Genomic DNA, 57671 nt, shown 5'->3' with positions numbered 1-57671 from the left:
GGCCGGCAAGAAGGTCGTCCTCTCCATCGGCGGCCAGAACGGCGCGATCACGGTCAGCGACGCCACCTCGGCGGCGAACTTCGCCAGCAGCGCCTACGCGCTGATCCAGCAGTACGGCTTCGACGGCGTCGACATCGACCTGGAGAACGGCATCACCCCGACCTATATGGCGCAGGGCCTGCACAGCCTGGCGAGCAAGGTCGGCAGTGGCTTCATCCTCACCATGGCCCCGCAGACGCTGGACATGTACACCACCAGCAGCGGCTACTTCCAGCTCGCGCTGAGCGTCAAGGACATCCTCACCGTCGTCAACACCCAGTTCTACAACTCCGGTGGGATGCCCGGCTGCGACGGCAAGGTCTACAACCAGGGCACCGAGGACTTCATCACCAGCCAGGTCTGCACCCACATCCAGGGCGGCCTCGACCCGTCGCAGGTAGGCATCGGCGTCCCGGCCTCCAGCCAGGCGGCGGGCGGCGGCTACGTGAACTCCACCGTCGTGAACAACGCGCTGGACTGCCTGGCCACCGGCACCAACTGCGGCAGCTTCGTCCCGCCGGCCAAGTGGCCGACCATTCGCGGCGCGATGACCTGGTCGACCAACTGGGACGCCAAGAACGGCAACGACTTCTCCACCAATGTGGGCGCCCACGCCCACGCCATGCCGTAACTCTCCGGCGCGGCGGGCCCCTTGAGGGGAGGGCCCGCGCGCACGATCGGGTCCGCCGCACCGCGCAGGTGCGGCGGGCCCGATCGCGTCAGCGCGGCTGGCACATCGCTGCCCGGACGCGAGCCGCACCGGCCGCCGCCACTGCGGCCCCGCCGCCTACGTTGACCTGGCGTGGCGAGCCGAGGCCCGCGCAGGACCGGCAGACCCCGGGGGCGGGCACCGGATCGTGGCACTTCACGCACTCGGCGTACCGTCGCACCTCTCTCCTGTCGCTGGACGGCATCTTGCGCTGCAACCGGTTGCGGATCACCGCGACCGGCGAGTGGATCACCGCGGGCAGCCCGGGCAGCAACGCCCGCGCCAACTCGGCAACCCCGCTCCCGTGCGCCAACCAGCGAGCCACCAGGGGCGCCAACTCCCGTGCCTCGCGCTCGCCGATCCGCAGCCGCGGCTCGGGCCTGATCGCCCGGAAGAGCGCCGCGACCGCCGCGCGGATGCCCTCGTCGGGCTCGTCCGGCTCGTCCGGGAGGGAGGGTTCTTGCCCCTGGTTCTTTACATAAGGGACGTCAGGCGCAGCGGAGTTCGCCTCACCGGATCCCGAAGGGGGGGGACACCCGGAAGCTGCGGCACGTCGTACAGATGAGCCTCCGACCGCACCTTGCCGTCCGGCATCCGCACCACCTCAACTCGGTAGTACCCAGCGGCAGTCAGCTCCTTGAGCGCCCGCCGGACCGCCCCCCGCCCCTGCGGACTGGAGTCAGCCATCTGCCGCCCGTCCTCCCGCCACCCGTCAGGCCGCGAGAGCAGGTCAACCAGCAGCCCCCGAGCGGTGTAACTCAACCGCCGGTCCTGCAAAGCACTGTTGGGAAGAACGGTGAACGAGCGCACGTGCGCGCTACGATGAATCTGCATGGGGTTTGGATCTGCTCCCGTGCCAGACCCCGGGGTGTTGGCGCACCGCCGGGGTCGCTTATTGGTCTATTGAGCGGCAACGTAGCACGGGTCAGATCGCAGACGGACGGCTTTATCAGCATTGTTCTGATGCACGATCAAAATGACTGCAATGCTTCGACTTTGCCAGCTTTCAACAGGCTCCGGGGGAAGCGCCTGGCCGATCCGGGCGGGGGCACGGAGACACAGCGCCCTCAGGACGCAGAGAGTCCGCCACCGGGCTCGATGCAGGTGGCGGACTCGTTGGTTCTGGGGGTACTGCTCTACGGCTCGGGGCGGTAGCCGACAATGGGGTCGTCGTCCGGCGAGTTGCGCATCCACTCGCGGAAGCGATTCCACTCGCCTGGGCTGAAGGCGAGGGACGCCAGGCCAGGGTGCTTGTCGTCACCGAGGCGCACGGTGTGCCCCGGGAAGCTCTGCACCGTCACGCACTGGGCGCTCTGGCCTGATGTCGGGGACTTAGCCGGAGCGTGCAGGGCCTCGGACTGGTCATAGACATAAGGGTCTTGGGACATGCTCACGCAATTTCCTTGAGACGGGCTTCCAGTGCCGCGACCGTATCATCCGGCGACAGCGCGGCTCCGAGCAAGCGACTGAAGGCTCGGTCGAACCGCCGACTCTCGCGCTCCGACTCTCGCACATTGTTGGCCACAAGACCCTCGGATACGACGAACTTTGGGCTGCCCTGCTCGGCGAAGCTCAGACGCAGCACCGGCGCCGCCACGATCCCGCGCCTCCCCGTAGCGAACGGGGTCATCTGGAAGGTGACCGTTTCGAGCTCGGCCAGCTCAATCATGTGACGCAGTTGGTCAGCCAGAATCTCAAGGTCTTCCGCACTATGGAGCGCGGCCTCGCTGAAGACGCTGTGCAGGGCCAACGGCGGGCTGCCAAGGAGACGTTGCTGTCGGTGGCGCCGAACCTCCATGAAGAGATCGGCGTCATCATCGGACGGAACTTCCCAAGCGTTGGCAATGATCTGCCGACCATACCGATCTCGCTGAGCATGCAACGGGAAGACGTTCCCGCTGTGCTCTTCGATGAGGTGCGCCTCTGCTTCGAGCGCAAGGTGCGAGATGTAGGTCGGTCCCAGAAGATCGGCGTAGTCAACCCACCAGGGCCGCACACCACTCGTGTTGGTGAGCAGGTTCTCCAGGCTGGTTCGCCGGCCGCCGTGCACTCCGTAGTGATCAAGGAGGGCCTTGAGACTCTTGGGCGTGACGGGGATGAGGTTGCGTTCCATCTTGCTGATGGAGCCGATGTTGAGCCCAGTCTCACGATGGACCTGCTCAAGGGTCTGCCTCGCGTCCTGGCGCAACGCGCGAAGCTCAGCGGCGAGTTCGATCGCGCGAACTTCGGACACATGTTCTCGGATGGACGGCATGAGACCCCTTCCTGTTTGACGTTCAGTTTCGTCCGCCAACCATGGCGCAGGCAACCCTCATTCATGATCATTGAAAATGATGGTTCTTGTTGCTTGCAAATGACGGTCCATTAGGTTCACACTCGTGATGCCACGCATCGCAGCCACAGGGCTACGGAGCGTTCCCAAGTCACGCGCGGTCGGCTGAATGCCCTTCCGCGCTGCGATTGGAGGAACCATGGGCGTTGACCATGATCACAACGCAAGAACCAGCGTCTTCGTAGCTGTACCGGAGTCGGTAGCGATAGCGCGGCGCTTTGCGGTGGATGCAGCCCGAAAGAGTGGCTGGTCCGAGACGGACATGGTCGCGCTGCTCGTCAGTGAGCTGGCCACCAACTCGGTCCACGCTGCTGGTGTGTTCGCCGTCGTCGTATTCGCCCCATGCGAGGACGATGCCGGCCGCCTGCATCTGCGGGTCGAGGTCGTGGACGACTCTCCGGTACAGCCGGTCAACCGAGGCATGGCGCCGACCTCGGCCGAGTCGGGGCGCGGCATCCCCATGGTGGCGGCCATCGCGGAGGAATGGCACTCCGAAGAACGAGCGAACGGCAAAGCGGTCTGCATCACCCTCCGGGAGGAGGTGCGGCATGGGCACGAACGCCGACGCCAGAGAAGCAACAACTCCGTTGCGGCACTGGCCTCCTGACAGCCAGCTCGCATTGGGCAGGAGGACGATCGCGTGGTGCGGGCGCTGGCGGAGTTCCTTGCCGGCCGCGCGCACGGCCCGGGCAGCGCCCTGTCCTCTCAGCTGGCCGAGCTGCCCTCTGTGCCATGGGAGTTGAGCAGGAGCCGATGCCCCCCCAACCGAGAAGGAGCAGCACTTATGACCGAGACCGCATCTCTCGCTCTGGCGCCGGTCGAGACGCCGGACAAGCCGTTCACCCCCCACGAAGCGCGGGCCGATCTGCGTCGCCTCGGGCGGCTGCTCGACGAACAGGCCAGGAGCGGAGCGTCCGGCGCGGAGCTGGATGTCACGCTGAGCTCTATGCGAGCCGTGCATGAGCGCATCACAGGCGAGCGGATGCGACGCTAGCAACGCTGCGTGCCCACTGCCCGAAACCCAGAAGTCGGCATTCCCGACTTCCGACTAATCCTTCGGAGTCAGCCAAGTGACGATCAACACCGCGCAGCTGGACGCAGCAGTCTCCGACAAGACGATCCTCGCGAAGAGCGCCTACTCCGACGGACGTCACCTGGCCGCCCGTCAGTCGATCTACCGCTGGCAGCAGCCGCAGTACGACCTGCCGGGGATCGTCATCGCGGAGCTGGCCGAAACCAGCGGGGCGGTGCTCGACATCGGTTGCGGCAACGGCAAGTTCATCAACCGCTTGCACCGGGACCGCCCCGACCTGCGAGTGGTGGGGCTGGACATCTCGGCAGGCATTCTCGCCGGCGTTGAGAAGCCGGTCCTGGTGGCCGACGCCCAGGCGCTGCCCTTCGCCGACAGCAGTGCTGACGCGGTGCTGGCCCTGCACATGCTCTACCACGTCGGGGATATCGCAGCCACGATCAAGGAACTGGCACGGGTGCTACGGGCCGGGGGCATCCTGATCGCCTCGACCAACAGTGACGCCGACAAGCAGGAGTTGGACCAGCTGTGGGCCCAAGCAGCAGGCGACGTCCTGGGCGTTGCCGAGGGCCCGTCACGGGTCTCCCTCAGCTCGCGCTTCTCCCTGGAGAAGACATCTGGCTACCTCGGGGTGGCGTTCAGGGATGTCCGGATTCGTGAGCTTCCCGGCACGATCAAGGTCACCGATCCGGCACCGGTCGTCGCGCACCTGGCCTCGTACGAGGCATGGGCCGAACAGTGCGGAGTCCCCTTCCACGAAACGGTCACGAGAGTGCGCGAGATCGTCACGGCCGTCATCGAAGCCGAGGGCTCTTTCAAGATCAGCTGCCTTGGTGGCATGTTGGTCTGCCGTCCATAGGGGCGTCGACGATGACCTCGTCGCGCAAAGTCGGCAGTTCTGACTTCCCCTGCTGATCGGGCCGTTCGAGTGCTGCGCCGTGCGGGTCTGGTGCGCAATGCGCCAGAAGCGCATGACCACATGAGGCACCAGGCCTTTGGACCAATTATGCGCGGTATTGATCGCCTGGTGATCGTCGTGTCCCATTCAGTGTCATCTCGGCGGTCAACTCTGCCAGTTCCCAGCGCTCTCATGAACTGCTGGCCTTCCTCGCTACGCTCGGGCCAACGAGCATCGATCTGAGTATCAAATGCGGCGGGCGGGATTCCATCGGGGAATGTCCTGGAGAAGGAGGCCGGTTTCCGCCTCGGTCGCGCACTGTGGGAAGGGTGGGAAGTGCTATGGGACTGTTCACAGTTGACGCCGATCTCGATGAGATCTACAAGCGGTGCGAGATCAGCGATACCGAGATCGTGCAGCAGCCGGGCGGCGAGTACGACACTGGGGCGGTCATCCCACGTCGCAACTGGATGACCCTGAGTCAGTTGCAGACCGAGGTGCTGTGCGGGGTGCAACACCCCGAGCGTGCGGTGGAGATCATCCACGTGCCCCTGGAGGTGATGAACATCGCCGCCGGCGCACACCGGTACCACGGGAACGCGGCACTGCCCGATGCCCCGGCACAGGAGTACCTGGGGACCGTCACCAACCAGGCCGACATGCTGACCACGACCCTCAACGACACCAGCGGCAGCATGCTCGGCCTCCACCTGGACAACTGGGACCGGCTGCCCTACGGCGAGCGGTACCGGTCGCGCCGCCGGCTGTGCGTCAACCTCGGTCCGGGCAGCCGATGGCTGCTGGTGTGCGACCACGACAGCCAGGCGATCGTGCGAAACCTCTACCCTGACGCCTACTTGGACAGGGTCCCGCACACCGACGACGTGCGGGCCTTCGTCGCCGCCGGGAAGCCGCTGACCTGCGTGCGCATCCGCATCGACGCGGGCGAGGGCTATCTCGCGCCCACCGACGTACTGCCTCACGACGGTTCGATGGAGGATCTGGAGGAGCCGTCCACAGCGGCGTTCTGGCTCGGACACTGGGCGTCCGGGGCTTTCCCCGTCCTGATCTGACACTGGCTGATGAAACCCGAGAGAACGGACCGCACGATGGCCGACCGCCCATTCGTCCTGCTGAGTGTCGCCACCTCCGTCGACGGCTATATCGACGACGCCTCGCCGCAGCGCCTGCTGCTCTCGAACGCCGAGGACTTCGACCGCGTCGACCAGGTCCGGGCGGAGTCGGACGCCATCCTCATCGGCGGCAACACCCTGCGCAGCGACAACCCGAGGCTGCTGGTCAACAGTGAGAAGCGCCGGGCCGACCGGGTCGCGGCCGGAAAGCCCGAGTTCCCCCTCAAGGTGACCGTCACCGCCAGCGGGGAGCTCGACCGCGACCTCAAGTTCTGGCACTTCGGCGACAAGAAGGTCGCCTACACCACCGATGCCGCCGCGCCGAAGCTCCGCGAGAAGCTGGACGGACTCGCCGACGTCGTCAGCACCGGCGAGAGCGTGGACTTCGGCGCCCTGCTCGATGATCTGGCCGCCCGAGGCGTCAAGCGGCTGATGGTCGAAGGCGGCGGGCAGATCCACACCCAGTTCCTGTCCCAGGGCCTGGCCGACGAAGTACACCTCGCCGTCGCACCCCTGCTCGTCGGGGACGTCGCCGCACCGCGCTTCGTCCACCCAGCGGACTACCCCGGCGGCAGCACGCGGCGCATGAAGCTCCTCGAAGCTCGAACCGTCGGGGACGTGGTGCTGCTGCGCTACGCGCCGAAGGAGTTTTCGGCCTGAACTCCTGACCCGAAGCGCATCGCGCAGCTTCCTGATTCCTCAAAGTCGGCATTCCTGACTTCCCCTTGCCGACCGTGGGGCTGCGCCGGGCGCCCCTAGACTCGCGGTCCAGCGTTCTCATGATCGGCTAGCTGGTGGGCATGTCAGTGATACCGATCGACCAACACCGGGCGCTACCGGACCACCGTCAGGATTGCTACCAGGGCGCCGAGGAGCATGGCGGGGCCGAAGGGGAGGGGGTCTTTGCGGGTGGCGCGGCGGGTGAGGAGGAGGGTCATGCCCCAGACCGCCGCCAGCAGGAAGCCCTCGAAGACGCCGGCGAAGACGGTGCGCCAGCCGTACCAGGCGAGGAGGGCGCCCAGGGTGGGGGCGAGTTTGGCGTCGCCGAGGCCCATCGGGCCGAGGAGGGCGAGGGTTCCGTAGAGGAGGCCCAGGATCACGGCGGAGAGCAGACAGGACCTCAGCACGGAGACGCGGTGGTCGAGCAGGGCCGCTCCCGCGAGCAGGACGGCGGTGCCCAGGGCCAGCGGCAGGGTGAGGGCGTCGGGGAGGCGGTGGACGGCGGTGTCGACGAAGGCGAGGACGACGGCGAACAGGGCGACCCAGACCAGCGCCGGGCCGATCGGCCAGCCGACCGCCGAGCCCACCGCCGAGCCGACCGCCGCGCCCACACCCGCCGCGACCAGCTCAACAACCAACGGCGCGGGCCCCAACCGCTCCCGGCAGCCGGGGCAGCGGCCGGAGGGCGGCAGCAGGCGGAGGGTTCGGCCGCAGGCGCAACTGCTGCGCAGGGGTTCGCCGTACGGCACAGCGTGCCGGGTGGCCGCGGCGCGCAGGGCGGGTGCGGCGGCGAGCCCGGCGAGTAGTCCGACCATCAATTCGATCACACTGGCCGATCTACCCCATGCGCGCTACGGCTAGGCCACGCACCGTACGATCTCGGGTCGAGCACCTCGTGACAATCGATCACGGCGCCGACGACACAGACACGAACGGGGACAACAGGCTATGGAGCCATTGGAGACCAGCGATCCCGAGGCCATCGGGCCTTACCGCCTGATCGCCCGTCTGGGCGCGGGCGGCATGGGGCGGGTGTACCTGGCGCGGTCGGCCGGCGGACGGACCGTCGCCGTCAAGGTGGTGCGCCCCGAGTTGGCCGGGGACGCCGAGTTCCGGGAGCGGTTCGGGCGCGAGGTGGCCGCCGCGCGGGCGGTGGACGGGGCATACACCGCGCCCGTGGTGGACGCCGAACTCACCGGGGAGATCCCGTGGTTGGCCACCGCCTATGTGCTGGGCCCGTCCCTCACCGAGGCGGTGCACGAGCACGGCCCGCTGCCCGAGAGCTCGGTGCGCGCGCTGGGCGCCGGGCTGGCCCAGGCGCTGCGGGCGATCCACGCGGCCGGTCTGGTGCACCGGGACCTCAAGCCGTCCAATGTGCTGCTGGCCGCCGACGGACCCCGGGTGATCGACTTCGGCATCGCCCGCGCGGTGGACGGCGATCAGCTCACCCGCACCGGCATCGTGGTCGGCTCGCCGGGCTACATGTGCCCCGAGCAGGCCTCCGGACGCCCGATGGGCGCGGCCGGCGACGTGTTCTCGCTCGGCTCGGTGCTGCTCTACGCGGCCACCGGGCACGGCCCGTTCGAGAGCGAGTCGGGGCCGGCCGCGCAGTTGTACCGAGTGGTGCACGACGAGCCGGAGCTCGGCTCGCTGCCGGACGCGCTGCGCCCGGCGATCACCGCCTGCCTGGCCAAGGACCCGGCGCGGCGCCCCACACCCGAGCAGCTGTCCGCGATGCTCGCGCCCGGCGGCGCGCCGAGCGTGCTGCGGGACGGCTGGCTGCCGGTGCCGGTGGCCTCGGCGCTGGCCCGGCACGCGGCCGCGGTGATGGACATGGAGACGCCCGCCCGGGGCACCGCGACCGCGCCGACGCCGAGCGCCGGTTACTCGCCGACCACGACGGACGCGGCGGCGGTGGGGGCCGTCTCCGACGGAACCATGAAGCTGGGCAGCGCGACCACCACCCCGCTGCCGACCACCGAGCCCCGCCCCTCGCGGCGCGGGCTGCTGCTGGGCGGCGGCGGCCTGGTCGCCCTCGCGGCGGCCGGCGGCGCGGCCTGGGCGCTCGGCGGCTCGGGCAGCGGCAAGGCCGCCAAGGCGGCCACCACCACCCCGAAGACCGGCACCGCGCAGCCCGTCGTCCCCGTCCCCTCGCAGTCCCGCCCGGACGGCGTCCCGCCGCAACCGCTGTGGACGTACGCCGCGCAGGGCCGGCTCACCGCCACCCCCGCCCTGGTCGCGGGCAACGTGCTGCACCCGCCGGGCGCGGGCCTGGTCGCGGTGGACACGGTGACCGGCAAGGAGGTCTGGGCCCGCCGGGACGTCTCCGCCATGGACGCCGTGATCAGCTCGGGGCGGGTCTACCTGGACACGTTCCAGAACGTCGTCGGCTACGACTCGGCCAGCGGGAAGCAGAGTTGGCAGTCGGCAACCAAGGATCCGTCCGGTCAGCTGATCACCCCGAGCGCCATGCTGGGCGCCGACGACCACGCCGTCTACCTGCTGGCGAACGTCAGCCCCCCGGCCGTGGGCAGCACCGGGACGGACGGTGTGCTGGCGTTCTCGGTCGCCAGCCAGCAGCAGCTCTGGTTCCAGCCGCGCAAGAAGGGGACCGACCCGCTGGTCGACGCCAGCGCGAACGGCGGCAACATCTACTACACCGACGACCAGGACAACCTGGTCGCCCGCAGCGGCCAGGACGGCAAGCAGCTCTGGTTCGCCAGCACCGGCGCGGCCGCCGCCTACCCGTTCGCGGTCGACGCCACCCAGGCGTACTGCCTGGTGAACAACGACGGGCTGCAGGCGGTACGGCTGAGCGACGGCGTCCAGCAGTGGGCGTTGAAGGTCCCGGCCGGCGAGCAGCTGATGTACACCCCGGTCACCGTCGCGAACGGCGTGGTCTACGGCACCGACGGCACCGCGACGGTCGTCGCCTGGGACGCCAAGTCCGGCAAGGTACTGTGGAGTTGCCCGGTCCCGCAGCGCCCGTCGGCGATGACCCCGCCGCTGCTGCTCAAGGAGACGCTCTTCGTTCCCGGCACGGGCGCCGAGGGGCTCTACGCGATCGACATCAAGGCGGCCAAGATCCGCTGGACGTTCAAGAACGGCCTGGACTCCGGCGACGACTGGTACCTGGCCACCGACGGCGAGCGGCTGTTCGCCACCTTCGGCGCGACCGTCTACGCGCTCCCGCCGGTCTGATCGCGCTCTTGACCACGTGCCCTCGATCGGGGGCACGTGGTCAAGAACACGCCCGCCGCCCCACCGGCGCGCCGTAAGGTGACCGCATGCAGGTGATCCAGTCCAGCAAGCTCGCCAATGTCTGCTACGACATCCGCGGCCCGGTGCTCGACGAGGCGATGCGACTGGAGGACCAGGGGCATCGCATCCTCAAGCTGAACACGGGCAACCCGGCCGCGTTCGGCTTCGAGGCGCCGCCCGAGATCCTGCAGGACATCCTGCGCAACCTCTCGACCGCGCACGGCTACGGCGACTCCAAGGGCCTGCTCTCGGCGCGCCGCGCCGTGGTGATGCACTACGAGGAGCGCGGGCTGCACGGGCTGTCCGTCGAGGACGTCTTCCTCGGCAACGGCGTGTCCGAGCTGATCCAGCTGGCGATGACCGCACTGCTGGACGACGGCGACGAGGTGCTCGTCCCGGCCCCGGACTACCCGCTCTGGACGGCCTCGGTCAGCCTGGCCGGCGGCACCGCCGTGCACTACCGCTGCGACGAGCAGTCCGAGTGGTACCCGGACCTCGCCGACATCGCGTCCAAGATCACCGACCGCACCCGGGCCATCGTGGTGATCAACCCCAACAACCCCACCGGCGCGGTCTACCCGCGCGAGGTGCTGGAGGGCATCGCCGAACTCGCCCGCCGCCACAAGCTGGTGGTCTACGCGGACGAGATCTACGACAAGATCCTCTACGACGACGCCGAGCACGTGCCGCTGGCCACCCTGGCGCCGGACCTCTTCTGCGTCACCTTCAACGGGCTGTCCAAGGCCTACCGGGTGGCGGGCTTCCGCTCCGGCTGGATGGTGCTCTCCGGTGACCGGCAGCGCGCGAGCAGCTACATCGAGGGCCTCAATGTGCTGGCCAGCATGCGGTTGTGCGCCAATATGCCGGCCCAGCACGCGGTGGCGGCGGCGCTCGGCGGCCGCCAGTCGATCAAGGACCTGCTGCTGCCGGGCGGGCGGCTGCTGGAGTCCCGGGACGCGGCCTACCGGCTGCTGAACGAGATCCCGGGCGTCAGCTGCGTCAAACCGAAGGGCGCGCTGTACTGCTTCCCGCGGCTCGACCCGCAGGTCTACAAGATCAAGGACGACGCGCAGATGGTGCTGGACCTGCTGCGTGCGCAGCGGATCCTGATCGTCCAGGGCACCGGCTTCAACTGGCCCGACCCGGACCACTTCCGGCTGGTCACGCTGCCGCGCGCGGAGGACATCGAGGACGCCGTCACCAGGATCGGCGACTTCCTCCAGGGGTACGCCCAGCCGTAGCCGCCTACACGCGGAAACCCGAAAGGCCGCCACGCCTCGCAGGCAGTGGCGGCCGTTCGCTCGGTTCAGCCTGAGCCTCAGCCCAGGCGCTTGACCAGCGCCCGGTACTCGTCCCACAGCTCGGTCGGCGTGTGCTCGCCGAAGAGCTCCAGGTGGGCGGGGATCAGGGCCGCCTCCTGGCGCCAGATGTCGGCGTCCACGGTGAGCAGCAGGTCCAGGTCGTCCTGCGAGAGGCCGAGGCCCTCCAGGTCGAGCGAGGACTGCGTGGGCAGCACGCCGATCGGGGTGTCGACGCCCTCGCCGGTGCCCTCCAGGCGGTCGACGATCCACTTGAGCACGCGGCTGTTCTCGCCGTAGCCGGGCCAGACGAACTTGCCGTCGCTGTTCTTGCGGAACCAGTTGACGTAGTAGATCTTCGGCAGCTTGGCGGCGTCGGCCTGCGCGCCCAGCTTCAGCCAGTGGCCGAAGTAGTCGCCCATGTTGTAGCCGCAGAACGGCAGCATCGCGAACGGGTCGCGACGCAGCTCGCCGACGGTGCCCTCGGCGGCGGCGGTCTTCTCCGAGGCGATGTTCGAGCCGAGGAAGACGCCGTGCTGCCAGTCGAAGGACTCGGTGACCAGCGGAACGGCGGTGGCGCGGCGGCCGCCGAAGAGGATGGCCGAGATCGGCACTCCCTTCGGGTCCTCCCACTCGGGCGCGATGGTCGGGCACTGCGCGGCCGGGACGGCGAACCGGGCGTTCGGGTGGGCGGCGGGGGTGCTGCTCTCCGGCGTCCAGTCGTTGCCGCGCCAGTCGATCAGGTGCGCGGGGGCCTCCTCGGTCAGGCCCTCCCACCAGACGTCGCCGTCGTCGGTCAGCGCGACGTTGGTGAAGACGGTGTTGCTGTGCAGCGTCTCGATGGCGTTGGCGTTGGTGTCCACGCCGGTGCCCGGGGCGACGCCGAAGAAGCCGGCCTCCGGGTTGATCGCGTAGAGCTGCCCGTCGGCGCCGAAGCGCATCCAGGCGATGTCGTCGCCGATCGTCTCGACCTTCCAGCCCGGGATGGTCGGCTGGAGCATGGCCAGGTTGGTCTTGCCGCACGCGCTCGGGAAGGCCGCGGTGACGTACTTGACCTCGCCGGACGGCGGGGTGAGCTTGAGGACGAGCATGTGCTCGGCCAGCCAGCCCTCGTCACGGGCCATCGTGGAGGCGATCCGCAGCGCGTAGCACTTCTTGCCGAGCAGGGCGTTGCCGCCGTAGCCGGAGCCGAAGGACCAGATCTCGCGGGTCTCGGGGAAGTGCGAGATGTACTTGGTGGTGTTGCACGGCCACGGGACGTCGGCCTCACCCTCGGCCAGCGGCGCGCCGACGGTGTGCACGGCCTTGACGAAGTCGCCGTCCTCACCGAGCTGGTCGATGACGGCCTGACCCATCCGGGTCATCACGCGCATCGACACGGCGACGTACGCGGAGTCCGTGATCTCGACCCCGTACGCGGCCAGCGGGGAGCCGACCGGGCCCATCGAGAAGGGCACGACGTACATCGTGCGACCCTTCATCGCGCCCCGGAAGAGTCCGCTCTCACCACGGAAGACCTCCCGCATCTCGGCGGGGGCCTTCCAGTTGTTGGTCGGACCGGCGTCCTTCTCCTGCTCGGAGCAGATGTACGTCCGGTCCTCGACACGCGCCACATCGGTGGGGTCGGAAGCAGCGTAGAAAGAGTTGGGGCGCTTCTCGGGGTTCAGCTTCTTGAAGGTGCCCTGGGCGACCAGCAGCTCAGCGAGTCGCTGGTACTCCTCCTCCGAGCCGTCGCACCACTCGACGCGGTCCGGCTGGGTGAGCTCCGCGATCTCGCTGACCCAGGCCAGCAGGCGCTGGTGACGGGTGGGTGCCGCTGCGCTGAGGGCAGAGTTCTCGTACGACACGATCGCTCCGTTTCACGCCTGTTCGTCCTTGAGCAGGCGTCCGGGGGTTTGAGGGTTCTTGCAGCGTAGCCCGGCCATTCGGGCGACAACATGGCGCCATGGCGTTTTTGCCGTAAGTTTTACTACAAGATGGCCATAAACTGACGGGTTTTACGGCACTTCCGGCAGAGCCCAACCACTTCCGTCACGGAGCCCAATACTCCAGAACGGCCAAAAGTGATGAGGGCCACTACCTACTTACCAGTAACCTACGGACCCGTAGGTAAGATGACCGCCATGACTGCGGACGAGACGCCGAGCGGCGCCCCCCTGCCCACCAAGCCGCTCTGGCGCGGTTGGCTGCACGCCGGAATGTTCCCCGCCTCCGTGGCGGCCGGGATCGTACTGATCTGCCTGGCCGACAGCCCGCAGGCCAAGATCGCCTGCGCCGTCTACTCGGCCAGCGCCTGGCTGCTGTTCGGGGTCAGCGCGGTCTACCACCGCTTCACCTGGGGCCCGCGCGGCGACGCGATCCTGCGCCGGCTCGACCACGCGAACATCTTCCTGATCATCGCGGGGTCCTACACGCCGTTCACCATCCTGCTGCTGAACGGCGGGCGCCAGCAGCTGCTGCTCTGGCTGGTCTGGGGTGGAGCGCTGGCGGGGATCGCGTTCCGGGTCTTCTGGGTCGGCGCGCCGCGCTGGCTCTACACCCCTTGCTACCTCGCACTGGGCTGGGCGGCCGTCTTCTTCCTGCCGGACTTCCTGCGGACCGGCGGCGCGGCCGTGGTGACCCTGCTGATCATCGGCGGTCTGCTCTACAGCGCCGGCGGCGTGGTCTACGGGCTGAAGCGGCCCAACCCGTCACCGCGCTGGTTCGGGTTCCATGAGGTCTTCCACGCACTGACCCTGGGGGCCTTCATCGTGCAGTACGTGGGCGTCTCACTGGTGGCCTACAACGCGATCAGCTGAGCTCCGGTGATCCTGGGCGCGGCGGCCGTCACCCCGGCGGTGCTCGCTCAGGCGCCGGGCGGACGCCGCGCCGCGGCGCTCGGCCAGCCCGTCGTGCAGCTCGCGCGCCCGACGGCAGCGCTCGCAGTGCGCGGCGTCCGCGGGCGAGCCGTGCGCGGCCACCGGGCGCCGCTGGGCCATGTACCGGAACCGGCGACCGACGAAGACCATCACCAGCAGCGCCTCGACCGATGCGACCGCCCAGACCAGTGGCGCGCCGTCCGCCAGGTACCCGGCGACCACCGCCAGCGCGGCGCCGACCACGGCCACCCCGCCCCAGAGCTGCAGATCGCGCGCGTCCCCTCCGGCCATGGCCCACCCCTTCCACTCTGACCCAATGGCACATGGTATCTACTCACGGTGACAGGGCGTAGTCGTCGACGGGCGAACGGCGCATCAATGTTTCATCAACTCCAGGTGCCGGAGCGGGAAGCACATGACGGAGTGCCCCCACGGGGTCACCGTGGGGGCACTCCTCTGTGTGACTAGCGCACTGCTGTGCGACCCCTGCGGCGGCGGGTGGCCAGCCCGACGCCCGCGAGCGCCGTGATCCCGAGCGCCGCCGCGGCCGTCAGCGCCGGGAGCGCGCCGCCGTCCGCGGGTGCGGCGACTCCTGCGGGTGCGGGTGCGGGTGCGGCGCCGGTTGAGAAGCCGCCGCCCAGGCCGGCTTTGTCGTAGGCCGAGCCCGGCAGCTTGTCGCCGTAGCGCTGGTGCACCAGCCGCTGGTACGCCGCCAGGGTCACCCCGCCGGCGCCGACCGAGCCGCGCGCCTCCGCGTCCAACGGCAGCACCCGGTTGCCGCGCAGCACATACCAGGCGTTGACCTGCGGTTCCCGGAAGACCGTGCCGCCGCCGCTGCGCGCGCCCTGGGCCGCGTAGTCGGTCTCGTCGCTGCCCGAGGCGATGTTGACCACCCTCCAGCCGCCGTTCTGCTGGACGGTCCAGACCGAGGCCTTGCGGCCGTCCGCCGAGACCACCTCGGTGGCCGCGAAGTCCGCCCGGGCCACCGGGGCGCCCTGGGTCTGCGCGACGAAGCCCGGGTCGAGGGTGTAGACCGCGACCGTCGCGCCGGTCAGCCGCGGCGCGGCCTGTGCGGCGGCCTGCGCCTCGGCTGCCGCGCCGAGCTGGAGGGGCTGCGTCGGCGGCACTCCGCCGCGGGCGAAGAAGTGCCCCAACTGGTCGAGCACCGAAGGGGCTTGGACCGCGCTGCGGGCCGCCGCCAGGTCACTCTGGGCGACCGCGGGGGGTGTCGCGGCGGGTGCGGCCTGGGCGAGCGGGGCGGCCAGCAGGCCGAGGGTGGCGGCGAGCACCACCGTCGCGGCCGAACGGCCGGTCGTAGCGAATCTCCGACGTGTTGTCGTCATGGTTGTCGTCATGGCTGCCTCCTCACGCGCCGATCTGGTAGAGGGAGTGGGTCCAGGAGAACGAGCTGTTGCTGACGTAGTAGTTGTAGTCAGCCCAGTTGTAGCGGTAGTCCGACGGCCAGGGGTCGCCCCAGTACACCCAGTTGTTGCTGGTGTCGTAGCCGTACAGCACCTCCATGTGGCCGCCGCCCGAGGACCACTGGATGCGCGACTCCACTGGGCGGTTGGCGGCGATCTCGGTCTGGATGGTGCTGTAGTAGAGGTACCCGGTGACGTAGTCGCCCGGGTTGATGCCGATCCAGCTCAGCGCGTTCTGCACGTCGTCCAGCGCGGCCTCGTTGTTGGGGCAGGTGGAGCTGAGCGAGCGGCCGAACGCGGCGTCGCAGAACTGGTTCTGGGTGTAGTTGTAGCCGAACCAGTCGGCGATGGTGTCGCCGCTGGCCGCCCAGCACCAGTTGGTGTTGGACTGCTGCTGCATGCTGATGTTGAGGATCTTCGAGGTGCCGGTGGAGAGGCTTCCGGCGGCGCCGGCCGCGCGGACCCGGGTGGGGACCGGGTTCGCGGCGGCCGAGGCAGGGGCGGCCGGGTTCGCGGCGGCCGAGGCCGTGGTGCTGGTGGCCGCGGTCAGCGCCGGGGCCAGCACGCCGAGCGCGATGACGGCAACCGCCTTGCGCAGCCTGGCTCTTGGACGAGTCGTACCGGAAGGGGACATGCGTTTCCTCCTTGCGGACTTGCAGGGAAGGGAAGTGGGGGACACGCGCCCCCGGCACCGTCCGGATCGGCGACGGGGTGTCACGAAGCATCGGCCCGTTGAGCTGCCCAGGTCAACGGGCCTTTGGGCGCCCGTAGTTCGATGTGAATGCGGCGTTCCAGATGTGAACGGCCGACGCCGCTGCTCTCCGGAAGGGGTGACACCCGGTCGGGGACATGTGAATATTCACCACCACGCCCCTGGGACGGAGACTCCATGCAGCGCAGTTCGCCCACCGCATACCCGTCGCGCACCTCGCACTCCGCACAGCCCGACCTGGCAACGGCCCTGCGCACCGGACCGTTCCATCTGGCGCTGCGCACCGCCCTGCGGACCCGCGGCCTCGCCCTGCACCGGGTGCAGCAGCACCTCGCGCTGCGCGGGGTGCGCATCGGGGTGACCAGCCTCAGCTACTGGCAGCAGGGCCGGCGCCGCCCCGAGCGACCCGAATCATTGCGCGCGGTAAGGGCGTTGGAGGACGTACTCGACCTGCCCGCGCACTCACTGACCCGGCTGCTCGGCCCACGGCAGGCCCTGGTCGAGGGCGCGGCCGCCGTGCTGACCCGCCCCTACCGCGACCTGATCGCCCCCGCCAGCGCGGTGGACGGACTGCTCGCCGAACTGCCCGGCCCGCGCGACACCGGCCTGCACACCATCACCCACCTGGAGCGGATCCGGCTCGGCCCCGACCGCCAACTGCTGCGCCGCGACTCGCAACACGTGCTGCGCGCCCATCGCGACGGCATCGACCGCTACCTCGCCATCTACCAGGGCGACCCGGGCTGCGACGTGGAACAGGTGCGGGTGCGCGCCGAGGAGAACTGCCGCCCCGGCCGGGTCCGGCGCGACCGGTCATCCCAACTCCTGGTCGCCGAGCTGCTGCTGGACCGTCGGATGCGCACCGGCGAGACCCATCTGCTCAGCTACGGCTTCGACGACGCCCCCGCGCCGGAGCCCGGCAACGAGTATGTCCGCGGCTTCAACTCCGGTGCCGGGCAGTACATTCTGCAGGTCTCATTCCACCCCGACGCGCTGCCGGTGCGCTGCCACCGCTTCGCCAGCCGGGCCCCCGGCTCGGCGCCCTTCGAGCGCGAGGAGCTCACCCTGGACGGCTACGGCTGCGTGCACCTGATCGCCACCGGGCTGACGCCGTGCCTGCTGGGGGTCGGCTGGGACTGGGAGTGACTCACTCCGCATCGAACGCGATGACGACCCGGTCCTCCACCTCGCGGTAACCGATCTGCTGGTAGATGGAGTTGCTGGTCGGATTGGCGAGATCGGCGTAGAGCAGCACCTCGGACGCGCCCCGGCGCAGCGCCTCGGTCGAAACGGCCGCCGTGACGGCGCTGCCGTAGCCGCGGCCGCGCTGCTCGGGCAGGGTGAAGACCGGACCGACCCGCACCATGCCGGCCAGCGCCGACGACAGCCCGGCAAACGCGACAGTCCGCCCGCCGACCTCCCAGAGGTGGAAGTTGCCCGCGGACAGCCGCCGGTCGACCGCTGCGGCAACGTCGGGGATGGTCGCGGAGACCTCGTCGGCGAAGGCGTGGGTCCAGCCGATCAGCAGCTCCCGGTCCTCCGGGTCGGCCCGGCGCAGCTGCCCGGCCACCACCGGCGGCTTCAACGCGCCCAGCCGGTACAGGCGCAGGCGCTGCACCCGGCGGGCGCTGCCGCCCACGACCTGGACCCAGGCGGCGGCGAAGGCCTCGGCGGCGGCCGCTTCACCGCCCACGCCGGGCACCGCCATCCGCTCCCCCGCCCGCTCTGTCGTCCGGTCTGTCGTCCGCTCCCCGGCCAGCGCCCGTGCCAGCTCGGCGGCGGCCTCCACCGGGGCCTGCCCCAACTGGACCAGCTGCGGCGGGGTCTGGGCGAAGGCCGCCCGCACCGGCCCACCCGCGGCGGGCCGCCACCAGCCGAAGCGCGCTTCGCCCCCGGCCGACCCACCGCCGGATTCGCCGGCCGCGAGATGGTCCGCGATGGTCAGCAGCACCGTGTTCTGCGCCGGATAGGCGGCGAGGAACTCACCGGCCGCCGCGGTGTACTCGTCCAGCGACGTACTCAAGGTCCAGGTCATGGCCCATCCTGACCCGGCCGCCGCCCTCCGTGCACCCGATATTCAGGCGGTCCGCACGCCCAACCGCCGCGCCAGCTCAGCCGGATCAGCCGTCGGCGCGTCGCAGCTGAAGTGCCGGCAGACGTACGCCGCCGGCTCGCCGCCGAGCAGCGGGCGGTCGGCCAGCAGCGGCACCCCCGGCTCGGCCGTCGGCTCGCCCAGCGCGACCACCGCGCCGGGCGCGGTGGCCAGCAGCGCCGTCCGGTGCAGCCGGGCCGTCCGCGGGTCGCCGGCCGGGCCGACCACCGCGACCTCACGCGGCCCGTCGGCCAGCGCCTCGGCAGCCGCCAGCCCCCAGCCGACGAACCGTGACGCCTTCACCGCCAGCGCGCCCACCACGCCCAACGCCCGTTCGGCGGCGGTGCGGTGGCGATCGGAGCCGGTGTACGCGGCGTACGTCAGCAGCGCGTGCGCAGCCGCCGTCCAACCGGAGGGCGTGGCGTTGTCGGTCGGGTCCTGCGGCCGGCGGATCAGCTGCTCGGCGTCGTCGGCCGTGTCGTAGAGCGAACCCGAGGCCTCGTCCGTGAAGTGCTTCAGCACCGTGTCCAGCAGGCCGCCGGCGAGGTCGAGCCAGGCGCTCTCACCGGTCACCGCGTAGAGCGCGAGGAACCCCTCGGCGGTGTCCGCGTAATCCTCCAGGACGCCCGCGTTCGGCCCGGGCCGGCCGTCCCGCGAGGTGCGCAGCAGCCGCCCCTCGGCGCTCAGATGAACGGAGAGCAGCAGGTCGGCGGCGCGGGCGGCGGCCTCCACCAGGTCCGGGCGGTCCAGCAGGGCGCCGGTCTCGGCCAGTGCGGCGATGGCCAGGCCGTTCCAGGCGGCCACCACCTTGTCGTCCCGCGCGGGCGCCGGCCGCTCACTGCGGGCGGCGAGCAACCGGGCGCGGATCCGCCCGTACGCCTCGTCGTCCGCGGGATCCCGGAGCAGCTGCAGCACCGAACTCCCCTTCTCGAAGGTCCCCTGCTCCGTCACGCTGAACAGCTCGGCGGCCAGCGCGCCGTCCCGCTCGCCCAGCACCTCGGCCAACTGCCCTGGCGTCCACGCGTAGTAGGCCCCCTCGACCGACTTGCCGGTGGCCGCCTCCAGACTGTCGGCGTCCAGCGCCGAGGCGAACCCGCCCTCCGGGGTGCGCAGTTCGGTCAGCAGGAAGTCAGCGGTCTCCAACGCGACCCGGCGCGCCCGCTCGTCCCCGGTGGCCCGCCACAGGTGCAGATAGACCCTGATCAGCAGCGCATTGTCGTACAGCATTTTCTCGAAGTGCGGCACCACCCACTCGGCGTCCACCGAGTAGCGCGCGAAGCCGCCGCCGAGCTGGTCGTAGATGCCGCCGCGCGCCATCGCCTCGCACGTCCGCGTCACCATCTCCAGGGCGCTCTCCTCACCCGTGCGGGCGTGGTGGCGCAGCAGGAACTCCAGCACCATGGACGGCGGGAACTTGGGCGCGCCCCCGAACCCGCCGCGCCGCGCGTCGAAGCCACGCCCCAGCGCGGCCACCGCCTGCTCCAGGTCCAGCTCACCCGGCGGGTGCATCCCGGCGCCCGCGCCGTAGACCGCCGCCCGCTCCGCCAGATCGGCCCGGATCCGCCCGGCCACCTCGGCCACCTCGTCCCGCCGCTCCCGCCAGGCCGCCGTCACCCCCTCCAGCACCTGCCGGAACGCCGGCATCCCGTGCCGGGGCTCCGGCGGGAAGTACGTCCCGAAGTAGAACGGCTCCCGCTCCGGCGTCAGGAACACCGTCATCGGCCACCCGCCCTGCCCGGTCGCCGCCTGCACCGCCTCCATATAGACGGCATCCACATCCGGCCGCTCCTCGCGGTCCACCTTCACCGCGACGAAGTGCTCATTGGCATACGCGGCCACCACCTCATCCTCAAAGGACTCGTGCGCCATGACATGGCACCAGTGGCACGCAGCGTAACCGACTGATAGCAGAACGGGTACATTGCGCCGCCGTGCTTCCTCGAAGGCATCCGGTCCCCAGGGCCACCAATCGACCGGATTCTCGGCATGCTGAAGCAAATAAGGCGAGGTCACGCCAGCCAACCGGTTCATGTGAGCCAGCCTCTCACAGTGCGCCGACCCCGAGCGTGGAACCCGCGCACCTCCGTCCGCTTGGCCGAATTGCACTCATGCGCCATCACATGGTGGACGACGATCACCCCTCTGCACCGAGGCCGCCACTGCAACTGGCACCCCCGTCGTTAATTGGCCGACTACACCGCACCGGGAAGGTCGTCATCCCCCACGCACTCCCCCCATGCAGACTGCAACCGTCAGGGCGGCCCCCGATCGCAGTCGCCACGGTGACACTCGCGCAACGCCCTTGTAGGGATTGTTGCGCCTTGGGGCTGGAAGCCGGATACTGTACTTGGCGAAGACTACGGACGGGGAGGCAGAGGTGGCAGGCGGACTCACGGGCCTAGAGGCACTCGGGCCGATGACTCCGGTCTCGGCTGACATTGACTCCACGGAGACGACTAACGTTGGCCGACGAGTCGCAGAGGCTAGGGCACGCCGAGCACTTACTGGCGATGCACTGGGTGTCCTGGTGGGGCTGGGCAAGGATCAGATTTCGAAGATCGAGCATGGTCGTCGCAAGGTCAGCAGCAGGGAACTGCCGAAGTTTGCAGAGGCACTCGGAGTTAGCATCGCCCACCTCCTTGGCGCCCCCTTCCGTCCCACGCTCGCGATGGCGCACCGGCTCGCCGCAGAAGCCGGACCCGGCGAGGACAACAAAGCCAAGCGCCGGGCCCTGCAGTTGCTGGAGGTGGAGGACGCCCTGGCGCAACGTGCCACGCCGTGGCCGGTGCGTCTCACCGATGCTGGCAGGCGGGTGCGCGAATACGCACGCAGCGAGTTCGCCGCCCCGCCTCGCACTAAGGCAGAGGCCCAGCGGCAAGGGAAGCGTCTTGCCCAGCATCTGCGCCGCGAGCTGGGCCTGGGAACCCACGAGGTCGGCGACCTTCCGGGCCTGATCGAGCGGAACTTCGGGGTGGACGTGGCCCTGTCCCCGCTCGGAACAGCGGCTGACGGTCTGTGCGTCCACGCCGCCAACGTGGCGCTGATTGTCGCCAGTACCGACTTCTCCGAAGGACACGTCCGATTCACCCTGGCCCACGAACTCGGCCACCACCTGCTGGGCGACCCACGAGACGTGATCAGCGAGGGCGAGCACGACATGTTCGCCGACGACCTCCAGGAGAGGCGGGTCAATGCCTTCGCCGGGCACTTGCTGGTTCCAGAAGAGGGCATCCGCGAGACGTTGGCCTGGCGTAGTGCAGGACAGGCCACGGAGCGGAGCGTGGTGGCCCTCATGGAGCAGTTCGGAGTCTCGCTTGCCGCTCTCGTCTACCAACTCTGCCTCATGGGCCTCATCACCTTCGAGCAGGGCCAACGGCTGAAGAGCCAGAAGGTGGGCAATCTCGTCGCCCGACATCCCTCGGTCGCCCCAAACGGTGCATGGATCCGACCACTGCACCACGTCAGGGCGCCCGAACGGCTTCTACAGTCAGCGGTAGGGGCAGCCCGGCTTCAGCAGATGGGTCTGGGGCCCGTGGCCGCCCTGCTGGAGCGCGAGGACGACGACGAACTATGGGACGACATCATGGAGGTTAGCGAAGAGGTGCTCACCTGAGCACCTCCGGCGCGAAGCCTGCGCCCCCGAAGCCTGTGGTGTGGTTCATCGACACCTCATCTCTCGTCACGCTGGCTGCCGACGACGCCCTACGCGCAGCGGTCGAGCGCGAATTGGGCCACCAACGGCGGGCACTGCTCGACGTCGTCGTCGACGAGCTGGAGTTCCTGGCTGCCGGCAACAGCGACGCCCGGGATCTTGCGGAAGCAGCGCTCGAGCAACTGGCATGGCTTGGCGAACCAGTGGACACCACTGACATGACCGACAGTCAACATGTTCTAGCGATTCAAGAGGTCGTGCGAGGCGGGCGCCCTCTCAAGCACGAGCGCGAGCACTGGGCCGAGTCGATGATCATGAGCATGGCGGGGCGGCTCACCATGGTCCGGCCACAAATCTTGACCGAGGACTACGGTGCGCGCGTTGAGTCACTGAACCACGGCCTGACGCCTTTCAGCGTCCACAAACTTCTTTCAATCATGGTCAAGAGCGGCAAGTTGGATGCCAGCGATGCGGTCGCTTATGCCGACTCATTGAAGGCCGCAGGGCGCGGCCAAGACTACACAGCCCAGGATTTCATGACTGGCAGGCTTCGCCGAGTCGGTCACCCCTAGCCTGGACCTAACTTAGCTCTAACCTTCGAAAGCTGCTGGTGCCTCCCTGGGAACACCGGAGCATCAACAACGCTGGGGTGGTGAGGAAGTAGTAGCGGGCCGGGTCGCTACAGGGGCGGCTGCTTCCCCAGGTACCCGGCTTCGTCAGGGCGCAGCGCCTTCCGTCGGTCGCAACCGACGGTGCCGGTCGTCCCGTCGGGTCCGGCCACGGTGGTGCGCGTGGGACAAGCCCAGACGAAGTAGCGCTGGGCTGGGTGACTGGTCGTGTGCGGGGACCCTGCCGGGCGCTGCTTGGACGGGATCGTGTACTTGCGCAGTTCGGCCTGGGCGCCGTGGTCGGGGCAGACGGGCGGGTGGAGCAACAGGTCAGCGTTCTCGTGTTCAAGGATGTGGCGGGCGAAGCGGCGTCCCCGGAACGGGACCATGATCTCCCGCCGGCCCTGACCGCCAGGCGCGTGGGACAAGGTGTTGAGGCTGCCGAGGAAGCAGAGCTGCTCGTCGACCACCAGGATCTTCTGATGCATGTCCTTGATCTCCACCACGGTGTCGGCCACCGCCTTGAGTTCGGGCAGCCGACGCGCAGCGTCGGCCGCGGTGGTCGGTTTCGCCAGCTGACCCTGCAGCAGACTGTCGCTCTCGTGGGTGACGAAGAGGTGTATCCGCACACCACGACGGCGCGCGTCGTGAAGCCGCGGGAGCACCTCCCACATGCGCTTGGTGTACCAGGGCGACCAGAGCCAAATGCTGTGGCGTGCCTGGTCGATGGCATCGAGGGCGTCGGGGAAGTAGCTGTCCTCGTCGTGGATCGCGGTGTACCGGACGTGGCCCTCGAAGGCATGCCAGATCTCCTGCTGCAACGGGTTCAGCCCCGGCGACTCGCCGTCGGACAGACCGAGGAGTTGACCGGAACGGACGCCGCCCACCAATGGCACGGGCTGCGCTCTCGCCATGTCCCGCAACTGGGCCAGTACCGTCCCTTTGTCCGCTCTGGCCAGAGCGTCCCAGGCCGCGAGCACGTAGACACGCTGGCGGGCTCGCGTCGCACCCACGTTGAAGAGTCTGGCTCCATCCTTCGGGTAGCCGCGCGGGTCCTTGAAGTCGCCGACTGCGGCCCACCCCGGAAGCACACCGTCCTCCACCAGGTCCAGGATGACCACGTCGAACTCCCGGCCCTGGAAGCGGTGCGCCGTACCCACCTCCACCGCGGGGGTACGGAAGAGCCGGCCCTGGTCGTGGAGCCAGTCGTGCGTCACCTGGGCCTGCAGCTTGTACGGCGTGACGATGCCGACGCTCTCACCCTCGTCGTGGTGGCGCTCGGCCAGTGCGGTCGCCAGCAGACTGCCGGCAACCCACCAGCGGCCCTTTTCGCCCGGCACCCGCCGTGCGGAAGCGATTCCGTCGTCGCCCTCGCCGAGTCCGTCAGTGGTGACCAGGATGATCTCCGGGTCGAGGGCCCGGTCCCGCACCGGGCGGGCCGACCTGAGCGTCCCGCCGTAGGCGATCCGGTTGACCAGATCGGTGGTGTCGGGGCCGAACCGGTGCGTGGTGAGCAGCGCCGCGCAGCCGGGGTGCGCCAGCGCGTCGGCGGGCGTGCGGATGCCCACCAGCTCGAAGCAGTCCGTGCGAATCCACCGCTCCAGCTCCGGCTGCTTAGGCACGCGCTTGGGCATGACCGGGCCGAGCTGGCAGAAGTCCCCGAACAGGACGACGGTCTCCTTGGCCTTGGTGACCGCGACGATCAGCTCGGGCAGCAGTGCGGCCCCGGCCTCGTCGACCAGTACGACGTCATAAGGCCCGTCAGCCACGGTCCGATTGAGCCGCAACCGGGCGAGCGTGGTGGCCACCACGCTCGCCCCGCGGATCAGCTCGGGCTCGGCCTGGGAGCGTCGGCGCGCCAGCTCCCGCACGAGACGCTCGTGTTCGCGCTCCAACTCGCCCTGCCGAGCCAGCAGACCAGCACAGAAACCCCGCAGTTCCCGGAGCCGGACAGCCAGCCGGGGCAGTCCGGCGCTGTCTGCGGCCCGCACCAGATCAGCGTCCTCGGGCTGGGGACGGTGGTCCTGCTGGGCCGTCCGCAGCCGGTGCCGGGCGGCCTGCGCCGTCTGCTGGGCGAGCGTGAGATCCTGGTCCACTTTGGCCTGGACGGCAGCGGTCGAATCGATCAGCGCCAGTTGCAGGCGCAGCGCGGTGTCATCGACAGGATGCGCGGCAGCCCGCGCCTGGGCGATGCGCCGGCGCAGTACGTCATGGTGGGCGGAGTAGGTCTCGGTGGCCTGGGCGACCTGCTGCTGAAGAGCAACTCGGCGTCGGGTCTGCTCGGTTCGTTCGCGCTGGATCTCGCCTCGCCGCCGCATGGTCCGCAGACGACCCCGCCCGTCGAGTTCACGTTCCTCGGTGTCCAGAGCGGCCAGCGCGGCCTCGGCGTCGAACAGCCCGGCCCGCAGGTGCTGCCCGCTCTGCTCCCCCTTCTCGATCTCGGCCTGCCACTGCGCCACCTGCTCAAGCAGAGCCCGCTGGGGCGCCCAGCTCTCCCAGCGCCCCCGCGCCTCCTGGTGCCCAGCAGAGGCGTACTCACTCCGGGTTCGGGCGTCCGCCTCGCCCGCTTCACCTGCCTCCAGTTCGATCGCGAGGCGCTCCACCAGAACGCCGTGGGCAAGACGTTCCTTGGCCCGTTCGTACGTTTCGGGATCGAAACCGGCAAGTCGGGTCTCCGTCCCGCGCAGTTCGGTCAGCGCCGGTTCGCCTGCCAGGGCTGCGAGTTGCTCGGCGATCCCCTCCACTGCCCGCTCAGCCTCCGCCACCTTCGCCCGCACCAACAAGGGCAGCGAAACCCGCGAGTCCTCGGCCACATGACGGAGCGCGGGAGAGCCGACCCGGACCATCAGGCCGGGCGGCAACGACAGGCGCTCCTTGAGCACGCCCTCCAACGCGTTGTCCACTGCCACGTTGGTACCAGAGACCAGCAGGACCCGCTTGCCCCGCAGGGCCAGGTCACTCAACGCCCGGGTCAGCACGGTCGTCTTCCCCGTGCCGGGCGGCCCCCAGACCAACCGCAAGCCTGGAGAGGTGCAGGCCAGGTACGCCTGTGCCTGGCCACCCTCCAGGACACCATCGCAGGCCGAGGTCTCCGCGGGCGCAACCGCGTCGATCCGGCCGCTGACCAACCGCTCTGCGAGTCCGGTGTCCGGCAAGGCCGCCAGTGCCTCGCGCAGTGAGCGGAGCAGGAAATCGGGCGGGCGCCGCACCGCCCACAGCGCTAATCCGCTCCGGGGTGCATGGGCCGCCACCTGGAGGCGGACCCGCTCCGACTCGACCCGCCAGCCGAGGACGGTGAACGACCGCCCCCGCCGATCGTCGGGCCCGGCTCCGGTCGCCAACCGCATGTCCTGAAGGTCGTCCGGGTCGATCCGGCTCACATAAGTGGGCAGCCCGTACCAGCCGTCCTCCAGGTGGTGCACGTCCCCGACCCGCGTGTGCCTCGGAGATTCCGCGCGACCGCCGCCGCGGCCCTCACCAGCCAGCACCTCGTCCACTGCCTGGACCAGCTGCTCCATCCACTGCGCCAACGTTCCCCCACCTGGCCCACCTGGACGCAACGACGCCACTTCCGACAACTATCCCACGATGATCACTCCCTGTGTGCGCTTGTTATACAACTCACCACTCGCCACTACGGCGACCTGGCAGACGAGTCCCTGCAGATGGACGATCTCGGCGTCGAGGACGGCGGCGATACGGTCCGGATCGCGTCGGCGAACGGCGCTGACGGCGGACCCGCTGTCCGCTGTGATCAGCAGCGCCCCTCAAGGGCAGCTGTTGCGGCCAGGGAGTGGTTGGCCAGTTCCCCGGAGCCTGCCACGCAGGCGCCCCGGCGCGCTTGAGCAGACTGGGCAAGGGATCGCCCCGAACGGTCACATGATGGACCGGTACGAGGCTACTGTCTTGGGCCAAGTGCGTCCTGACAGGAGCGATCGTGAGCGCAAGTCAGCCAGAGCTTTCCGAGCAGCCTCAGACCGTGCCGACAGCGCGCCCACCCAGGGTCACGAGAGCGGACGTCAAGAACTTCCGCCTTCTGCGGAACGTCAGCGTCGCCTTCGACAAAGACGTCACCGTCTGCGTAGGCCGCAATAACACCGGAAAGACGTCACTGGCAGAGGTACTGAGCAGGTTCCTCCGCCCCGGCGACATCAGGCTCCGCGTGGAGGACTTCTCTGCGGAGTCCTACCCGGAGTTCACGCAGGCCTACAAAGCATTCGTCGCCGGGGACGAGGAGGCAGCGCGGAAGCTGCTTCCGGAGATCTCGCTGACCATCTTCATCAGCTACGACAAGGACACCACCGAGTACGGGCCCCTCAGCTCACTCATCGTCGACCTTGACCTGGACTGCACCGAGGCGGTTGTCACTGTCCGTTACGCACTGAAGCCGGGGGCAATGAAGGACTTCTTCCGCGGCGGACCAGACGACCTCGTGGAGGGGTGGGGCGAGTCGGTCCTCCTCGCTCTGGTCGGTCCTCGAATCACCCATCTCTTCGAGCGGTCCGCCATTGCCGTGGACCCGGCTGATGTGACTAACTTCCGCAGCATTTCGATGGCCGCGGTCGCCAGAGCGATCAAGGTCGACTTCGTCAAAGCCCAGCGCGGCCTGGATGACGAGAAAGAGAGACTCAAGGAGCCAATCGGAAAGGTCCTCGAATCGCTATTCATTGGCGCCTCGAAAGCGGATGGCGATTCCCTCCTCAAGGGATTTGCCAATGACGCTGAAAGTGCCCTTGATGCAATCTTTACAAGCCTGGACGAACAACTTCAGGACATGTACAACAAGATGGCACCAACAGTCTCCGACTTCGGCTACCCCGGCCTGGGGAACCGAAACTTCTCTACTCGGACCACCCTTGACACGAAACGCCTCCTGTCGAACTTCACCAGCATCAGGTACCCGGGTTCGGCCGGCATCGAACTACCCGAGTCATACAGTGGCCTGGGCTCCCGAAATCTGCTTCTCATCCTGCTCACGCTCTTCAGTTACTACCGGGAGTACGCGGCTCAGCGCAACCAATCCTGCGTGCACTTGGTGTTCATCGAGGAGCCCGAGGCGCACCTGCACCCCCAGATGCAGGAGATCTTCATTCATCAACTCGGAGTCTTCAAGCAAAAATTCCCCGTCGCAGACCAGGATTCCCACTCCTGGAACGCGCAGTTCCTGGTGACCACCCACTCTGCCCATATTGCCAACAGAGTCGGATTTTCCGCAGTAAGGTACTTCCGGCTGGACGAGTACGACGATCCGGATGGCGCGACGAGCTCACAGGTTCTGAACCTTGCCGATGCGCCCGGAGTAAGTAAGGACTTCCTGCACAAGTACCTGACCCTGACGAGAGCCGACCTCTTCTTCGCTGACAAGGCCATCTTGATCGAGGGCACAAGCGAACGGCTTTTCATCCCTGCCGCAATCGCGAGGTCCGACCGGGCTGACGGAGAGAAACGAGGCAGTCTGTCGAGCCAGTATGTCGCTGTCATGGAAGTTGGCGGCGCTTACGCTCATCTCTTTTATCCGTTCCTTGACTTCCTGGGGCTTCCGACCCTCGTCATCACCGACCTCGACGCGGTGAAGCCCAGCCCCAAGAAGCTCGAAAGCTGCTGTGTATCCGAGGGGACCACGACCTCCAACGAGGGAATCAAAAAGTGGTTCGCCCGAGAGGGAATCACCCTTGCCGAGTTGGTCCAACTCGCCGAGGAAGAAATACCTGTGACCGGAAGGCGCGGGCTCGTCTACCAGGTACCTGAGACTATTGGCGGTGCGTGCGGGCGAACGTTCGAGGATGCGTTCATCCTCGCCAATCCCGCCCTCTTCAACTTGGACGACGTCGCGACCAGGGGCACCGCTGAGCGTGAGCAGCAAGCCAGGGATATCGCAAAGGGGCAGAAGAAGAGCAACTTCGCCCTTCGGTTCGCCATAGAGGAGGAGAACTGGGAGATCCCCCGCTATATCAAGCGCGGTCTCGACTGGCTCCTCGATCAAGCGCCAACACGAGCCGAGGCCGACATGCCGGAGTCCGGCGCCAGCAGCAGTGACACCTCGCCGGACAGTCAGGTGGCAGTCGGATGACGATCTCAGATTTCCGGGAAGACAGCACCGCGAATCAGGAGAGTCAGCGCGCGCTGCGCGAGATCTTCATAGCCTTGGATAGTCGACGCAACTTCAAATTGGAGGCCGGCGCTGGAGCCGGCAAGACTCACTCGCTCATCGATACGCTCCGGCACATCCTGAACAACCGGCCGACATACCTGGCCCGAGAAGGTCAGCAAGTGGCGTGCGTCACCTATACCAACGTTGCCCGCAACGAGATAGTCAGTCGCACCGATGCCAGCCCACACGTCTTTGCCAGCACGATTCACGGATTTCTCTGGGAGATCATATCCGGCTTTCGAAAAATGCTTCTCCAGGAGATCCCCGCGCTTCCCGGCTGGGCTCGGATACTGGATGATGGGATCCCCATCGATGATTGCTCGGTCAGTTACGATCTGGGCTTTCGCGGCATCAACGAGGGCGTGGTTCGCCTCCATCACGACGATGTCCCGGAGCTCGCCATCAGATTCTTCAAGAATAAGAAATTCCGGTCCCTCATCGCGGACAGGTTCCCAATAATCCTCGTCGACGAGTACCAGGACACTCCCGCCGGCCTGGCAGAGGTCATGCTGGGCAACGTCACATCCCTGTCCAGTGAGTCGACCTACGGGTTCTTTGGTGACCACTGGCAACAGATCTACGACCGGACTTGCGGAGCAATTGATCATCTGCCGGTCACTGCAATCGACAAACGAGCCAACTGGCGCTCCAGCCAGCCTGTTGTCAGCTTCCTTAATCACATGCGCCCCGAGCTGCCTCAGGCTCCGGTCCCTGGCCGCAAGATCGGCTCCGTCACGATTTATCATACGAATGCCTGGACCAGGCCAAGGGAGTCTCGCTCAAAGAAAGGCCAGATCCCCGACGCGGCATTGAAGGAAACACTTCGCTGTGTCAATGGGGACGCCCAGAGGCGGAATTTGACAGAACGGGACGAGCCACTCAAGACCCTCATGCTGACCCATTCATCAATCGCCAAAGAATTGGGATTCGGCGAAATTAATGACGTTTTCAAGTACAACGATGACTACGTTCGAAAGCAGGACGAGGTCGTCGCATTTCTGCTGGAGACCCTGGAACCAGCTTGTGAATTTTTTCGCAGCAAGAAGTACGGGCAGATGTTCGATGTCCTGCGGCGATCTCGGCCCCGCATGAAATCCCACAGCGACAAGACCGGCTGGGTGGACCTCTTCCGGCAGCTTGATGTGGCCCGCGACAGAGGAACTGTAGGCGACGTCCTGGACCTTGTACTGAAGCAGGGCTACTTTTCCCCTCCTCGAGCCATTTCTGACCGCCAACGGAGGTGGAAGTCCGCATTGAGTGATCTGGCGCCCAGTGAGGTGCTGGCTGAACCACGAAGGATCGTCGAGTACGGGAAGCTTAGAGACGTCCAGTATCGCCAGATCATAGCTCTGCGCGAGTACGTGGACGAGAGGACCCCGTTTTCCACCCAACACGGTGTCAAGGGCGCCGAGTACCCATCTGTACTGGCCGTCTTCGGCGGCTGGACTCGGTACAACTTCCCGAAGATGCTCGCTGACTTCCCTCATCGTGGCTCACTCGACGCTGAGGACCGCAAGAGGTTCGAGCGCTCCCGGAACCTCTTCTATGTCGCGTGCTCACGCGCTCAGCAGGATCTCGTCCTGCTATTCACCACTGAGCTCTCCAAGGATGCCCTGCAGACCCTAGAGGAATGGGTCGGTCCAGCCAACATCATCGCGGTCAGCTACTCGTCTGACGGCACTCCTTGGGTCGACCAGCCGGGTTGTGACAACTTCGGCTCCGCACGGTGACCAACTTCTTCTCAGGAGGAAATTGGCACTACCTGTGGCAATTCATCTGACCTGGTGTCAAGTTCCTCGATCGCCACAGGCCGATCGCGGCGACGCGTCGAAAGCCTTCCCTCTACCTCACCGACCTTCGGTGAGCTCCGGATCCGGGGCCCAACAGAGCCCCACGCGCCCGGACTTCGCCAGAACGACGCCGCCCTGGCCCCGTGCAAGAGGTCAACAGTGGCGCGGCCCGCGGGCGGGTAGAGGCCATCAGGAAGGCAGGCGCCGGGACGGCGTTCAACCGCCAAGCCGGCGCCCTGTAGGCACCTAACCGTCTCGCCCGACAGAAGGAGCGTCACCCTCCAGGTGCTGACGGATGGTCAAGTACTGCTCGGGCGACCACTCGGGCGAGGCGGCCAGCTGATCTTCGACCCAGGCATCGATGTCTCTGTCCAGCCGCTCATCGTACGTGTCCAATGCCGGTACTCCCTGGAAACGCCTCAGGTCAGAACTACCTGGTTGTGTTCATCTACTGGCGCCAGTTGATTGATCGTCAGAAGCGATAACCAATGGCAGGACGCGTACCCCACCGAGAGGAGGATGGGTACGTCCCGCCTTGCTGAATCTGACATCGCCTCCTCTGCCCACTCCCACCAGTCCACAGGATTGGTGGCGTGCTGCTGGAGATACGGCGACTGGGCGTGCACCAGTCGATTCACCATGACGTCAGTATCACAGCACGCGAGCACTCCGCGGGGACGGTCTCATCAACACGCCGATACTGCATGCACGGGACCTGCCCCGGCGCGGCCCTCGCGCGCCCACGCGGTACGGTCCCCGTGCCCCAGTTGACTTCAGAGCAAGAGGTCAATGGGTGGAGCCGAAGGTCAACAGAGGTTCAGCGGTAGGCAGCCTCGATGGCAACCATCATCCTGCTCGCTCGGCGCCAGCGAGGTGCTGCAGGCAGCCTCTTCTGACTACCTACGACGATCACGATGTAGCGGGCAACCCGGACGAGGAGGCAGCCGGCGCAGTCGCGTTGGGTACGTATGGCGTCACCCGTGACGACGGCTCCTGCCAGGGCAGCGATGTTGTCCAGCAGAAGCTGGAACTAGGCCAGACAGGTCACCGCGCGTGGGATGGCGGGAGACAGGAACAGCACATACTGAATCAGACCCGCGGGGCAATCAAACGCGCTAAGATCCTCGCACGATTGCCTGGGAGATCGCGCGGTGGCCGCGCGATCAAGGTGATGGCTCCGGTTTCATCACTTCCGGACAAGTGCGGCGCAGATGTAACAGCGGCAACGGGCGCGGTCGGCTCGACACTCGTTGAGGGGACACGATGGACAATGCTTCAGGACTACCCGAATTCTGGAAAGAGTTCAGTTCACTGGGGCAGGAAGTTGACTATTTTGTGACCGCCCGACTGTTCGACGGAACGCCCGCGGTGTGGCCTCAAGAGCTCAGCTACATCAGATGGAGACATCTGGTTGCAACCGAGCTGGGTGTGGACCCAATGGCTGTCCAGCTAGTCGGAAGCGCTCGCCTGGGCTATTCCATGAACCCGAAGAAGAACTTCAGGAGGTTTCACGAAGGCTCAGACTTGGACATCGCGGTGATCTCACCAGAGTTGTTCGACAAGGCATGGGCTGAACTCAGAGAGATAATCGAGGACGATCTCTTCTCCGGAAATAAGAACTACCTGCGCAAGCTGGTTTTCGAGGAATGTATCGCCCTCGATATCGTACTGCCACGACTGTCCTTCGGTGAGAAGTGGTCACGATCCAGGGATCTCTTCATCCAGGATCTCGGTAGCACCTTCAGGAACTGCGAAGTCAATTATCGACTGTACCGCAACCATAGGTCACTCAGAAACTATCAGCTGAAAAGTGTGAACATCGCGCGAGATCGTGCGATCGAGGAGGGCGTGCACCATGGCTGACCACGGACTCAAGTTCGAGATCGAATCAAAAACGGTGGCAGAGTTCCGATCGCTAGACAAATCCGGCGAGCTGATCCTCCAACCCGAGTACCAGCGACAGGCCGTCTGGCCCGAGCGTGCCAAGGTGTCACTGATGGAGACCATCCTCCTCGGGTATCCGATCCCTGAGATCTATCTTGCATATGAGACATCACCGGAAGGGGAACAGACCGCATCCGTTGTCGATGGCCAGCAGCGCCTCACCTCCCTTCTTGAGTTTCTCAATAACAAGTTCCCGCTGGACGAATTGGAGGACGAGAAGCTAAGCGAGAAGTTCGAGGGGAAGTTTTTCAAGGAGCTGCCCGACGATGTACGTCAAGAGTTCTTCCAATATCGCTTCCCGATTCGGCGCCTGTCCAATCTCGCCGACGAGTTTGTGAGAGCAGTTTTCGCTCGCGTCAACAGGGTCAACATGGTGCTGACGGAGCAAGAGCTCCGAAATGCTTTGCTACCTGGCCCGTTCAATGACTTCCTCAAAGACTGCGCAGCTCACCAGATGAGCTCAGCGTCCGGAATTTTCAGCGGCGAACGACGTAAACGAGGCGGCGACCTGGAGTTCTATGCCGAGGTCTTCGGCAGCTGCATCTTCGGACTATCCAACAAAAAGAACGAGCTCAATGAACGCTATGACAAAATCTCTGCAGATTTCGAAGAATACCAGGACCGTTCGACGGAATTTCTCGACCTGCTGACGCTCCTCGAAAATACCATCAAGTGGGTTGGCCGAACCAGGTGGTCGAACATCGTCGACATGTTCACGCTTCTGCATGTCTCCTGGGGACTACGCCAAGAGCTCGGCAACGCTAGCCCGGGCCGGACGGCTCAGATTCGGGATCTTCTGGACCTGTTCCAGCGCGCAGTCTCGGCCAGGAAGCGCAGTGGCGAGAACGGAGAAACGGCCGGACTCATGTCATCTCTCGCAGCCATGGTCGACATGACGGCCGAGGAAGTCGAGAAGATCATCGATGAGTATACGTCTGGCATCCGAAACTCGTCCGACCTGGGCGCGCGTCGAACTCGCTCTCAGCAGCTGACGTTGATTCTTGCGACGTTTCTCAAGAGCTGACCGGCTCAAGCCTCTCCGCGCCGAATAACTGACCGAGAGCCGGACCCCCGCGCCGCTCAGCCTCGTCGGGCGCCTCCAGCTCCTAGTCTTACCGGCCCGCAGGAGCCGCGTGCCGCCTGGGGCCAGGGGCTGTTGCGCGGCGTACGACACCGAAGCGCGAACCGATGAAGGTCGACAGCTCGGACGATGAGCTGGGCGGTGCGATCAGCGGGCGTCGGCCGCGGGCCGGGGCAGTTCGTCAAGGTCGAGGGTATAGGTCCGCCCGTCGGCCAGCTCGATGGGCAGCTTGCCCGCGCCGTACTTGTGTGTGTGGGCCGCGATGTAGCCGGAGCCGGTGGGCCGGGTGTGGACGACGACCTCTGCGGCGTACGGGTCGACCACCACGTAGACCGGGATGCCGTAGCGGCCGTACTTCGCGGTGCAGTCGTCGTAGTCCTTGCGCGCTGAGGAGACGGACACCACCTCGGCGATCAGCAGCACGTCCTCGAAGCTGTAGCGCTTGCCCTGCCGCTGCGCGTCCTCCCGCAGGATCGCGAAGTCCGGGGCCGAGTTCTCGTCGGCCGGGAAGTCCAAGTACACGTCGGAGGCGGTCTTCGCATGTCGGCCGAGCGAGAGCGAGTCGATCTGCATCGACTTGATCGTGCTGGAGTGCTCAAAGCTCTGCGGAGTCATGATCACCTTCCCGTCGGTACCGAAGAAGACCACGTACCCAGCGGGGAACTCGGTGTGCATGACCGCGTCGACGCTCATCAACGGCTCCTTCCTGTCGCCTCTCAGGATATGGGGCCACGGTCCGGCACGGGGTCCCCTACGAGGTGCCGGCCCAGCAAGAGCAGCGGGGGTGCGCCAACCTTCGGTCCAAGCGTTGCTGTCCTGACCCAGTCGCGCACCATACGCATCCGCGTCAGTGCTCTCCGGAGACATCCCAGGTCAGGACCACCTGGTTGTGTTAAGTCATTGACACCAGTGGCATGCTGCGTAGCCGACGCTCAGCAGCACCGGCACCCCCCGCCGCTCGGCCTCGGCAAAAGCCTCGGGCCCCCAGGGCCACCAGTCGACGGGGTTGTCGGCGTGCTGCAGCAGATACGGGGAGGTGGCATCACCAAGTCGGTTCACGGCAACACTCTGTCACGGTGGCCCGCCCGACACACGGAGCGGGATCCCGGCGTCGGAGAACAGTACGCTGGGCCCAATCGCATCGAGCCTGTCGAGCGCCCCGAGGAGGTACGCCGATGACCGCCGAGATGGTCGCTCCCGCGTGGATGCACAACCAGATCACCGCAGAGGAGTACGACTCTTGGTCCGAGGAACAGTGCGCGGGTATCGAGATCGTGGACGGGATGGTCGTCGTGAGCCCGAGCGCGTCCAAGCGGCACAACCGCCTGGCCCGGATCCTGGCGAACGCCCTGGATGTGGCCGCCGGTCCGGACTGGAACGCCGACACGGACTTCGATGTCCGGTTGCAGGACGTGCCACTCACCAACCGGCGGCCCGACGTCGTGGTCTACCGGGCGGAGACCATCGACATCACGCCCACCCGCCCGGAACACGTCCTTCTTGTCGTCGAGGTCGTATCACCGGGCTCGGAGACCACCGACCGGATCGTGAAGGTGGATCAGTACGCCCGGGCGGGCATCGCCTTCTACTGGCGGGTCGAGCAGGCCGCCACCGGCGTCCCCCTCGTGTACACCTACGTCCTCGACGCCGCCAGCAAGACCTATAGGGACGGCGAGGTGTTCACCGGCGTGATCAAGGCCACCGCACCCTTCGCCGTCACGGTCGACCTGGGAGCCGTCTGATTACCTCTCTACGCACCAGTGGCGTGATGCGTACGCCTCCAAGAAGAGAACGGGCGCGTCCCGCCGCCAGGTCTCCGTGAATGCCTCCGGAGACCAGGGCCACCAGTCGACCGGGGCGGCCGACCTCTGAAGCAAATAACAGGCAAGGTCATCCAGCCAAACGGTCCACAGCGCTCAGGCTCTCACACCGCGCGACGCTGCCACCGTCGATCCCAGGGAGCTCTGTTCCTCTGCGTGCTGGAGCAGGTACGGAGACGTCGCGTTGGCGAGTCGGTTCATAGCGGCATCGTCCCATACAGCCGATGTCCCGCGCCGTCATCGGCACTGCCGACGCCCACCAACCTGCTGCCCCGGCCGCCGACTGAGGGAGCCCCCGCTGCGGCACCTCACATGACGAGGAGTCCCGACTCCATGGCCCGAACAACCGCAAGAGTCCGATTCGGGCAGTTGAGCTTGGCCAAGATGATGCCGACCGCGCGCTTGACTCCATGTTCGGAGATGCTCAGCGATCGAGCGACCTGTCGGTTGCTCTGCCCCTCGGCAATCAGGCGCAGTACCTGTTGTTCGCGTGTCGTCAGTGCAATCATCGACGCGCGCTTCGAGGTGCTGTCATCACCGGCTCGCTCGGGTGCCGTCACGGATCGTCGCACCAGGGTCGGCGACACATGAAAGCGTCCGTCCTTCACGTCGACGATCGCTTCGCGCAGGGTCTCGGGGCGGAGATCTGCCCAGTCCAGGAAACCGTTTGCACGATCGACCCAGGACTGCTCCACAACGTCTGCCGAATCCACCAGGATCAGTACATTGATGTTGTGGATGCGCAGGTTTTCAGCGATCTCGTCAGGCGCAGACCGCAGAGCATCGCTGGATGAAATGATCAGCCGGCCGTTGCGGAACGTCGAGAGATCCTCGATGTCTGTGATGAATTGCACTGCGAACGGGATGTCGAGCGAACGCAGCATTCCCTCGATGCTGTATCGACGAATGTCGTCCTGGATTGCCAGCACGACCGCCGTCTCAGTGTGCAACAGAGATGGTCCACCCCGCGGGTAGGAGACTCGTCCGCCAGATGCATCATGCATCAAGTAGTGTCTCCTACCGGCGTAGCGTTCGTGATTTTCGCTGCTCGGCATCAGTTGCCGTACGCTGCCCATATCAGTGATCCCCCGTTATTTCAGTTAATGTCTGGAAGGTTCGACCCCTGATAAGTGAGCGTGGCATGGAGGGGCGGGAAGTGTCGACCCCTAACTAATAGGACTCCGTTAGGGGCTGTCCCGGGTGCGCCCGCGGCGACGACGCGGGCGCCGCGTCGTCAGGCGGGCTGGACGGTGATTGTGCAGAGGCGCTTGGTGGCCCGGGTCAGGGCTACGTACAAGTCCCTGTCCCCACCGGGGCGGGCCGTGATGATTTCCTCGGGGTTCATGACGACGACCCCGTCGAATTCCAGGCCCCGTGCTTCGGACGCCGGCACGATGCGTGCGTGGCGATCGATGCCCTGAGCCGTCAGCTCGCTCACCCTGGTGTCCGCGCAGACCACTCCCAGCAGCTCGCCCGGGTGCGCGGTGCTCTGGGCGCGGAGTTCCTGAACGACGGCGGTGACCAACTCGTCCGCGGGTGTGGTCACGGTGCGAGGGCTCTCACCGCTTCGCAGTGACCGGGTGGGCTTCTGGTCCGGAGCGATCCGCGCGAGCAGGTCCCGGACGCTCTCCAGGATCTCCTGCGTGGTGCGGTAACTGACGGTCAGGTTGTGCATCTTGAACCGCGGTCCGACGTGCGGGCTCAGTGCTTCCTTCCAGTCCAGTGCTGTCGCGACCGGGCCTGCCTGGGCGAAGTCACCCACCAGCGTCATCGCCCTTGACGGGCAGCGGCGGATGATCATCCGCCACTGCATGGCGGTCAGTTCCTGCGCCTCGTCGACGACGACGTGCCCGTACGTCCGCTTGGGGGGGCCGTCGACCAGGCTCGCCGCCTCGTCCAGCAACGGCACATCGGCCTCGGTCCACGGGTCCTTGGGACCGCGCAGCAGCAGGGACCGCTCCTGCGCGGTCAGGCGGGGCAGGCACTCGGCGATCGCGTCGGCGTTCGTCAGGAGCGCCTTCACGAGGTCACCGGGTACCAGCTGCGGCCACAACACCTCGACCGCTCGGTCGACACCGGCGTCGTCGAGGAGATCGGCTCGGATGGCGTCCAGGTCCAGCTCGTGGACCGGACCCGGGTCGGCCGCACCTTCGACACGGCGCTGCGCGGCTCCCGTGAACCGGTCGAGGTTGATGCCCGTCATCCTCTCGGCATCGGCGTCGATCTGCTCCAGGAGGTCGCCCATGTCTCGTTGCATCGCGTCGGTGACGGCGTCAACCAGGAGCTCTTTGAACACCAGGCGCGCGGGGTTGTGCCCTGAAACGGCTGCCAGCGCGGCATCGCGTGCCCTGGCGACCTCCTCGCCGGAGAGGTGGACCAGTTCCTGTCCGACCCGCACGGTGAAGTCACCGGCGGGGGCCTGGTGGACGCGCAGCAGGCCGGCCAAGGCGTCGGCAAGGTCGGAGCTGCCCTTCAGACGCGCCGTATCGATCGGGCCCACCGTGTCCGTGGACACTCCGGCCAGTTCCCGGCAGGTCGCCAGCACGACGTCGTTCTCTCCGAGCGAGGGAAGGACCTGGGAGATGTAGTCGAGGAACCGGGCGTTCGGGCCCACCACCAGGACACCCTCCGCCGCGGCGCGCGGGAACGCGTACAGGACGTAGGCCGCCCGGTGCAGGGCGACCACCGTCTTGCCAGTGCCGGGCCCGCCCTGCACCACGGTCACCCCGCGGTGGGCGGAGCGGACGATCTCGTCCTGCTCGGCCTGCAGCGTCGCGACGGCCGCGTGCATCCTGCCCGTACGCCGTGCCGACAGAGCCTCGGTCAACGGGCCGTCCCCGATGACGTCCTCGTCGGTCGGGGCGGTCCCGTCCAGCAGTTCGTCGCTCACCGAGATGACCGTGCGCTCCTCGAGGCGCAGGTGCCGGCGCCGCCGCAGGTCCATCGGGTGGACCGGTGTCGCCTCGTAGAAAGCCCGCGCCGCCTTCGCGCGCCAGTCCACGAGCAGCGGCAGGTCATCCTCCTCCGTCTGCAGTCCGATCCGCCCGATGCGCAGGGCCGTGCCATCCGTCCAGTCGATGCGCCCGAAGACCAGCCCCTTTTCGGCGCCCTCCAGCCGGCCGATTTCCTTGGCCAGACGATCGGCGGCGATTTCTCGCTCGTATGCCTCACCGGCGCTGTCCGCCGTTCCCTTCAGCACACTCGCTCGGTGTGCTCGCGCCTCGGAAAGCCGCTCGGTGAGCAACGCGTACAAGGAGGACACATAATCCTGCTCCGAGCCAACCGCACGCACAGCGGGATCAGTCATGTTCGACAACAGGGGCTCCTTCGATTCAAGCCGCACCATACGGACAGCCCTTCACGCGATGGTGTGAAGCTCGGCGCTGCGGGCCTCTTCGTAGTCCGGCTCCGGTGCCGGCTCCTTCTTCTTTCCGGCGGCAGGCAGGGTCACCAGCAGCACAACTGCTCCGAGGAGCGCGATGAGCGCGATCCAGCCCGCGCCGACATGCATGGCATGGACGAACGCATGGTCAGCAGCCTGAGCAAGATCGGGCCGGTGGATAGCGGCGGCGACGTGGCGGGTCTGTTCGGCGGAGACCCGCGCCTGGTCCTGCACCGGACCGGGTGCACCCTTCAGCGAAGGTTCGATCGCATGTCGATACGTGATCGACATGATCGTGCCGCCTACCGCGATTCCGATCACACTGCCGGTCTGCCGCACGGTGTTGGTGACGGCCGATCCCGCACCGGCCTGTTCCAGCGGGAGGTTGCTGATCAATGCGGCCGTGACGGGGCCGATCGCCATGCCGATCGAGAGTCCCTGCAGCAGCAACAGGATCTCGATCCAGACGAGTGGGGTCTGGAGTCCGAGGAACGCGTACCCGCCCATGGTCAGCGCAGCCACGGTGATCGCCGGTACGGCGACCAGGCGTAGCGGCAGGCGGCGAACCAGGCGCGAGGCGATGGGCGCCGACGCGAGCGCGCCGAATGCGGTCGGGATATTGGCCAGACCCGCCTTCATCGGTGAAAATCCGAGCGCGCCTTGCAGGTAGAACGCGTTGTAGAAGGTGATGGCGGCCACACCGAAGAGCAGCAGTCCGAGCGCCACATTGCCGCCACTGAAGGTGCGTTGCGCGAACAGTCGCGGATCGAAGCTGGGCACCTTGACACGCAGTTCGACGAGGACGAAAACGGCCAGCAGAACCAGACCGGCAATGATCGGCCCCCAGACGTCGGCACGACTCCACGATGCGACCTGCCCCGCCCGGATCAGCCCGTAGACCAGCACCACGAGCCCACTCATCGACAGCAGCATTCCAGCGGGGTCCAGCGGCCGCCGCGTGGGGCTGCGGAAGTTCGGAACCAGCACGACGAGCCCGATCAACGCCAATGCCGCGACGGGGACATTGATCAGAAAGACCGAGCCCCACCAGAAATGATCGAGCAGGAACCCCGCCAGCACCGGGCCGGCCGCCATTCCGACACCGGCCGACGTCGAGAAGATGCCGATCGCGGCAGCCCGCGCGGGACCGGTGAAGGTCCACATCAGGATGGCCATCATGGCGGGCGTGATCAGCGAGCTGCCCACCCCCATCGCGGCTCGAGCCACAATCAGCTGGCCCGCGTTGCTGGTGTACGCCGCCCAGAGCGAGGACCCGGCGAAGATCACCAGCCCACTGGAGAACACGGTCCGGTGACCGAACCGATCGCCCAATGCTCCTGCTGCGAACATCAGTGTGGCGAACGCCAGCGTGTACGCACCGGTCGCCCATTGCAGCTGACCGGGATTGGCCCCCAGTCCACGGACCGGGTCCGCAAGGGTCTCCAGCGCAGTACTCAGGACGGTATTTTCCAGCCAGATCAGCAGCGAACACAGCATAAGAATGGCAAGAATCAACCGCTGCCTGGACTTCGGCAGCATCAGAGACGCGGTCATGACCACCTTCGACTATCGATCGACGGGAGCTTGAACGACGGGAACTATAAGCAAAATTCCACGACGTCGTCAAGCTTGGAGTTTCTCGTCAAAACTGTTGCGGCCGGGCGGACCATATGCCCCTGCCGGATTTGCGGACCGGATAATTCTGTGCCTCCGGCGGATTTCCGAGATAGGGGTTTTCACCCCCGGATAGGGGTTGCGGCCGAGTGGATTTTCTGGCTGCTGAGCGAATCGAGCCAGCGCCGGAGGTGCGCGGCGGTCTCTGCCACCTTTTCCTCGATGATCGAGAAGTGATCTGCCTCGATGTACTCGGCCGGTCCACGGTGCAGCCAGTCGGGGACGGGGTCGACGTCCCCGAAGCCGCTCAGCGTCACGGTGGCCCGCAGATTCAGCGTCGGCGCGGCGATCGGCCTGGCCTCGCGCTCGGGGAAGATCCGCACATAGCCGCCCATGGAGACCAGGCCGTGGTCGTCGACGGGGGTCAGTGCGTGGTCCCGGGACAGGATCTGCCCCAGCGCGTCGGTGAGCACCAGGCGGTTGAGTTCGTGCTCTCCCGGGGAATAGGTGTCGATCATCGCGACGCCCGCGAGCTCGCCACCACCGTCCTCGATCCGCCGGGCGACCGCATGGGCGAGCGCACCACCGGCCGAATAGCCGATGAGCGCCGCCGGGCCTCGCTCGAGTTCCGAGGCGACGGCCGCGGCGAGGCTCTCGATCGCCGCCGCCCAGGTCGCCGGCAGGTCGTCGCCCGCGCGCGTGCCGGGCAGCCGCAACGCACTGACCTGCCGCTCGCCGCGCAGTTCGCGAGCCAGGCGGGCGAACTGGTGGGTGCCCGATCCCGCCAGGAACGACGGGAGGCAGATCAGTGCCGGTGCCGCGGCCCCGCGCGCCAGGAGCTGCGCGGCCGGGCGCCGGGCGGCGGCCTCGTCGGCGCAGTACGTGGTCATCAGAGCCGAGCTCGCGACCAGCAGCGGCAGCGCCCCTGCCAGCTCACCGCGGCGATGCGCCGCCGACACCAGGTCGGTGATCGTGCCGCGCACGCCGGCCGGTGCCTGCTCGACCACGCCGGTGTCGGATTCCTCGATCAGCGATCGCACCAGTTTCGCCACATCGCCGGCGGTCGGGTGGTCGAAGATCAGCGTCGATGGCAACGTCAGCCCGGTCAGCTGTGCGAGCCGGTTCCGGAATTCGACGGCACCGAGGGAGTCGAAACCGAGCTCGGTGAACGGCGCGTACGGGTCGATCACGTCGCCGGACAGGTGGCCGAGGACCGCCGAGGCGACGTTGCGCACCTCTCGCAGGACCACACCGTCGCGGTCGGCGTCGGGCAGTGCGGCCAGCTGCCGCGCCAGGCTGACACCGGTACTCGCGGCGGCCGAGGGAACCCGGATCATGCCGCGCAGTACCGCGGGCAGTGTGCCGCCGCGCGCCAGGTCGGTGAGCGCCGCCGTGTCCAGCAGTGCCGTCGTCGGTGTCGCCCGATCGGTCGCGAGTGCGTTGTCGAACAGCGCCATCCCGGACTCCGGGTCGATCGGGATCAGGCCCAGCCTGGCCCGGATCTGGCGGGCGTACTGCTCGGCGCCGTCCCCGCTGAGGACCTCTGCCATGCCGACGGTCCACAGTCCCCAGGCCAGCGAGTGCGCGGGCAGGCCCGCGCTGCGCCGCAGGCGTGCCAGCGCGTCCAACGCGGCGTTCGCGGCGGCATAGTTGCCCTGTCCTTGTCCGCCGAGCAACGGCGCCGCGGACGAGAACAGCACGAACGCCGACAGCTCCAGGTCACGGGTCAGCTCGTGCAGGTGCAGTGCCGCATCGACCTTCGGTGCCAGCACCCGTGTCGTCTGCGCGGCGGTCAGGGTGTCGAGCGTGCCGTCGTCCAGGACGCCCGCCGCATGGATGACGGCGGTCAGCGGGGCATCGGCGTCGATGTCGGCCAACAGGGCCTGGACCGCGGTGCGTTCGGTGACGTCGCACGCCACGACCCGGACGTGGGCGCCGAGTTCGGTCAGCTCGGCGGCCAGTCCGGCGGCGCCGTCCGCGGCGGCCCCGCGCCGCGACACCAACAGCAGCCGTCGTGCGCCGCGCGCCGCGACCAGATGCCGGGCGACGATCGCGCCGATGCCGCCGGTGCCGCCGGTGATGAGCACGGTGCCGCGGTCGAACGACGGTGGCACGCCCGGTTCGGCGGCGGGCAGCGGCTGCAGTCGCGGTGCCAGGATCCGGCCCTCGCGCACGGCCAGCTGCGGTTCGTCCTGGGCCACGGCGTCGGCGAGCGACGTGATCGGCAGGGTGTCGCTGTCGTGGTCGATGAGCAGGAACCGGCCCGGGTGCTCGGACTGCGCGCTGCGCACCAGGCCCGCCACGGCGGCTCCGACCAGATCGGGTTCCTCGCCGGGCAGTCCGGCGGCCGTGCGCGTGACGATCGCGAGCCGGCCGGGGCGATCGGCGCCTATCCAGCCCTGCAGCAGCGCGAGCGTCGTCAGCACGCCGGCGTGGATGTCCGCCACGCCGCCACCGGTTCCGCGGGGCGCCGGCCAGACCACCGTGTCGGGAGCATCCTGCAGCAGAGCGAGTTCCGCGAGATCGACACAGCAGGTCGGGGGCTCAGGGGCCTCGACGGTCGCCGGGTCGCCGAGCACAACGATGCGCCCGGCGTCCGCCTTGGTGACGGCCGGCACGGCGACCCACTCGACGTCGAACAACGGTGCCGCGCCTCGCAGTTGGGCCAGCGCCTGCTGATCGATCGGGCGGGCCCGCACCGACTCCATGCTCAGCACGAGGGCGCCGGTTGCGTCCACCGCGTCCACCCGCAAGGTGTTCGGTGCGATGCGGGCGATGCGGGCGCGCAGGGCACCCACGCCGGACTGTGCCAGCTGGACACCCTCGAAGGCGAAAGGCAGTGGCACCCGGCCGTCGGGCCCGCCCTCGGCGAGCTGGTCGACAGCCGCGTGGAACACCGCGTCCAGCAGTGCCGGATGCACTCCGAAGGCGGTGGCGCGCGCTGCGGTGTCGGTGTCGAGCGCCAGGTCGACGAAGACTTCCTCCCCACGCGACCACGCGGCGCGAACGCCCTGGAACACCGGGCCGTACCCGAAGCCGAGGTCGCCGAGCGCGCGGTACACCTGCTGCGCGTCGACCGGATCGCCCGCAACCGGAGGCCACACCTGGGACCAGCCCGGTGCCGCGGTCGGCGTGGCGGGCGTGAGCAGGCCACGGGCATGCAGCACCCAGGCGTCGGCGGCGCGAGCGTGGATGGCCACGGTCCGGTGCCCATCGGCGTCGGGTTCGCCCACAGCGAGCTGAAGGTCCGCGGCACCATCGGTGGTGAGAGTCAGCGGCGCCGCGAGCACCAGTTCCGCCAGGCGCGGCACGCCGAGCCTGGCACCAGCGGCCAGCGCCAGTTCCACGAATCCGGTACCCGGCAGCACGACCGTGCCGAAGAGAGCGTGGTCAGCGAGCCATGGGTGGGTGCGCAGCGAGATCCTGCCGGTGAACAGCCACTCGTCCTTGCCGGCGAGCTGTACCTGGGCGTGCAACAGCGGATGGTCCGCGGAGTCGCCGCCGGCGAGCGGCGCAGCGGCCTCCGCGGGCAGCAACCAGAATCGTTCGTGCTGGAAGGGGTAGGTGGGCAGCGTGATCCGTGCCTGCGGTCGAGCTCCGAAGTAGGCCGCCCACCGCACCGGTTGGCCCGCGCAGTGCGCCGTTGCCAGCGCGGCGACCAGTTGCTCGGCTTCGGCGACCGTACGACGGGATCCCGCAACCACCGTTGCGCGCGCTGCGAGGTCTGTCGCCAGCGTGGCGCGGGTCATGGCCGTCAGCACCGCGTCCGGGCCCAGCTCGACGAACAGGCGCACACCCGAATCGAGCAGTGACCGGACCGCCGGGGCGAAGCGCACCGCCTCGCGCAGCTGGCGTACCCAGTACTCGGGCGTCCCCACCGAATCGTCGGCGAATGCGCCGGAAACCGTGGAGCACAAAGGGATTCGTGGCTGGTGATAGGTCAGGCCCGCGGCAATCTCCGCGAACTCGGTCAGCATCGGATCCATCAAGGCGGAGTGGAACGCGTGGCTCACCCGCAGCCTGCTGGTCTTGACGCCCTCGGCCACCAACCTCGACTCGAGCGCCGCCACCGCCTCGGTGTCTCCGGAGAAGACCACCGCATCGGGAGCGTTCACAGCGGCCAGCGAGACCGCGCCCACTGCCGGATCGGCATGACCCGCCGCCAGCAACTCCACGGCCCGCTCCTGCGGCACCGCGGCGGCCAGCATGCTCCCACCTGTCGGCAGCGCCCCCATCAGTCGGCCCCGGGCCGCAACGAGTCGGCACGCGTCCGACAACGACCACACACCGGCCGCATACGCCGCGGCCAGCTCGCCGATCGAATGCCCGGCCACGACATCCGGGGTCACGCCGAACGACTCGACCAGGCGATACATCGCCACCTCGAACGCGAACAGCGCGGGCTGGGTGTACTCGGTGCGGTCCAGCAGGGTCTCGGCGGTCGCGCCGAACATCACCTCCCGCAGCGAATGCCCCAGGTGTGCGTCGAATTCCGCGCACACCTCGTCGAGCGCGGCCGCGAAAGCCGGGAACTCCCGGTACAGCTCAGCGCCCATCCCGATCCGCTGCGCGCCCTGACCGGTGAACAGGAACGCTGTCGTGCCGCTCTGACCGGCGCCGTTGGCGATGCCCGCTGCCGGCTCGTCCGCTGCCAGGCGCGCCAAGGCCGCCAGCAGCGTCTCCCGGTCCGGGCCCACGACGGCGGCGCGCTGCTCGAGCCGCGCGCGGTGCAACGCCAGCGTCGCCGCGACATCGGTCAGGTCGAGCTCCGGACGTTCGCGCAGCGCGTCGTGCAGACGGCGCGCCTGGGTCCGCAGAGCGGCAGGCGTCCGCGCGGACAGCAGCAGCGGCACGGCCGCCGGGCGCGGTGCATCGGCCGGCCGCGGCAAGGCCGCGGGCGCCTCTTCGAGGATCACGTGCGCGTTGGTCCCGCTGATCCCGAACGACGACACACCCGCCCGGCGCGGACGCTCCCCGACCGGCCACGGCTCGGCCTCGGTCAGGATCTGCACCGCGCCCGCCGACCACTCCACGTGCGGCGACGGCGCGTCAACATGCAAGGTGGGCGGCAGGATCTCGTGCCGCAGCGCCTGCACCATCTTGATCACACCACCGACACCGGCAGCCGCCTGCGTGTGCCCGATGTTCGACTTCAACGACCCGATTCGCAGCGGCTCGGCGCGATCCTGTCCGTAGGCGTTGATCAGCGCCTGCGCCTCGATCGGGTCACCCAGCGTGGTGCCGGTGCCGTGCGCCTCTACCGCATCCACCTCGGCCGCGGTCACCCCTGCGTTGACCAGTGCCTGCGCGATCACCCGTTCCTGGGACGGACCGTTGGGTGCGGTCAAGCCGTTGCTCGCACCGTCCTGATTGATGGCGCTACCGCGGATCACGGCCAGTACCGGGCGCCCGTTGCGCTGCGCGTCGGACAACCGTTCGAGGGCGAGCACGCCGACGCCCTCGGCCCATGAGACACCGTCCGCAGCATTCGCGAACGGCTTGCAGCGCCCATCCGGTGACAGCGCCCGCTGCCGGGAGAACTCCAGGAACAGCAGCGGAGTCGACATGACCGTCACCCCGCTGGCCAGGACCAGCGACGTCTCCCCTGCGCGCAGTGCCTGCACCGCCAGATGCAGGGCCACCAGCGACGAGGAACACGCCGTGTCCACCGTCACCGCGGGCCCTTCCAGACCGAGGGAGTAGGACACCCGGCCGGAGACGACGCTGCCGGCCGATCCGGTCGCCAGATAGCCGTCCGCGGCACCGTCGGCGGCATCGCGCGCCGAGTAGCCGTAGTCCTGGTACATGACGCCCGCGTACACCCCGGTGTCGCTGCCCCGCAGTGCGGTCGGATCGATACCGGCATCTTCGAGCGCTTCCCAGGACGCCTCGAGCAGCAACCGCTGCTGCGGGTCCATCGCCGCTGCCTCACGGGGGCCGATTCCGAAGAAGGCGGCATCGAAATCACCTGCGGCATGCAGGAATCCGCCTTCTCGGGTGTAGATCTTGCCGGGCTTGCCGGGCTCGGTGTCGTACAGGTGGTCGACGTCCCAGCCGCGGTCGCCCGGGATCGGGGTGATCGCGTCGACGCGCCCGGTGATCAGTTCCCAGAGCTGGTCGGGATTCTCGACGCCGCCGGGATACCGGCAGCTCATGCCGACAATCGCGATCGGCTCGTCGACCCTGGCCTTGGCCCGGGTCGAGGCGGGGCGCGGTCGCGTCGGCGCCGAACCGTCGACCCGGGTCCGCAGGAAGCCCGCGACAGCGGCGGCGGTCGGATAGTCGAACACCAGCGTGGCCGGAAGCTGGACACCTGTGGCGGCGCTCACCCGGTTGCGGAACTCGACTCCGCCGAGCGAGTCGAATCCCAGTGCGGCGAACGGTGTTTCGGGGTCGATGGCGTCGGCCGACTCATGGCCGAGGACCGCGGCGGCGATCGCCCGGACCTCAGTGCGGATCAGCGCCTCCCACTGATCGGCGGGGGCTTCGAGCAACCGCTGGCGCAACGGGCTGTCGGCGACCTGGCCGCGCGACGGTACCTGAATCAGGCCGCGCAGCACCGCGGGTAGCGTGCCGAGTCGGCCCAGCGCGGTGAGGGACGGTGTATCGAGCAGCGCGGTCATCAGCATCGGTTCGCTGGTGGCCAAGGCATCGTCGAACAGCTGCATGCCCGTGTCCGGCTCGATCGTGGACAGACCGAGACGCGTGCGGATCTGACGCACCAGATGTTCGGCACCCGGGTCGTTCAACGCCTCGGCCATGCCGCGCTTCCACAGCCCCCAGGCCAGCGAATGCGCGGGCAGACCGGCGCTGCGGCGCGCCTGGGCGAGCGCGTCCAGCGCCGCGTTGGCGGCCGCGTAGTTGCCCTGGCCCTGCCCACCGAGCAGCGGGCCGGCGGAGGAGAACAGCACGAACGCCGACAGGTCCAGGTCGCGGGTGAGCTCATGCAGATGCCAGGCGGCATCGACCTTCGGGGCGAGCACCCGATCCACCTGCTCGGCGGTCAGGGTTTCGATGGTGCCGTCGTCGACCACGCCCGCGGTGTGCACGACAGCGGTCACCGGTTCGTGCGCCGGTACGGAATCCAGCAGCGCCGCGACCGCGGCGCGATCGCTGACATCGCACGCGGCGACGCGTACGTCGGCGCCCAGCGCGGTCAGCTCGGTGACCAGCTCCGCGACGCCCGGCGCGGCGGAGCCGCGGCGCGAGACGAGCAGCAGTCTGCGCACCCCGTGCCGGGTGACCAGGTGGCGTGCGGTGACGGCGCCCAATCCGCCTGCGCCGCCGGTGATCAGGACCGTGCCGTCACCGAAGGGCTCGCCGGTCGATTCGGCGGTGGTCGTACGCATCAGCCGCGGTGCCAGCATGGCGCCGTCGCGGATCGCGAGCTGCGGTTCGTCCGTGGCGACTGCGGCGGCGATCCACCGGCGCAGGTCCGCGAGGCCGTCGTCGTCGAGGTCGAGGTCGTCGTCGAGGTCGACCTGCACGATGCGCCCCGGATATTCCGACTGCGCACTGCGCACCAGGCCGCGGACGGCCGCTGCCGCGGGGTCCGGCGTCTCACCGGGCAGACCTGACCCATGGCGGGTCAGCACGATCAGCGTCGAGTCGGCGCAGCCCGGTTCGGCGAACCAGTCGCGCAGCACCGCGAGGGCGTGGTGCACGGCGGTGCGGATGGTCGCGGGGACGTCGTCGCCGTCCGCCGACGCCGTTTCGGGCGCCCAGACGACAGCCGCGCCTGTGTGGTCCCCGGCTGTCGCGAACGCCGCGACAGCCCCGAACGTCTCGGCGCAACCCGCGACGGGTCGCCCCAGTGCGACCAGTCGCCGGTCCGACAGAGCAGGTGCCGTCACCGCAGGTGCCGTCACCGGCTTCCAGTCGAGAGCGTAGAGCGGGCTGCGGGCACCGGCGAGAGCGCGCGCGTCCGCGGGGCGGGCGAGCACGGCGTCGACCGACAGCACCGCGGCGCCGGTGGCGTCGCAGGCGTCGATGCGTACCTTCTCGGGACCCGAACGGATGGTGCGGACGCGGACCGCGGTGGCGCCGCGCCGGAACACCCGGACGCCGCCGAAGGAGAACGGAAGCGGCAGCCTGCCGTCGGGCAGGTCGTCGGCGAGTGCATCGATGGCAGCGTGGAAGGCCGCGTCCAGCAGCGCCGGATGCACCTCGAAGCCCGCCGCCCGGCGCGCTGTCGTCTCGTCCAGGGCCACCTCGGCGAACGACTCGTCACCACTGGTCCAGGCGGCGCGCACGCCCTGGAAACTCGGGCCGTAGCCGAATCCCAGGTCGGCGAGCCGGTCGTACAGACGCGTTCCGTCGATCGGCGTGCCGTCGGCCGGGGGCCAGTCGGGGTCGATCCAGGCCTGCGTCACGCCGTCGGCGGGTGCGAGGGTGCCGGTGGCGTGCAGCGTCCAGTCCGGCTCGACCGGGGTGGACCCCGCGATGCCGGTGACGGCACGCGAGTGGATCGACAGGTGTCGACGGCCGGTGTGGTCGGGCTCGGTCACCGAGACCTGCACGTCCACGGCAGCGGCACCGTCGAACAGCAGCGGCGTCGCCAGGACGAGTTCGTCCACGACGGGCAGTTCCAGGCGGCTCCCCACGGCCAACGCGAGATCCACGAACCCGGTGCCGGGCAGCAGGACCGTTCCGAAGGCCGTGTGGTCGGCGATCCACGGCTGGTCGGTGGTGGAAAGCCTGCCGCTGAACAGCCATTCGTCGCGACCGGCGAGCGGCGCGGCGACGCGCAGCATCGGATGCTCGAGCGCGGCGAGACCAGCGCGGCCCAGGTCACCGAGCGCACCGTCGTCGGGCTGCACCCAGTAGCTGCGATGCTGGAAAGCGTAGAGCGGCAGGTCGAGATGGGTGACCGGCCTTCCTGGCGACAGCGGCGCCCAGTCGACGGCAACGCCCGAGCAATGGGCGGCGGCGAGCAACTGCAGGAACTGGTCGACCTCATCGACGCCGCGCCGTGACGCCGCCGCGACCAACGAGCGAGACGCCACCTCGTCGAGCACTGTCTGGCGGGTCATCGCCGCCAGCACCGCGTCCGGACCCACCTCGACGAACCGGCGCACGCCGGCGTCGACGAGTGACTGCACGGCCGGGGCGAACCGCACGGCCTCGCGCACCTGCCGCACCCAGTACTGCGGCGTCAGCAGCTCGGGACCGGCCGGCGCACCGGACACCGTGGAGCACACACCCATGCGTGGCGCCCGATACGCCACCGACCTGGCGACCTGCTCGTACTCGGCAAGCATCGGCTCCATCAGCGCCGAGTGGAAGGCATGACTGACCGTCAGCCGGGTCGTCTTCACACCCTCGTCCGCCAGCCGGTCCCGCAGGGCGACGATCGCCGCCGTCTCGCCCGAGAACACCGTCGCCGCAGGCGCGTTCACGGCCGCCAACGAGACCGTCCCCGGCGCGAGCAGTTCCAGCGCCCGCTCCTCCGACACCGCGGCGGCGAGCATCGCTCCACCGCTCGGCAGCGCGCCCATCAACCGACCACGGGCGGCAACGAGCCGACACGCGTCGGCCAGCGACCAGACCTCGGCCACATAGGCCGCGGCCAGCTCGCCGATCGAATGCCCGACCACCACATCCGGGGTCACGCCGAACGACTCCAGCAGGCGATACACCGCCACCTCGAACGCGAACAGCGCGGGCTGGGTGTACTCGGTGCGGTCCAGCAGGGTCTCGGCGGTCTCGCCGAACATGACCTCGCGCAGCGACACCCCCAGCAGGGCATCGAATTCCGCGCACACCTCGTCGAGGGCGGCGGAGAACACCGGGAACGCGGCAGCCAGCCCCGCGCCCATGCCGACACGTTGCGCGCCCTGACCGGTGAACAGGAAGGCCGTCTCACCGGCGGCGGCGACACCCGACACGACATGCGCAGATGCCGAACCTGCGGCCAGGGCCGTGAGGCCGGCGAGCAGACCGGCCCGGTCGGCGCCGAGCACCGCGCCGCGCCGCGCCAGCTGAGCGCGCGTGGCGATCAGGACGGCAGCGACCTCGGCGTCATCCGCCTCGGGGTGGTCGGCGAGCCAGGTCAGCAGCCGCCCCGCCTGTGCCCGCAGCGCGCTCTCCGACTTGGCCGAGAGCAACCACGGTGTCCGCAGCGTCGGTTGAGCCGACTCCGACTGCTGTGCCGGATCGACAGCACCATCGCGCGGCGCCTCTTCGAGGATCACGTGAGCGTTGGTCCCGCTGATCCCGAAGGACGACACACCCGTCCGACGCGGACGATCGAGCTCCGGCCACTGCTGAGCCTGCGTCAGCAGTCTCACCGCGCCCGCCGACCAATCGACCTCGGGGCTCGGCTCGTCCACGTGCAGCGTCGCCGGGAGAACCCCGTGACGCATGGCCATGACCATCTTGATCACGCCCGCGACACCCGCCGCCGCCTGCGTGTGACCGATGTTCGACTTCAACGAGCCGAGTCGAAGCGGCTCCTCGCGGGCCTGGCCGTAGGTGGCCAGCAGCGCCTGCGCCTCGATCGGATCGCCCAGCCGGGTACCCGTACCGTGCGCCTCCACGGCGTCCACCTCGGACGCCGACAGCCGCGCGTTGGCCAACGCGGCCCGAATGACCCGCTCTTGCGAAGGCCCGTTCGGCGCGGTCAGCTGGCTGCTCGCACCGTCCTGGTTCACCGCGGAACCACGAACCACCGCCAGCACCCGATGCCCGCTGCGCTCCGCGTCCGACAGCCGCTCCAGCACCAGCACGCCCACGCCCTCGGCCCAGCCCGTGCCATCCGCCGACGAGGAGAACGCCTTGCAACGCCCGTCCGGCGACAGCCCGCGCTGCCGGGAGAACTCCACGAACGTGCCCGGTGTCGCCATCACCGTCACACCACCGGCAAGCGCCATCGCACACTCGCCCTGACGCAGCGACTGGACCGCAAGATGAAGCGCGACGAGCGAGGACGAACACGCGGTGTCGACCGTCACCGCCGGCCCCTCCAACCCGAAGGTATAGGCCAGCCGACCCGACGCGACGCTGCCCGCGCTCCCGGTCAGCAGGTAGCCCTCGAAGTCCTCGGGCGCGTTGGGCTTCCGGGAGCCGTAGTCGTCGTACATGACGCCCATGTACACCCCGGTACGGGTGCCCTTCAGCGCGGTCGGGGCGATGCCCGCGTGCTCGAAAGCCTCCCAACCCGTCTCCAGCAGCAACCGCTGCTGGGGATCCATCGCCGCGGCCTCGCGCGGACCGATGCCGAAGAGCTCGGCATCGAACCGGTCCGCCTCGTACAGGAAGCCGCCTTCGCGGGTGTACGAGGTCCCGAGGTGGTCGGGGTCCGGGTGGTACAGGTTTTCCAGGTCCCAGCCGCGGCCCTCCGGGAAGGGACCGACCGCGTCACGTCCGGCGCCCAGCAGCTCCCACAGGTCATCCGGGGAGGCGACACCGCCCGGGAGCCGGCAGGCCATGCCCACGATCGCGATCGGCTCATGGTCGCGCTCCTCCAGATGCTGCACACGCTGACGGCTCTCCCGCAGGTCGACCGTTGCCCGCTTGAGGTAGTCGCGAAGTTTCTGCTCGTTGTCCATGTCTACCTGCCGAGTTCGTTGTCAAGTGCTGCGAAGAGTTCGTCGTCCGTTGCCAGGTCGAGGTCGGCGCCGTCGGGGCCGCCGTCCACCGTCCGAAGCAGGCCGCGCAGTCGCGCGGCGTACGTTCCTGCCGGTCCGTCGCCGTCCGACGGGCCGGCGGCCGAGAGCGCGGCCTCAAGTGCGTCCAGGGCTGCCTGGACCGGGTCTGCCACTTCGCCGACCAGCTCGCCCCGCAGGTATTCGGCGACGGCTTGGGCGGTCGGGTGGTTGAAGACGAGCGTGCTGGGCAACCGCAGTCCGGTGAGGGCGTTCAGCCCGTTGCGCAGTTCGACCGCGGTGAGGGAGTCGAAGCCCATCTCCAGCAGTCCGCGCTGGACGTCGATCGTCTGCGGGGCCGGGTGGGCCAGGACGATGCCGATCTGTTCCCTGACAGCGTTGAGCAGCACCTGCTGCTGCTCTTCCACGTCCAGGCCCGTGAGCCGCTGCGCCAGCGGGATCTGCGCCGGAGCGGAGGTACGCCGGCCGGCTCGGCGCTCGGTGCGCACCAGGCCCCGGTACAGCTCGGGCAGTGCCTCCCCGAGGCTGCGCAGGACCGCGAGGTCGAGTGCCACCGGCGCGAGCACCGGTCGGATCCCCGCCCCGCCCAGGACCGCGTCGAGGGCCGCGAGTGCCCGGTCGGTCGGCATCGGCAGGATCCCGTTGCGGGCGAGCCTGGCCCGGTCGGCAGGGTCGAGGTCGCTCGCCATGCCGTCCTGCCACATACCCCAAGCGAGGGACACGGCGGGCAGGCCCTCGGCGCGCCGGTGTTCGGCGAGCGCGTCCAGGAAGGTGTTGCCGGCGGCGTAGTTGGCCTGTCCGGCGTTGCCCACCAGGCCGGCGACGGAAGAGAAGAGGACGAAGTCCGTCAGCTCCAGTCCGGCGGTCAGCTCGTGCAGGTTCCAGGCGGCTTCCACCTTCGGCCGCAGGACCCGGGAGAGGCTCTCCGGGCTGATGGCCTCCAGCGTGGCGTCCTCGACGACTCCGGCCGCGTGCACGACCGCGGTGAGCGGGTGCTCGTCCGGGATCGAGGCGAGCAGCCCGGCCAGCGCGTCGCGGTCGGCCGCGTCGCATGCCGCGACGCGTACGTCCGCGCCCAGCGCCGTCAGTTCGGCGACAAGGTCCTCCGCCCCGCCTCGCCGACTGGTGAGCAGCAGGCGGCGGGCGCCGCGGCCGGTCACCAGGTGCCGGGCGACCTGGGCGCCGAGTGCGCCCGTGCCACCGGTGATCAGCACCGTACGCTCCGGGTCGAACGCGTCGTCGACATCCGGGGTCCGGACCGGGAACGGGACCTTGGCGAGCCGGGTCACATAGGCCTGTCCCTCGTGCAGTTCGAGCTGCGGTCGGGAATCGGCCAGGGCCGCGGCAAGCAGCTCGCGGCCGGCCGGCAGGCCGTCCGTGATCACGTGCTGGAAAAGTCCCGGGTGCTCCGACTCGGCGGTCCGCATCAGCCCGGAGAGTGCGCTGTGCGCCAGTTCCCCGGTGCTGACCACGGCGAGCCGCACTCCGGCCGGAACGTCGGTGGCGAGCCACTGCCGCAGTACCGCCAGCACCTCCTCCGTGACCCGGCCGGTCTCCTGCGCGGTGGCCGGGCGTACCGGAAGGACGACCACGTCGGGTGCGGCCGCGCCACCCGCCAGCGAGGCGGCCAGGTCGGCCAGGTCGGCGTGGTGCTCGGCGGCGAGTCCGAGGTCGGCCTCGCCGAGGACCACGATGGTCGGGTCGCCACCGGTGGGGAGTTCCACACCGGCCCGCTCCACCGCGTACATGTGCTGGTCGGAGGGGCGGGACAGCGCGCCCGACGGCAGGGCCCGCAGGGCGAGCGAGTCGACGGAGGCGACCGGCGCGCCCGTCTCGTCGGCGATGCTGACCGCGACCGTTCCGTCCGGGCCGGCCGACAGCTTGACCCGCAGGGTGCCGGTCCGGGACCCGGTCAGCTGGACGCCGCCGAAGGAGAAGGGCAGCCGCAGTTCGGCCGACTCCTCCAGGAGCAGTGCGTGCAGCGCGGCGTCGAACAGTGCCGGGTGCAGGGCGAATCCCTCAGGGTCGACGGACAGCCGTACCTCGGCGTAGAGGTCCTCGCCCGAGCGCCATGCCGCCTGGAGGCCCTGGAAGGCGGGGCCGTAGCCGTAGCCCCGGTCGGCGAGGCGGTCGTACAGGTCCTCGACCGGCAGGGATTCGGCGTCGGCCGGAGGCCAGGACGCGAGGTCGGGTTCGGGGCCGCCGGGAACGGCGGCCACCACGGTTCCGGTGGCGTGCCGGTTCCAGACGTCGCCTTCCTGGCCCCCGCGCGAGTGGACGGCGACGGGCCTGCGGCCTTCTCCGTCGGGGCCGCCGACGGTGATCTGGAGCTGGAGCGCACCCTCGTCGGGAAGGACCAGGGGTGCCTCGAGGGCGAGTTCCTCCAGCCGCGCGCAGCCGAGTGCGGCGCCCGCGTGGAGCGCGAGCTCCACCAGGGCCGTGCCCGGGACCAGCAGGGTGCCGGCGACGGCATGGTCGGCGAACCAGGAGTGGCTGCGGGCCGAGATCCGGCCGGTGAACAGGACACCGTCCGAGTCGGCGAGCACAACCGCGGCCCCGAGCAGCGGGTGCCGTGCGGAGTCGAGTCCGGCTGAGGTGACGTCGCCGCCGGGCCCCTCCGTGAGCCAGTAGCGCTGGCGCTGGAAGGGGTAGGTCGGCAGGTCCGCGGCCGGTCCGGCGTTCTCGCCGAACAGGGCGCGCCAGTCCACCGGCACGCCCCGTACATGGGCGTGGGCCAGGGCGGTGACGGCGGTGTGCGGCTCGGGGCGCCCGCCGCGCAGCACCGGGACCAGGACCGATCCCGCGTCGAGGAAGTCCTGCCCCATCGCGCTGAGCACGCCGTCCGGGCCGAGCTCCAGGAAGGTCCGTACGCCTTCGGCTTCCAGGGCGCGTGCCGCGTCCAGGAAGCGCACCGGCTGGCGGACGTGCTGGGCCCAGTACTCGGGCGTGGTCAGTTCCTCGGCGCCGACCAGCTGCCCGGTCAGGGTGGAGACGATCGGGATGCTGGGCGCGGCGAACGTGAGCCCCTTCGCGACAATCTGGAATTCGTCCAGCATCGCGTCCATGTGCGGGGAGTGGAAGGCGTGGCTGACTCGCAGTTGCTTGGTCTTGCGTCCCTGGGCGGAGAGTTCGGCTCCGATGGCCTCGACGGCTTCCGCGTCGCCCGAGAGCACCACGGAGGTGGGGCCGTTGACGGCGGCGATGCCCAGCAGCTCCTCCCGTCCGGCGAGCAGCGGCAGCACCTCCCGCTCCTCGGCCTGCACGGCGAGCATCGCGCCGCCGCCGGGCAGCGCCTGCATCAGCCGGCCGCGGGCCGCGACGAGCTGCGCCGCGTCCGCCAGCGAGAGGACGCCGGCGACGTGCGCGGCGGCCAGCTCACCGATGGAGTGGCCCGCGAGGAAGTCCGGCCGTACGCCCCAGCTTTCGAGGAGCCGGAAGAGCGCGACCTCGGTGGCGAAGAGAGCGGGCTGCGTGAAGCCGGTCTGGTCCAGCAGCGCCGGGTCCGCACCGAAGAGGACGTCGAGCAGCCGCGTTTCCAGCCAGGGGTCGAGCTCCGCGCAGACGGCGTCCAGGGCCTCGGCGTAGGCGGGGTAGGCGGTGTACAGCTCCCGGCCCATGCCGAGCCGCTGGCTGCCCTGACCGGTGAAGAGGAAGGCCGTACGGCCGTCCACGGGTGTACCCCGCACGGTCAGTGCCGCGAATCCGTCGACCGCTTCGGTGGCGGTGGAGGCCACCACCACGGCGCGGTGCGGCAGTTCGGCCCGTCCGACGGCCAGGGCCTGGCCCGTCGATGCCAGCTCCCGCTGCCCGGTGCCGGCGAGGGCCGCGCCCAGCTGGTCGGCCTGCGCCAGCAGGGCCGCGTCGTTGTGCGCGGACAGCAGCAGCGGCACGACCGGCATCGGCTCGGCCGGCTGGACCGTCCCCTCGGCCGGCGGCTGCTCCACGATGACGTGGGCATTGGTACCGCTGATGCCGAAGGAGGACACGCCTGCCCGGCGCGGCCGCTCGGACTCGGGCCACGGCACCGCCTCGGTGAGCAGTTCCACCTCGCCGGCGGACCAGTCCACGTGCGGGCTGGGCTCGTCGATGTGCAGGCTCTTGGGGAGCACCCCGTGCTGCATCGCCATGACCATCTTGATGACGCCGGCCACACCGGCGGCGGCCTGGGAGTGTCCGATGTTGGACTTCAGGGAGCCCATCAGGAGGGGGGACGGGCGCTCCTGCCCGTAGGTGGCGAGGACGGCCCGGGCCTCGATCGGGTCGCCCAGCGTGGTGCCGGTGCCGTGGGCCTCCAGCGCGTCCACGTCCGCGGTGGTCAGGCCCGCGTTGGTCAGGGCTTGGCGGATCACCCGCTCCTGGGCGGGGCCGTTGGGGGCGGTGAGGCCGTTGCTCGCACCGTCCTGGTTGACGGCGGTTCCGCGGATCACGCCGAGGATCCGGCGGCCGTTGCGCTGGGCGTCGGAGAGCCGCTCCAGCAGGAGGATTCCGGCGCCTTCGGCCCAGGCCGCGCCGTCCGCCCGCGCGGAGAAGGACTTGCACCGGCCGTCCGGTGCCAGGCCGCGCTGCCGGCTGAACTCCACGAACAGGGTGGGCGCGGCCAGCACGGTCACACCACCGGCCAGGGCCAGCCCGCATTCGCCGTTCCGCAGCGCCTGGGCGGCGAGGTGGATGGAGACGAGCGAGGAGGAGCACGCGGTGTCGACGGTGATCGCCGGTCCCTGCAGGCCGAAGGTGTAGGCGACGCGGCCGGAGGCGACACTGACCGTGCTGCCGACCGACAGATAGCCCTCCAAGGCCTCGGGGGCGTCCTTCAGACGTGCCGCGTAGTCGTTGGCCATGACACCGGCGAACACACCGGTCTGGCTGCCCTTGAGAGAGGTCGGGTCGATGCCCGCGCGCTCGAAGGCCTCCCAGCAGATTTCCAGCAGCAGGCGCTGCTGCGGGTCGATGGCGGTGGCCTCCCGTGCGCTCACCCTGAAGAGCTCGGGGTCGAACTGCGGGGCCTCGTAGAGGAATCCGCCATGCCGGGTGTACGAGGTGCCCGCGTGGTCGGGGTCCGTGTCGTACAGGCCGTCCAGGTCCCAGCCGCGGTCGTCCGGGAACGGGCCGATGGCGTCCCGCTCGTCGGACAGCAGCGCCCACAGCTCCTCCGGGGAGCTGACCTCGCCCGGGTAGCGGCAGGCCATCGCGACGATCGCGATCGGCTCGTCGCAGGCACCGACGACCGGTTCGGCCTCGGCCACCGCGGCGGCCGAGCCGAGCAGTTCGGTCCGCAGGAAGCCGGCCAGCTCGGCCGTGCTCGGGTAGTCGAACACCAGCGTCGCGGGCAGCTTCAGACCTGCGGCCGCGTTCAGCCGGTTGCGCAGCTCCACTGCCTTGAGCGAGTCGAAGCCCAGCTCGTTGAAGGCCCGGTCGGGCGCGACCTGGTCGGCGTCGGTGTGCCCCAGCACGGAGGCCACCAGGCCGCGGACCAGTTCAAGCAGCGCGCGCTCCTGGTCCTGGAGGGCCAGCGGCGCCAGG

Annotated in this window: 35 protein-coding genes and 2 pseudogenes (2 of these 37 cut by a window edge); 17 read left to right on the top strand and 20 right to left on the bottom strand. The window is 68.7% G+C overall.

Going from position 1 to position 57671, the window contains the following annotated elements:
* Positions 1–670, top strand: the 3' end of a protein-coding gene (locus P3T34_RS24120) for a glycosyl hydrolase family 18 protein (protein WP_280668129.1). Its footprint begins 893 nt before the window's first position; 670 of the gene's 1563 nt are visible here — the last part of the coding sequence; its start codon lies off the left edge, out of view; the stop codon is at positions 668–670.
* A gap of 88 nt (positions 671–758) precedes the next feature.
* Here P3T34_RS24120 and P3T34_RS24115 read toward each other — a convergent pair whose 3' ends face one another.
* The 3 genes from P3T34_RS24115 to P3T34_RS24105 form a co-directional block, all read right to left on the bottom strand.
* Complete coding sequence (locus P3T34_RS24115; RefSeq protein ID WP_280668128.1) at positions 759–1073, bottom strand: hypothetical protein; 315 nt, start codon at positions 1071–1073, stop codon at positions 759–761.
* Positions 1074–1884: 811 nt separating this feature from the next.
* Positions 1885–2136 carry a DUF397 domain-containing protein gene (locus P3T34_RS24110; protein WP_280672332.1) on the bottom strand — a complete coding sequence of 84 codons (252 nt, stop codon included), beginning with the start codon at positions 2134–2136 and terminating at the stop codon, positions 1885–1887.
* Between the two features lie 2 nt (positions 2137–2138).
* Positions 2139–3002 (bottom strand): helix-turn-helix transcriptional regulator, encoded by an 864-nt coding sequence (locus tag P3T34_RS24105; RefSeq protein ID WP_280668127.1) that lies wholly within the window; start codon positions 3000–3002, stop codon positions 2139–2141.
* A gap of 217 nt (positions 3003–3219) precedes the next feature.
* Between P3T34_RS24105 and P3T34_RS24100 the strand changes: the two genes are divergently transcribed.
* The 5 genes from P3T34_RS24100 to P3T34_RS24080 all read left to right on the top strand — a co-directional run bounded on the left by P3T34_RS24100 (position 3220) and on the right by P3T34_RS24080 (position 6801).
* Complete coding sequence (locus P3T34_RS24100) at positions 3220–3687, top strand: ATP-binding protein (RefSeq protein WP_280668126.1); 468 nt, start codon at positions 3220–3222, stop codon at positions 3685–3687.
* Between the two features lie 177 nt (positions 3688–3864).
* Positions 3865–4074: a hypothetical protein gene (locus P3T34_RS24095; protein WP_280668125.1), complete on the top strand. Its 210-nt coding sequence runs from the start codon at positions 3865–3867 to the stop codon at positions 4072–4074.
* A gap of 76 nt (positions 4075–4150) precedes the next feature.
* Positions 4151–4969 carry a class I SAM-dependent methyltransferase gene (locus tag P3T34_RS24090; RefSeq protein WP_280668124.1) on the top strand — a complete coding sequence of 273 codons (819 nt, stop codon included), beginning with the start codon at positions 4151–4153 and terminating at the stop codon, positions 4967–4969.
* Between the two features lie 380 nt (positions 4970–5349).
* Positions 5350–6081 (top strand): hypothetical protein, encoded by a 732-nt coding sequence (locus P3T34_RS24085; RefSeq protein WP_280668123.1) that lies wholly within the window; start codon positions 5350–5352, stop codon positions 6079–6081.
* Positions 6082–6117: 36 nt separating this feature from the next.
* Complete coding sequence (locus tag P3T34_RS24080; RefSeq protein WP_280668122.1) at positions 6118–6801, top strand: dihydrofolate reductase family protein; 684 nt, start codon at positions 6118–6120, stop codon at positions 6799–6801.
* A gap of 173 nt (positions 6802–6974) precedes the next feature.
* Here P3T34_RS24080 and P3T34_RS24075 read toward each other — a convergent pair whose 3' ends face one another.
* Positions 6975–7676, bottom strand: a complete 702-nt coding sequence (locus P3T34_RS24075) for an A24 family peptidase (protein ID WP_280668121.1) — start codon at positions 7674–7676, stop codon at positions 6975–6977.
* 133 nt (positions 7677–7809) lie between these two features.
* Here P3T34_RS24075 and P3T34_RS24070 point away from each other — a divergent pair, with 133 nt between their 5' ends.
* Entirely contained in the window at positions 7810–10062 is a 2253-nt protein-coding gene (locus P3T34_RS24070; RefSeq protein ID WP_280668120.1) for a serine/threonine-protein kinase, read from the top strand.
* Between the two features lie 86 nt (positions 10063–10148).
* Positions 10149–11363: a pyridoxal phosphate-dependent aminotransferase gene (locus P3T34_RS24065; protein ID WP_280668119.1), complete on the top strand. Its 1215-nt coding sequence runs from the start codon at positions 10149–10151 to the stop codon at positions 11361–11363.
* A 77-nt stretch (positions 11364–11440) separates the two neighbouring features.
* On the opposite strand, the gene P3T34_RS24060 is transcribed toward P3T34_RS24065, so the two are convergent.
* Positions 11441–13267: a phosphoenolpyruvate carboxykinase (GTP) gene (locus P3T34_RS24060; RefSeq protein ID WP_280668118.1), complete on the bottom strand. Its 1827-nt coding sequence runs from the start codon at positions 13265–13267 to the stop codon at positions 11441–11443.
* A 267-nt stretch (positions 13268–13534) separates the two neighbouring features.
* Between P3T34_RS24060 and P3T34_RS24055 the strand changes: the two genes are divergently transcribed.
* Positions 13535–14218 (top strand): hemolysin III family protein, encoded by a 684-nt coding sequence (locus P3T34_RS24055; RefSeq protein WP_280668117.1) that lies wholly within the window; start codon positions 13535–13537, stop codon positions 14216–14218.
* On the opposite strand, the gene P3T34_RS24050 is transcribed toward P3T34_RS24055, so the two are convergent.
* From P3T34_RS24050 to P3T34_RS24040, 3 genes are all read right to left on the bottom strand, one after another.
* Positions 14189–14569 carry a hypothetical protein gene (locus P3T34_RS24050; RefSeq protein ID WP_280668116.1) on the bottom strand — a complete coding sequence of 127 codons (381 nt, stop codon included), beginning with the start codon at positions 14567–14569 and terminating at the stop codon, positions 14189–14191. The genes P3T34_RS24055 and P3T34_RS24050 overlap by 30 nt on opposite strands.
* A 173-nt stretch (positions 14570–14742) precedes the next feature.
* Positions 14743–15633: a hypothetical protein gene (locus P3T34_RS24045; RefSeq protein ID WP_280668115.1), complete on the bottom strand. Its 891-nt coding sequence runs from the start codon at positions 15631–15633 to the stop codon at positions 14743–14745.
* Positions 15634–15643: 10 nt separating this feature from the next.
* Positions 15644–16333, bottom strand: a complete 690-nt coding sequence (locus tag P3T34_RS24040) for a papain-like cysteine protease family protein (protein WP_280668114.1) — start codon at positions 16331–16333, stop codon at positions 15644–15646.
* A 255-nt stretch (positions 16334–16588) separates the two neighbouring features.
* Between P3T34_RS24040 and P3T34_RS24035 the strand changes: the two genes are divergently transcribed.
* Positions 16589–17557, top strand: a complete 969-nt coding sequence (locus P3T34_RS24035; RefSeq protein WP_280668113.1) for a hypothetical protein — start codon at positions 16589–16591, stop codon at positions 17555–17557.
* Between the two features lies 1 nt (position 17558).
* Here P3T34_RS24035 and P3T34_RS24030 read toward each other — a convergent pair whose 3' ends face one another.
* Together P3T34_RS24030 and P3T34_RS24025 are read right to left on the bottom strand one after the other, a co-directional pair.
* Entirely contained in the window at positions 17559–18446 is an 888-nt protein-coding gene (locus P3T34_RS24030) for a GNAT family N-acetyltransferase (protein WP_280668112.1), read from the bottom strand.
* 42 nt (positions 18447–18488) lie between these two features.
* On the bottom strand, positions 18489–20534 hold the full coding sequence (locus tag P3T34_RS24025) for a thioredoxin domain-containing protein (RefSeq protein ID WP_280668111.1): 2046 nt from the start codon (positions 20532–20534) through the stop codon (positions 18489–18491).
* 385 nt (positions 20535–20919) lie between these two features.
* Between P3T34_RS24025 and P3T34_RS24020 the strand changes: the two genes are divergently transcribed.
* Together P3T34_RS24020 and P3T34_RS24015 are read left to right on the top strand one after the other, a co-directional pair.
* The gene (locus P3T34_RS24020) at positions 20920–22116 is read left to right on the top strand and encodes an XRE family transcriptional regulator (protein ID WP_280672330.1); all 1197 of its coding nucleotides are present in this window, start codon (positions 20920–20922) and stop codon (positions 22114–22116) included.
* Between the two features lie 38 nt (positions 22117–22154).
* Positions 22155–22727: a hypothetical protein gene (locus tag P3T34_RS24015; RefSeq protein WP_280668110.1), complete on the top strand. Its 573-nt coding sequence runs from the start codon at positions 22155–22157 to the stop codon at positions 22725–22727.
* A 107-nt stretch (positions 22728–22834) separates the two neighbouring features.
* On the opposite strand, the gene P3T34_RS24010 is transcribed toward P3T34_RS24015, so the two are convergent.
* A complete protein-coding gene (locus tag P3T34_RS24010) occupies positions 22835–26293 on the bottom strand; it encodes an AAA domain-containing protein (protein ID WP_280668109.1) in 3459 nt (1152 codons plus the stop codon).
* Between the two features lie 407 nt (positions 26294–26700).
* On the opposite strand from P3T34_RS24010, the gene P3T34_RS24005 reads away from it, so the two are divergent.
* On the top strand, positions 26701–28833 hold the full coding sequence (locus P3T34_RS24005) for an ATP-dependent endonuclease (protein ID WP_280668108.1): 2133 nt from the start codon (positions 26701–26703) through the stop codon (positions 28831–28833).
* Complete coding sequence (locus P3T34_RS24000; RefSeq protein ID WP_280668107.1) at positions 28830–30644, top strand: UvrD-helicase domain-containing protein; 1815 nt, start codon at positions 28830–28832, stop codon at positions 30642–30644. The genes P3T34_RS24005 and P3T34_RS24000 overlap by 4 nt, the downstream gene beginning before the upstream one ends.
* Before the next feature lie 533 nt (positions 30645–31177).
* On the opposite strand, the pseudogene P3T34_RS23995 reads toward P3T34_RS24000, so the two are convergent.
* Positions 31178–31345, bottom strand: a pseudogene (locus P3T34_RS23995) (DUF255 domain-containing protein); the annotation flags it as partial.
* A gap of 622 nt (positions 31346–31967) precedes the next feature.
* On the opposite strand from P3T34_RS23995, the gene P3T34_RS23990 reads away from it, so the two are divergent.
* Both P3T34_RS23990 and P3T34_RS23985 read left to right on the top strand, forming a co-directional pair.
* The gene (locus tag P3T34_RS23990; protein ID WP_280668106.1) at positions 31968–32567 is read left to right on the top strand and encodes a hypothetical protein; all 600 of its coding nucleotides are present in this window, start codon (positions 31968–31970) and stop codon (positions 32565–32567) included.
* Positions 32560–33672 (top strand): DUF262 domain-containing protein, encoded by a 1113-nt coding sequence (locus tag P3T34_RS23985; protein ID WP_280668105.1) that lies wholly within the window; start codon positions 32560–32562, stop codon positions 33670–33672. Before P3T34_RS23990 ends, P3T34_RS23985 begins: the two co-directional genes overlap by 8 nt.
* A gap of 204 nt (positions 33673–33876) precedes the next feature.
* On the opposite strand, the gene P3T34_RS23980 is transcribed toward P3T34_RS23985, so the two are convergent.
* Both P3T34_RS23980 and P3T34_RS23975 read right to left on the bottom strand, forming a co-directional pair.
* Complete coding sequence (locus P3T34_RS23980; protein ID WP_280668104.1) at positions 33877–34422, bottom strand: Uma2 family endonuclease; 546 nt, start codon at positions 34420–34422, stop codon at positions 33877–33879.
* 210 nt (positions 34423–34632) lie between these two features.
* Positions 34633–34788 (bottom strand): annotated as a pseudogene (locus P3T34_RS23975) (DUF255 domain-containing protein); the annotation flags it as partial.
* A 116-nt stretch (positions 34789–34904) separates the two neighbouring features.
* Here P3T34_RS23975 and P3T34_RS23970 point away from each other — a divergent pair.
* Positions 34905–35471: a Uma2 family endonuclease gene (locus P3T34_RS23970; RefSeq protein WP_280668103.1), complete on the top strand. Its 567-nt coding sequence runs from the start codon at positions 34905–34907 to the stop codon at positions 35469–35471.
* Here the strand turns inward: P3T34_RS23970 and P3T34_RS23965 are convergent, their stop codons facing one another.
* From P3T34_RS23965 to P3T34_RS39950, 6 genes are all read right to left on the bottom strand, one after another.
* Positions 35472–35606: a DUF255 domain-containing protein gene (locus P3T34_RS23965; RefSeq protein WP_348534681.1), complete on the bottom strand. Its 135-nt coding sequence runs from the start codon at positions 35604–35606 to the stop codon at positions 35472–35474.
* Positions 35607–35857: 251 nt separating this feature from the next.
* Positions 35858–36478, bottom strand: coding sequence for a LuxR C-terminal-related transcriptional regulator (locus tag P3T34_RS23960; RefSeq protein WP_280668102.1), 621 nt, complete (start codon positions 36476–36478; stop codon positions 35858–35860).
* A gap of 305 nt (positions 36479–36783) precedes the next feature.
* A complete protein-coding gene (locus P3T34_RS23955; protein ID WP_280668101.1) occupies positions 36784–38811 on the bottom strand; it encodes an AAA family ATPase in 2028 nt (675 codons plus the stop codon).
* A 96-nt stretch (positions 38812–38907) separates the two neighbouring features.
* A complete protein-coding gene (locus P3T34_RS23950) occupies positions 38908–40485 on the bottom strand; it encodes an MFS transporter (protein WP_280668100.1) in 1578 nt (525 codons plus the stop codon).
* 182 nt (positions 40486–40667) lie between these two features.
* The gene (locus tag P3T34_RS23945) at positions 40668–52094 is read right to left on the bottom strand and encodes a type I polyketide synthase (protein WP_280668099.1); all 11427 of its coding nucleotides are present in this window, start codon (positions 52092–52094) and stop codon (positions 40668–40670) included.
* Positions 52095–52096: 2 nt separating this feature from the next.
* Positions 52097–57671, bottom strand: the final stretch of a protein-coding gene (locus P3T34_RS39950; RefSeq protein ID WP_348534680.1) for an SDR family NAD(P)-dependent oxidoreductase. It continues 5726 nt past the right edge of the window; the window shows 5575 of its 11301 coding nt (coding positions 5727–11301); its start codon lies beyond the right edge, outside the window; its stop codon occupies positions 52097–52099.

It is taken from the genome of Kitasatospora sp. MAP12-44, from assembly GCF_029892095.1.
Taxonomy (GTDB): Bacteria; Actinomycetota; Actinomycetes; order Streptomycetales; family Streptomycetaceae; genus Kitasatospora.
Note: the sequence above shows the minus strand (reverse complement) of the source record. Positions and strands in the feature narration are given on the sequence as shown.

What these genes read in the sequence shown, in the direction of transcription:
- P3T34_RS24110 (WP_280672332.1), bottom strand. Translation starts at nt 2,136, where the DNA reads ATGTCCCAAGACCCTTATGTCTATGACCAGTCCGAGGCCCTGCACGCT.
- P3T34_RS24105 (WP_280668127.1), bottom strand. Translation starts at nt 3,002, where the DNA reads ATGCCGTCCATCCGAGAACATGTGTCCGAAGTTCGCGCGATCGAACTC.
- P3T34_RS24100 (WP_280668126.1), top strand. Translation starts at nt 3,220, where the DNA reads ATGGGCGTTGACCATGATCACAACGCAAGAACCAGCGTCTTCGTAGCT.
- P3T34_RS24095 (WP_280668125.1), top strand. Translation starts at nt 3,865, where the DNA reads ATGACCGAGACCGCATCTCTCGCTCTGGCGCCGGTCGAGACGCCGGAC.
- P3T34_RS24085 (WP_280668123.1), top strand. Translation starts at nt 5,350, where the DNA reads ATGGGACTGTTCACAGTTGACGCCGATCTCGATGAGATCTACAAGCGG.
- P3T34_RS24080 (WP_280668122.1), top strand. Translation starts at nt 6,118, where the DNA reads ATGGCCGACCGCCCATTCGTCCTGCTGAGTGTCGCCACCTCCGTCGAC.
- P3T34_RS24075 (WP_280668121.1), bottom strand. Translation starts at nt 7,676, where the DNA reads ATGGTCGGACTACTCGCCGGGCTCGCCGCCGCACCCGCCCTGCGCGCC.
- P3T34_RS24070 (WP_280668120.1), top strand. Translation starts at nt 7,810, where the DNA reads ATGGAGCCATTGGAGACCAGCGATCCCGAGGCCATCGGGCCTTACCGC.
- P3T34_RS24065 (WP_280668119.1), top strand. Translation starts at nt 10,149, where the DNA reads ATGCAGGTGATCCAGTCCAGCAAGCTCGCCAATGTCTGCTACGACATC.
- P3T34_RS24055 (WP_280668117.1), top strand. Translation starts at nt 13,535, where the DNA reads ATGACCGCCATGACTGCGGACGAGACGCCGAGCGGCGCCCCCCTGCCC.
- P3T34_RS24050 (WP_280668116.1), bottom strand. Translation starts at nt 14,569, where the DNA reads ATGGCCGGAGGGGACGCGCGCGATCTGCAGCTCTGGGGCGGGGTGGCC.
- P3T34_RS24045 (WP_280668115.1), bottom strand. Translation starts at nt 15,633, where the DNA reads ATGACGACAACCATGACGACAACACGTCGGAGATTCGCTACGACCGGC.
- P3T34_RS24040 (WP_280668114.1), bottom strand. Translation starts at nt 16,333, where the DNA reads ATGTCCCCTTCCGGTACGACTCGTCCAAGAGCCAGGCTGCGCAAGGCG.
- P3T34_RS24035 (WP_280668113.1), top strand. Translation starts at nt 16,589, where the DNA reads ATGCAGCGCAGTTCGCCCACCGCATACCCGTCGCGCACCTCGCACTCC.
- P3T34_RS24030 (WP_280668112.1), bottom strand. Translation starts at nt 18,446, where the DNA reads ATGACCTGGACCTTGAGTACGTCGCTGGACGAGTACACCGCGGCGGCC.
- P3T34_RS24025 (WP_280668111.1), bottom strand. Translation starts at nt 20,534, where the DNA reads ATGAACCGGTTGGCTGGCGTGACCTCGCCTTATTTGCTTCAGCATGCC.
- P3T34_RS24020 (WP_280672330.1), top strand. Translation starts at nt 20,920, where the DNA reads ATGACTCCGGTCTCGGCTGACATTGACTCCACGGAGACGACTAACGTT.
- P3T34_RS24000 (WP_280668107.1), top strand. Translation starts at nt 28,830, where the DNA reads ATGACGATCTCAGATTTCCGGGAAGACAGCACCGCGAATCAGGAGAGT.
- P3T34_RS23990 (WP_280668106.1), top strand. Translation starts at nt 31,968, where the DNA reads ATGGACAATGCTTCAGGACTACCCGAATTCTGGAAAGAGTTCAGTTCA.
- P3T34_RS23985 (WP_280668105.1), top strand. Translation starts at nt 32,560, where the DNA reads ATGGCTGACCACGGACTCAAGTTCGAGATCGAATCAAAAACGGTGGCA.
- P3T34_RS23980 (WP_280668104.1), bottom strand. Translation starts at nt 34,422, where the DNA reads ATGAGCGTCGACGCGGTCATGCACACCGAGTTCCCCGCTGGGTACGTG.
- P3T34_RS23970 (WP_280668103.1), top strand. Translation starts at nt 34,905, where the DNA reads ATGACCGCCGAGATGGTCGCTCCCGCGTGGATGCACAACCAGATCACC.
- P3T34_RS23950 (WP_280668100.1), bottom strand. Translation starts at nt 40,485, where the DNA reads ATGACCGCGTCTCTGATGCTGCCGAAGTCCAGGCAGCGGTTGATTCTT.
- P3T34_RS23945 (WP_280668099.1), bottom strand. Translation starts at nt 52,094, where the DNA reads ATGGACAACGAGCAGAAACTTCGCGACTACCTCAAGCGGGCAACGGTC.